The sequence below is a fragment of the Frigoribacterium sp. CFBP 13707 genome (assembly GCF_014842245.1).
Taxonomy (GTDB): Bacteria; Actinomycetota; Actinomycetes; order Actinomycetales; family Microbacteriaceae; genus Frigoribacterium; species Frigoribacterium endophyticum.
Map to the genome: position 1 here is coordinate 293083 of NZ_JACYVL010000001.1, position 56429 is coordinate 349511.

The following is a 56429-nucleotide window of genomic DNA, read 5'->3' on the forward strand; positions in this document are numbered from 1 at the left end:
CCTTCGAGACGACGGTGACGGCGAGGCCCTCGGCGGCGAGGTTGCTGGCCACGGCGAGGATGCGCGAGTCGTTGTCGCCGAGCTGGAGCCCGGAGGGCAGCACCGACATGTTCGAGTGGTTCAGCTCGACCCGGAACGACCCGCCGTCGCCGACCGCGACGGGGAAGTCGAGGCGGTCGTGCTGCACGCGCAGGTCGTCGAGCAGCCGCAGCGCCTGCCGCGCGAAGTAGCCGAGCTCGGGGTCGTGCCGCTTGCCCTCGAGCTCGCTGACCACCACGACGGGCAGGACGACGTCGTGCTCAGCGAAGCGGAAGACCGCCTGCGGGTCGGAGAGGAGGACGGAGGTGTCGAGCACGTACGTGCGCTGGGCGACCGACGTGCCGCGCGCCTCCCCGGCGCGGCTCTCGGCAGCTCTTCCGCGCCCGCGGTCGGTGCTCTGATCGGTCCGGGTCTCGGTGCGGGGCTCGTTCAGCGAGGTCACGACGACTCCATCTCCGGGTGCCTGGGCACCCGTTCCCTTGCGGCGGAGACGGCCGGAGTGCGACGCGAGGACGAACTTTCGTGGCCGCCTCGACCGGGCGACTTGCCCGGTGATGCGAACCTACGTCGAGCCCGGCGGCCGTGTCGACGGCGACGCGCCGCGTCGTGTGACGATCAGGTGAACGACCCTCACGCTGTGGTCGAGACCTGGACGACGGCTGCGAGGGCGGGCCCCGAGGAGTCGCGGTGCCGGTCGCCCGCGCCGGTCGCCGCTAGTAGGTGACGGCGCTCCCGAACGACGTCAGCGCCGCCCGCAGCATGTCGAACGACTCGTCGTCGTTCGACACGTGGGTGCTGAGCCGCACCGTCGTGTCCCGCACCGTCGCGGTGACGCCGTGGTTGATGAACGCGGCGGTGAGGGTCGTCAGCTGCGCCGGCTCGGGCTGGAGCACGACGATGCCGGCCCGCTCGGCCTCGTCGCGCGACGACATGACGGGCACCGCGGCCTCGTCGGCGAGGTCGATCAGCCGGGAGGCGCGCTCGGCGACCGCCGCCGCGATGGCCGGCACCCCGACCGCCGTGACGGCCTCGGCGGCTGTGGCGAGCCGGGCCTGCGCGATGGGGTCGGGGTTCGCGACCTGGAACGCGGCCGCGCCGGCCCGGACGGGCACCGGCTGGTCGTACCGGCCGCCGAGCACGAGCTCGGAGCCCGCCACGCCCGTGAAGACCGGGGTGAGCTCCGTCGCGGCGCGCTCGCTGAGCGCGAGGAACCCCGTGCCCCAGCCGGCGCGGAGCCACTTCTGGCCGCCGGCCATGACGACGTCGGCGAGCGACCACGGCAGGTCGGCGACGCCGAGGCCCTGGATGGCGTCGACGATCAGCAGGCGGTCGCCGATGACCTGGCGGATGCCCTCGAGGTCGGCGAGGTACCCCGTGCGGTAGTCGACGGCGCTCACGGCGACGGCCGTGGTCGACGACGTGAGGTGCTCCTGCACGAGGGCGGGCGTCACGGCGCCGTAGGTCGGGTCCATCCAGACCGGGTCGAGCACCCGCAGGGCCGAGGAGGCGCGGGTCACCGCGAGAGGCAGGCTCGGGTACTCGCGGGCCGAGAGGACGATCTGCCCGGTGAGGCCGAACATCGTGTGCAGCAGGCCCTCGCTGGTGTTGGGCTGGAAGACGACCTGGTCGGCGGGGAACCCGACGAGCGCCGAGACCGCCCGGCGCACGCGGCCGGCCTGCTCGTCGAGGGCGATCTCGGAGCCGTGCCGCGAGCGGGCCTGCAGGTCGACGAGGCCGCGCTGCTCCTCCGCGACCGGGGTCGAGATGGGGCCGTACTTGGCGAAGTCGAAGTAGCCGGGCTCGTCGGCGAAGCCGGCGGCGAACTCGTCGATGGTGGTCACGGTCGGCTCCTCGGGTGGGGGTCAGCCTCCTACGGTAGTGCGCGACGCGCTGGCGCGTCGCCCTCGGGCCCCCGTGCTGTCCGGGAGGAGGCGCGGGTCAGCGCCGGGAGGACAGCCCGGTCATCAGCTCCCGTACCGCCGGTGCCGGAGCGCGAAGTCGCGCACCGCCCGGAGGAAGTCGACCTCGCGGAGGTCGGGGTAGAAGGCCTCGACGAAGTAGAACTCGCTGTGGGCGCTCTGCCAGAGCATGAAGTCGCTGAGCCGCTGCTCGCCAGACGTGCGGATGACGAGGTCTGGGTCGGGCTGCCCGCCGGTGTAGAGGTGCTGCGCGATGAGCTCGGGCGTGAGCACCTCGGCGAGCGCGTCGAGGGTGCCGCCCGCGGCGTCGTGCTCGCGGACGATGCTGCGCATGGCGTCGGCGATCTCGCGACGCCCGCCGTACCCGACGGCGAGGTTGACGTGCAGCCCGCCGCGGTCGGCGGTGCTCGTCTGGGCCCGCGAGAGCGACTCGCGGAGCGACGGCGGCAGGTCGTCGGTCGACCCCACGTGCTGCACCCGCCAGTCGCGCTGCCGCGACAGCTCGTCGGCGACGTCGCCGATGATGCCGAACAGCTCGGTGAGCTCGTCGGAGGCGCGGTTGCCGAGGTTGTCCGCCGACAGGAGGTAGAGGGTCACCACCCGGATGCCCAGGTCGTCGCACCAGGTGAGGAACTCGCTGATCTTGGCGGCGCCCGCCCGGTGGCCGTGAGCCGCCGTCTCGAGCATGCGGAGCTTGGCCCACCGCCGGTTGCCGTCGACGATCATGGCGACGTGGTGCGGCAGCTCCGCGCCCTCGAGCTCGCGGCGGAGCCGACGCTGGTAGAGGCCGTAGAGCACGCCGCCGGCCAGGGGGGTGCGCCGACGGTTCTTCACGTGCCTACGTTAACGCACGCTCGGCGGGAGATTCCCAGCGCCTCGTCCCCCGCCTCCCCGGCCCCTCGCCTACGCTCGGGGGCATGAGCACGACCCCCGCGCGCGACGGCGTGGCCGAGGACGGCGGCGCCGACCTCCCGAACCTGCCCCTCCTCGACGACGCCCTCGACTACGCGTCCATCGAACGCAAGCCGACCTGGCGCGGCTGGATCCACGCCGCGACCTTCCCGGTGGCGATCGCCACGGGCGTGGTGCTCGTCGTGCTCGCCGACGGCACCGCCGCGACGTGGGCCTCGGCCGTCTTCATGACGACCTCGCTGCTGCTCTTCGGCATCTCGGCGACGTACCACCGGTTCCCGTGGAGCCCCGGCGCCAAGATGTTCCTCAAGCGGCTCGACCACTCGAACATCTTCCTGCTCATCGCCGGCACCTACACGCCCATCGCGGCCATCGCGCTGCCGCCCGGCAAGTCGCAGCTGCTGCTCGTGCTCGTGTGGACGGCGGCGGCCTTCGGCATCGCCTTCCGGGTCTTCTTCATCCACGCGCCGCGCTGGCTGTACGTGCCGCTCTACGTGCTGATGGGCGTCGGCGCGCTGGGGTTCCTGCCCGACCTCGTCGCGGCCAGCGTGCCGATGACGGTGCTCGTGCTGGTCGGCGGGCTGCTCTACATCGTCGGCGCGACCTTCTACGGACTGAAGCGCCCGAACCCGGCTCCGGGCCACTTCGGCTTCCACGAGCTGTTCCACGCCTGCACGGTGGCGGCGTACCTCTGCCACTGGAGCGGGATCCTCGTGCTGGCGCTGAACGCGCCGTCGTTCGGCTAGGCCCTGGGCCCGCCCTCGCGGTACGGCTCGTCGTCGCCCTGGCCGGGCCGCGCCTCCTCGTCCAGGCCCGCCGCGGCCTGGCTCGCCTCGGCCCGCTCGGCCTCGATGCGCTCGCGGACCTCGCCGCGGTAGCGCGTGCGGCGCACCCGACGCGTCATGTCGACGATGATCAGCACGGTGGCGATCGCCACGAACGCGATCGCGACGAAGCCCCAGACGCCGGGCGTGACGGCCTCGTCGGGCACGGTCGAGGCCGGCAGCGTCGGCGACGGGGTGGAGGGCTGCGCGAGGAGGCGCACGGTCGCCCCGAGGGCGAGGTCGCCGAGGGCGGTCACGAGCGCTCCGTCCCGACGAGGCCGGTGTCGGGGTCGACGACGCCGGCGAAGAGGTCGGTCTCGGGGAGGGTCGACTCGACGGTCGACTCGACCAGCTGGAAGTCCTCCGTCGGCCAGGCCCGCACCTGGAGGTCGTTCGGCCAGAAGAAGAACGCGCTGTCGAGCGGCACCTGGCTCGCGTGGGCACGGAGGGCGGCGTCGCGCACGGGGAAGAAGTCGGAGACCGGTACCTTCGTGGTCGCGAGGTCGGGGCGGTCGCTGAAGCGCTCGAGCATCTCGCCGAGGCGCTCGATCAGCGGCGACTCCGGATCGCTCTCGCGGAGGTGGCTGATCATCGCCTCGATGCGGCCCGTGCTGAACATCCGGTCGTAGTAGACCTTCTCGATCGACCACGGCTCGCCCGTCGCCGGGTAGCGCGCGGGGTCGGCGGCGGCGCGGAAGGCCTCCATCGAGATCTCGTGGGTGCGGATGTGGTCGGGGTGCGGGTAGCCGCCGTTCTCGTCGTAGGTGATGAGCACCTGCGGGCGGAAGCGACGGATGACGGCGACGAGGGGCTCGGCGCTCGTCTCGATCGGGATCGTCGCGAACGAGTTCACGGCGACCGGCTCGCCCTCGGCCGGCAGCCCGGAGTCGGCGTAGCCGAGCCAGACGTGGTCGACGCCCATCGCCTCCTGGGCGGCGCGCATCTCGTGGACGCGCAGGCCGGCGATGTCGCGCTCGGCGTGGTGCCGGGCCTCCAGCTGCTCGTTGAGGATGGAGCCCTGCTCACCACCGGTGCAGCTGACGACGAGGACCTCGACGCCGAGGCTGCGGTAGTGGGCGTACGTCGCCGAGCCCTTGCTGGACTCGTCGTCGGGATGGGCGTGGACGGCCAAGAGGCGCAGGGTCACGGGTTCCTCGCAATTCGTGCAGGGCAGACGTTGCTACCCTGTGACCAGGATAATCGGACGGAGTCCCGAGTGGCGTCCACGCCCCCCGCAGCATCTCCGGCGCCCTCGACGCCGGCCCCCGACACGGCTCGCTCGTCGCACCTCGACGACCGCTACGGCCGGTCTCCGGGCACGCGCCGCCGGCGCACGGTGGTCGCCGTCTCGGTCGCGGTCGCCTTCGTCGTGGTCTTCGCCGCCTGGGTCGTCTTCGCCGCCTTCGACGGCGACGGGTCGAAGCTCGAGAGCACCGACGTCGGCTACACGGTGCTCGACGACCGCTCGGTCGACGTGCAGTACACCGTCAGCGTGCAGCCGGGCACCGAGGTGAGCTGCGCCGTCCAGGCGCAGAACCAGAAGTTCGCGATCGTCGGCTGGAAGGTCGTCCACCTGCCCGCCGCGGCGCAGCACTCGACCACGTACACCACCTCGCTGGCCACCAGCGAGCGGGCGGTGACGGGGTTGATCTACGAGTGCTGGCTTCCGTAGACTGCATCGGATCACCGGAGACCGGCCACTCGGCCGGTCTCCTTCTTTCGAGGGGCGTGCCTCGTCCGCCCCGCGGCTCCCCGCACGCGCGACGTGAGCACCCGTGACCGGACCACCCGCGCGGGCGACCGCGCGGCCGGCCGCCACACGAACGGAGACACCATGAACGACGCCAACGACGCCACGACCTGGCTGACGCCCGACGCGCGCGACCGCCTCCAGGCCGAGCTCGCCACCCTGAGCGGCGAGGGCCGCAAGGAGATCACCGCCCGCATCGAGGCGGCGCGTGAAGAGGGCGACCTGAAGGAGAACGGCGGCTACCACGCCGCGAAGGACGAGCAGGGCAAGATGGAGGCGCGCATCCGGGTGCTCACCAACCTGCTGAAGAACGCCACGGTCGGCGAGTCCACCGCCGCCGCCGGCATCGTCGGCCCCGGCACCGTCGTCACCGCGACGATCGCCGGCGACCCCAGCACGTTCCTGCTCGGCAACCGCGAGATCATCGCCGCCGACAGCGACCTCTCGGTCTACAGCGAGACCAGCCCGCTGGGCCAGGCCATCAACGGCCTGAAGGTGGGCGACTCGACGAGCTACACGGCCCCCAACGGCAAGGAGATCGCGGTCTCCGTCACCGCGGTCGAGACCTACACGCCGTAGCCCCCGGCGCTGACGACGACGGCCCCCGCTCCTCGGANTGGACGTGCTCGGGGCCGCGTGTCTCGACGCTGAGCTCGAGCTCCACCTCGCTGATCTGCAGCCCGCGGCCGTGCCGGGTGTGCAGCACCTCGACGACGTTCGCGTTCGCGTCCGAGAGGATCTCCGACACCCGGGTCAGCTGCCCGGGCCGGTCGGGCAGGCCGACCCGCAGCTTGAGGTAGCGCTCGGCGGCCGCGAGGCCTCGCCCGATCACGCGCTCCATCATCAGGGGGTCGATGTTGCCCCCGCTGAGGACGATGACGGTCGTGCCGAGGTCGCGCACCTGCTCGGTGAGCACCGCGGCCACGCCGACGGCGCCCGCCGCCTCGACGACGAGCTTCGCGCGCTCGAGCATGACGAGCATCGCCCGGGCGGTGTCGTCGTCGCTGACCGTGACGACCTCGTCGACGGTCTCGCGGACGATCTCGAAGTTCAGCACGCCCGGCTTCGCGACCGCGATGCCGTCGGCGATCGTCGGCAGGGCCTCGATGTCGGTGCGGACGCCGCGCTTCATCGACACCGCGTAGGGGGCCGCGTTGACCGCCTGCACGCCGATGATGCGGACGTCGCGGCCCGTGCGGGCGGCGTTCTGCTTGAGGGCGCTCGCGACGCCCGAGATGAGCCCGCCGCCGCCGATCGGCACGATGACCGTGTCGACGTCGGGCACCTGGTCGAGGATCTCGAGGCCGACGGTGCCCTGCCCGGCGACGACGTCGGGGTGGTCGAAGGGCGGGATGAAGACGGCGCCGGTGGTGGCCGCGAACTCCTTGGCGGCCATCAGCGACTGCTCGACGGCGTGGCCGCTGAGCACCACGTCGGCGCCGTAGTCGCGGGTGGCCTGCAGCTTGGGCAGGGCGACCCCGACCGGCATGAAGATGGTCGCGGCGATGCCGAGCTCCCGCGCCGCGAAGGCCACGCCCTGGGCGTGGTTGCCGGCCGAGGCGGCCACGACCCCCCGCGCCTTCTCGTCGTCGGAGAGCTGCGTGAGGCGGTTGTAGGCGCCCCGGATCTTGTACGAGCCCGTGCGCTGCAGGTTCTCGCACTTGAGGTACACCGGCGAGCCCAGCACGTCGGCCAGGAACCGCGAGCTCTCCATCGGCGTGACGCGGGCGACCGTCGAGACGCGGACCCGCGCCTCCTCGATCTCGGCCAGGGTGGGCCCGGCGATGGTGAGGTCAGGCATCAGCGGCCTTTCGGGACGGAACGGAGCGAGCGGAGGCGGCGGCCGGGTCGGCCGCGGAGGGGGAGGTGGCCGAGGGGGACGTGGCCGAGGGGCCGACCACGGGGCCGCCCTTGGTGTTCGGGGCGGAGGCGCCGGCCGACGGGCCCGGGGGCACGCGACCCGGCGGAGCGGGCACCGACCGGGGCCCGTCGCGCCAGCTGCCGCCCGCGACGTACGACACCATGACGTTCAGCACCGCGACGACGGGCACCGCGAAGAGCGCGCCGGGGATGCCCGCGAGGAGGGCGCCCGCCGCGACCGCGAAGACCACGGCCAGCGGGTGCACCTTGACGGCGCCGCCCATGACGAACGGCTGCAGCACGTGGCCCTCGATCTGCTGCACGATGATCACGACCGCGAGCATCGCCAGCGCCACCACCCAGCCGTTGTAGACCAGCGCGATGACGACGGCGACGGTGCCGGTGGCGACCGCGCCGACCACGGGGACGAACGAGCCGAGGAAGACCGCGATGGCGATCGGCGCGACGAGCGGCAGGCCCAGGAAGAACGCGCCCAGGCCGATGCCCACGGCGTCGACCGCGGCGACGAGGATCTGCACCTTGACGAAGTTGGTCAGCGTCGTCCAGCCGGCGCGGCCGGCGCCGTCGACGGCCGTGCGGGCGCGTCGCGGGAAGAGACGGACGAACCAGCGCCAGATGTCGCCGCCGCCGGCCAGCACGAAGATCGTCGAGAAGAGCACGAGCACGAGCCCGGCGCCGACGTGGCCGGCCGTCGTGCCGACGGAGAGGGCGCCGCGCAGGAGCGGCTGGCTGTCCTGCTGCAGGGCGGTCACGGCGTCGGTCACGTAGCCGTTCAGCTGCGCCTCGGTGAGGTGCAGGGGCGAGTCGAGCAGCACGCCCTTCAGCTCGACGTACGAAGCCACCGACCGGTCGCGCAGCTGGGGCCAGCCGTCGATGATCTGCAGCACGACGAGGTAGAGCAGCCCGGCCACGACGACGACGAAGCCGACGAGGCTGACGACGACGGCGAGCCACTTCGGCCAGCCGTGCCGCTGCAGCCACGACGAGAGGGGCACGAGCAGCGCCGCGATGAGCAGGGCCACCATGAACGGCACGACGATGATGCGCAGCTGGATGACCAGCCAGACGAAGACGGCGATGACGCCGACGATCGCGAGGACGCGCCACGACCACGCGCCGGCGACGACGACGCCGCGGGGCAGCGCACCGTCGAGGTCGCCCTCCGTGCGGCGCTCGGGAGCGACCTCCGGGCCCGTGACGGGGGCCGACGGGAGCGCCGCGGCGCCGGGCACGGGCTCGGCGGGCACGGGCGTCGCGACGCCGCTGCCCGGGGGGCGTCGGAGGAGCCGTCGGAGGCGGTTCATGCGCTCAGTGTAGGTGTCGCGGCCGACCGTGACGCCCGCGCCACATGCCCCTTCCGGCATGCTGACCCCGTCTCGGGCCCGGCTGCGTCGGCACCGCGACACGAGGAGGTGCGGGCCGGGTCGGCCGTGTCGGCGGCCGTCGGTAGGGTCGCCCCGTGACCCGCGACGCCCTCTCCCCCGCCCAGGCCCGCCGCACGGCCCTCGCCGCGCAGGGCCTCGGCCGGCCCGTCGCCGAGGCGGCAGGCCCCCGGGCCGTCGGTGCCCGCCAGCTCCACGGCGTCGTCGACCGCCTCGGACTGCTGCAGATCGACTCGGTGAACGTCTTCGAGCGCAGCCACCACCTCCCCGTCTTCGCCCGCCTCGGCCACTACGACCGCGACCGGCTCGACGAGCTGCTGTTCGCCCCGCGCGGGCGGTACGTCGAGTACTGGGCGCACGAGGCCGCGCTGCTGCCCGTCGAGACCTGGCCGCTGATGCGCTGGCGCATGGACGACCACCGCGCCCGGGCAGAGGCCGATCCGGGGTCGTGGCTGTCGGCCAACGCCCGGACGGCCGCCTGGCTGCTCGACGAGCTGCGCGGCGAGGGCCCGCTGCCCGCGAGCCTCGTCGAGCACGACGCGAACCGGCGCACGGGGCCGTGGTGGGGCTGGAGCGACGTCAAGCGCGGGCTCGAGGCGCTCTTCCGCGTGGGGGCGCTCGTCAGCGCCGGGCGACGACGGTTCGAGCGGGTGTACGCGCTGCCCGAGCAGGTGCTGCCCGCCGAGCTCCTCGCCGTCGAGGTGGGGCGGGAGGAGGCCCACCGTCGGCTGCTCGCCCACGCGGCCCGCGCCTCCGGCGTGGCGACCACCGCCGACCTCGCCGACCACTGGCGCATGAAGACGGCCGACGTCGTGCCCGCCCTGCACGACCTGGCCGACCAGGGCGTCGTGACGCCGGTGACGGTCCCGGGCTGGCCGCGAGGCGGCTGGCTGCACCGCGACGCGGCCTTCCCCCGGCGGATCGCCGCCGACGCCCTGCTCTCACCGTTCGACCCCGTGGTCTGGACGCGGCCCCGGGCGGAGCGCCTGTTCGGGTTCCGCTACCGCATCGAGATCTACACCCCGCAGGAGAAGAGGGTGCACGGCTACTACGTGCTGCCGGTGCTGCAGGGCGACCAGCTCGTCGCCCGCGTCGACCTGAAGAGCGACCGGCAGGCCCGGGTGCTGAGGGTCCAGGCCTCGTGGCGGGAGCGCGACCTGCCCGTCGACGTCGACCGGCTCGCGGCGCTGCTGGGCCGGGCGGCCCGCTGGCAGGGGCTCGAGCGGGTGGAGGTCGTCGACCGGGGCGACCTCGCGGCGGCGCTGCGGGGCGCCGTCGGGCCGGGCGACGTCAGCTAGGGGTCAGAACTGGACGCGCGGCGGCTCGGCGATGGTCGAGGGCTGCTCGACCTCGAAGAAGTCGCGCTGCGAGACGCCCAGGCGCGGGGCGAAGAGCCGCGCCGGGAAGCCGGCGGCCTTTGCGTTCAGCTCGCGGACGCCGCCGTTGTAGGAGCGACGGGCGGCCTGGAGGCCGTCCTCGGTCTCGACGAGCTCGGACTGCAGCTGCAGGAACGACTGGCTCGCCTGCAGCTGCGGGAACGACTCGGAGACCGTGAAGGCCCCGCGGAGCGCGGTCTGCAGGTGCCCCTCGGCGGTCGACGCGGCCGCCGGGGTGCTCGCCTCGAGGGTCTCGACCCGAGCCCGCTCGACGGTCTCGAGCGCCTTGGTCTCGTGCGATGCGTAGCCCCTGACCTGCTCGACGATCGTCGGCACCAGCTCGGCCCGGCGGCGCATCTGGACGACGATGCCGTCCCACGCCTCGTCGACCCGGGTGCGGAGCGCCACGAGCGAGTGGTACGACGCCCAGGCCCAGATGCCCGCGAGGAGCAGGAGGAGGACGACGACGCCGACGGCGACGAGGATGCCGGTAAGGCCGGGTTGCATGACGGGTGACTCCTCCAGGTGCGTGGCGACCCGCGGCCGAGCGGGGGGCTCGGAGACGTCGTCGGGTCGGGGCTCGGTCCGGAGAACACTATAAATGCGCCCGACGGGGCCTCCACGTCGACTGGGCGTTCTCGGAGCGAACTCACGACATGCGTCGTCGACCGGCGAGGAGGAGCACACGGTCCTCCTCCGCGCAGCGGATTGACTTGTCCCCCGCGGCCGTGCTGAATGGGTCTCAGTGATCGACCTCCTGCCCTCCGCCGCCCCGCGACGCCCGGCCCCGACCGGCCGCCCCGCGGGCCTCCGGCACGCCCCGGCGCAGGGCAGGGCCCGGGCGTCCGTCACCGTGGTCCTCGCGACCGTCCTGGGCCTCGCGCTGCTGCTCGCCGGGCCGTCCGCACCCGGCTGGGCGGCGGCGAGCCCGACCCCGTCGCCGGCGCCGCCCTCCCTCGGCGCCCCGCCCACGACTCCCCCGCCCACCGCCGAGCCCGTCGCGCCGACCATCGGCCCGGTGAGCGACAGCGCGACGGGCACGGTCCTCGTCAGCGGCACCGCGACCCCCGGCGCGCGCGTCAAGGTCTCGGTCAGCGGCTCGGGCACGTTCCGCACCCTCTGCGACGCGGTGACGGCCGACGCCGAGGGGGCCTGGTCGTGCTCCGGGCCGGTGCCCACCGGCGCGGGCTGGACGGCGACGGCCCGTGACCTCGACCAGCCGAGCACGCCCGACGTCGACTCGGGCCCGTTCTCGGTGCTGACCCCGCCGACCGTCCGCGGCGGCCTCCTCGTGGGCGGCAAGCTCTCCGGCACGGCCGCGCCCGGCGCCACGGTGACCGTCACGGCCGGCGGCGGCGCCCGCGCCACGGCGACCGCCGGCGGCGACGGGTCGTGGACGACGACGCTGCCCGCCTCCTCCTTCCCCTCCGGCTCGTACACGGTGACCGCGACGCAGTCGTCGCCCTCCGTGCCCGACGTGCCCAGCTCCGGCGCCTCGAGCGCCGTCTCGGTGCGGGTCGACCGCGACGCGCCCGCCGCTCCGCGCCTCACCTCGCCGACGGCCGGGCAGCGGATCGCCGCGCAGCCCGTGACGGTCACCGGGAGCGGCGAGGCCGGAGCCCTCGCGACCGTCTACGTCGACAGCTCGCCCGTCTGCCAGGTCGTCGTCGGCGACGGCCCGTGGTCGTGCAGCACCGCCGGCTCCGACCTCCCCCTCGGCTCGCACGTCGTCCAGGCCGCCCTCGTCGACCCGGCGGGCAACTACGGGCCCCCCTCGGCCGGCGTCACGGTGACCGTGGTCGACCCCGCCTCCGCCGTCGCGCCTCCCGTCGTGGGCCCGACGCCGCGACCCGGTGCCACGCCCGCCCCCACCGCCTCCCCGTCGCCGGCAGGCCCGTCGACGTCGGCCGCGCCGGTCGCCCCCGGGTCGCCCGGCGGCGACGGCGGATCTCCGACCGACGACGCCGCAGGAGGCGCGGGGGGCGCCCCCGGCACCGGTGACGGCCCCCGGGGCACCTGGGCCACCGCCACCTCGTTCGGGGAGCACCTGCCGACGCTCGGCCAGACCCTCGCCGGCCCGGCCTGGGCGCTCGCCGGCGGGCTGGCGCTGCTGTTCCTCCTGCTCGTGGCCGCGCCGGCCCGCCTCGCGGCCGCGTCGCTGCGCGGGCGGCAGCGACGGCGCCGCGCCTCGCTGACCGGCCGCAACCGCGGCGTCGAGCTGCCCACGTCGTTCAGCGCGGCCACGGTCAGCCCGTGGCTGCCGGTCGCCCTGGCCCTCGTGGCGGGCGCCGCCGTCACGGCCGTCGCCGCCGGGGTCGACGACGAGCTGCAGTACGCCCGCCTGGCGCTGGGGATCGTGATCGGGCTCGTCGTGATCAACGGGCTGGGCGTGGCGCTGCCCGCCCTGCTCGTCGCGCGGGCCCGGGGGCTGGCCCTCCGCGTGCGGATGTCACCGCGCCTCCTGCTGGCGGCCGTCGTGGCGTGCGCGGCCACGCGGGCCCTCTCGCTCGACCCGCCGCTCGTGCTGGGGGTGCTGCTCACGGGCGCCCTCGTCGCCGTGCCGTCGTCGTCCGGGCGACACCGCGGCGCGGAGGCCGCGCGCGAGCCCGACTCCCGTGACGTCGGCGTCGCGGCGGCCGCGCAGCTCGGGGCCCTCGTCGTGCTCGGCGGGGCGGCGTGGGTGCTCCACGGCGTCGTGCCCGGGGCCGCGGCCGGGGCCGGGGCCGGCGCTGAGCTCGCCCGCGAGACGCTGGCGACCGTGTGCCTGGCCGGGCTCGGCTCGCTCGTCGTCTCGCTCGTGCCGCTCGGCGGCCTGCCGGGGCGACGAGTCTGGGCCTGGTCGCGCGGCGCCTACGTCGGGCTCGTCGTGGTCGGCGTGAGCGTCGCCGCGGTGGTCTTCGTCGGGGCGCCGACGGCGGCGTTCCCGGTCGTGCCGCTCGTGGCGGCCAGCGCGGTCGCGGCGCTCGGGGCGGTCGCGGCCTGGCTCTGGCTGCGCGTGGTCGAGCCCGCGGGCCGCGAGGCCTGAGCCGCGCCCGTCGCCCGCGTCGGCCGCGTCGCCCTGACGGCGTGACCGTGCCCCCGCAGGGATTCGAACCCTGACTTGGACGATTTTAAGTCGCCTGCCTCTGACCAGTTGGGCTACGAGGGCCTCCCCCGAGCCTACGAGACGGCGGCGGCGGCCGTCGCACGGACACGACGACGCCCGCCGTGCTGACGAGCAGCAGGGCGGGCGTCGTGGTCGGCCGCTCGAGGCGGCCGGTGCCGTGACTACTCGGCGGCGGGCACCTTGTCGGTGCCGCCGACGTCGGTCGACGCTCCGGTGCCGCGGGCCGAGCCGCCGGCCGTGGCCCCGACCTTCTCGCCCTCGGCGGGCGCGCTGCCGTCGGCGTCGACCGGGTTCGCGTAGGCGGGGCCGGGCTCGCCGGCGGCCTTGCCGATCTCGGGCGCGGGCGCCGCGGCGGGCTCGTCGGCGGCCGGCTTCGGGCGCGACGCGAACGCCTCGAACGCGGCACGGGGGCGCTCACGGTCGTCGAGCGAGACGATGTCGCGGCCGAGCCAGAAGTTGTTCCACCAGCCGGTGACGACGCGGAACTTGCGCTCGAAGGAGGGCATCGCCATGCCGTGGTAGCCGCGGTGCGCGGCCCAGGCCGGGAAGCCCTTCAGCACGAACTTGCCGCTCTGGAAGACGCCGGTGCCGAGGCCCAGGCCCGCGACGGCGCCGAGGTTCTCGTGCACGTAGTCGACGGGCTCCTCGCCGCGGAGCACGGCGGTGATGTTCTTGGCGAGCTGCTTGCCCATGCGGACGGCGTGCTGGGCGTTCGGCACGCAGAAGCCGCCGACGCCCTTGCCCGTGAGGTCGGGCGTCGCCGCGACGTCGCCGCAGGCCCAGGCGCCGGGCACGACGGTCTCGCCGTCGACGACGCGGAGGTCGGCCTGCACGGTGATGCGGCCGCGCTGCTCGAGGGGGAAGTCGGTGGAGCGCACCATCGGGTTGGCCATGACCCCGGCCGTCCAGACGATGAGGTCCGACTCGAACGACTCGCCGGTCGACAGCTCGATCTTGCCGCCGACGGCCGACTGCAGCTGCGTGTCGAGGTGCACCGTGGCGGCGCGCTCGGCGAGGTTCTTCAGCACCCAGTGGCTCGTCTCGAGCGACACCTCGGGCATGATGCGGCCCATCGCCTCGACGAGGTGGAAGTGCGTGTCGTCGATGGTGAGGGTCGGGTACTTCTTCAGCAGGTCGCTGGCGAAGCTGCGCAGCTCGGCGAAGATCTCGATGCCGGCGAAGCCGCCGCCCACGACCGTGACCGTCAGCAGGCGGTCGCGCAGCGGGCCGGCGGGCAGGTCGGCCGCCTTCGCGAAGTTGGTGAGGAGCTTGTCGCGGATCGCCGCGGCCTCCTCGATGGTCTTGAGGCCGATGGCCTCGTCGGCCACGCCCGGGATGGGGAAGGTGCGCGACACGGCGCCGGCCGTCATGACGATCTGGTCGTACTGCATCGTCCACGCGTCGCCGACGGACGGGGTGATCGTCGCGGTCTTCGTGGCGTGGTCGACCGCGGTCACCTTGGCGGTGACGACCCTCGTCTTCTTGAGGTGGCGGCGGAGCGAGACCACGGCGTGACGGGGCTCGATCGAGCCGGCCGCGACCTCGGGGAGGAAGGGCTGGTACGTCATGTAGGGCAGCGGGTCGACGACCGTCACCGACGCCTCCCCCTGACGGAGGTGCTTCTCGAGCTTCCAGGCGGTGTAGAAGCCGGCGTAGCCGCCGCCGACGATCAGGATTTCAGGCACGGTGAAGGCTCTCCTCGTTGTGGGGTGTCGGAGGAGACTTTACTCCTGCCGACGGCCCCGCCCGTACTGCCGGGCGGCGCCGACCCCGACGAGCACCAGGGCCCCGCCGAAGACCGCGAAGACGATGAGCGGGACGCCCGTCGACCGCATCGTCTCGACCGTGGGCAGCAGGGCCGACAGCCGCTCGCCGTCGGGGGTCTCCGGGGTGGGCACCGGCGCCGGCTCGACGGGCACGGCCGACGAGCTGCCGTCGGGCACGACCTCGTCGGCGCGGCGGTGCACGCGGATCCACTCCGAGAGGTCGCCCATCGGGTTCGCCTCGACGTGCGGCACGTCGCGGGTGACGGCCGCCGCCGCGTCGACGAGCCCGTAGCCGTAGAGGGGGTCGGGCTGGGTCGCGCCGCGCGGCTCGGCCGTCGCGACCACGCGGTTGATGACGTCGTCGGCGTCGAGCTCGGGGTGGGCGGCCCGCACGAGGGCGACGATCCCCGCGACGAGGGGCGTGGCCCCGCTCGAGCCGTTCCAGCTGTAGTGGACGTCGTCGGGGCCGACCCCGACGAGCTTCTCGCTCGGCGCCGCGACCCCGATGGTGATGCCCTGGCTCGACGCGTCGAAGCTCGCCGTGCCCGAGCGGTCGACGCCCGCCACGGTCAGCACGCCGGGCATGGTCGCGGGCGCGCCCACCTCGGTCGTGCCGCTGCCGCGGTTGCCGGCGGCGGCCACCACGACCACGTCGTGCTCCATCGCGTAGAGGAACGCGTCGTCCCAGCTGGTCGGCCAGTCGAGCGTGTTGCGGGTGAGCGACATGTTGATGACGTCGGCCCCGTGGTCGACCGACCAGCGGACCGCGTCGGCGATCTGGGTGTCGGAGTCGACGGCGCCGGTGCCGAAGCCGACCGAGACCGACAGCAGGCTCGCCTCGGGCGCGACGCCGACGACGCCGTCGCCGCTGCCGGTGCCTCGGCCCGCGAGCATGGAGCCGACGAGGGTGCCGTGCGCCGGGTCGTCCGTCCCGACCGGGGTCTGACCGTCGGGGCTGCCCTGGCCGCTGACGTCCGTGCCGCCGACGACGGCGCCCTGGAGCTCGCGCACCGACCCGTCGACGCCGGTGTCGATGACCGCCACCGTGACTCCTGCGCCCCGGGTGGTCTGCCAGGCCTGCTCGATGCCGTAGTCGGCGAGCCAGTACTGCTGGTCGCGGATCGCGTCGGCACGCGCCGAGGCCGCGGGCAGCACGACGAGGGCGGCCGCGGCGACGACGGCCGCGACGCTGACACCCCCTCGCCGCCGCACGGCGGTCAGGCTGCGCCGTCGGAGGCGGTGGTCGCCGGGGCTGACTCGTCGAGCCAGTCGGGGCAGCGGCAGACGTCGGGGCTCCACGACGCACGCTCGAGCGCGAGGTCGCCGATCGGGTTGACCCCGGGGCCCGCCGCGAGGGCGTGGCCGACGAGGGCGTGCAGGCACTTGACGCGCTCGGGCATGCCCCCCGCCGTGACGTGCGCGATCTCGGCGACGTGCTCGATGCCCTCGCGGTCGGCGAGGTAGGCGTCGTGGGCGGCGTGGTACTGCTCGCGCACCTGCTCGTCGCCAGCCAGCAGCTCGGTCATCTCGGTCATCACGCCGGTGGCCTCGAGGGTCGAGACCGCCGCCGTCGCCCCCGGGTGGCACAGGTAGTAGAGCGTCGGGAAGGGCGTGCCGTCGCCGAGGCGCGGCTTCGTCGCGACGACGGTGGGCGCCCCGCAGACGCAGCGCGCGGGGATGCCCACGACGTCGCGGGCGGGGCGGCCCAGCTGCGCCGTGACGATGCGCACGTCGTCGTCGGTGACCGGGTCGAAGGGAGGGGTCGTCACGGGGTGCCGCCTGTCGAGGTGGAGGACGGCACGGTCGCGCCGCCGAGGTCGGGCGCGACCAGCTCGGTCGCGGGGGCGTCGCTGAGGCCGGCGTCGAGCACGGACGACGTCATGGCCGCCACCCAGTCGACCTGGGGGGTCTGCAGCGAGTCGCTGATCGGGGCGGGCTGCGAGGGCTCGGCGCCGGCCGACTCGCCCATGACGAGGTAGCTGTACTCGCCCGGGTAGACGTAGAGCAGGCGGTCGCGGGCCTGGGCCTCGATGTAGGCCGGGTCGCTCCAGCGCGCGACGTCGCCCTGCAGGTCGTCGACGTCGGCCTGCTGGTCGCGGACCTCCTGCTCGAGGGCGGCGATCTGCTGCTGCTGCTGGATGAGCGTGCGGAGCGACGGCGCGAGGATGACGACGAAGAGCACGAGGATGACGAGCATCACCAGGCTGAAGCCCGACGAGCGGATGTTGCGGAGCCAGGCGCCCGCGGCCGAGTCGGCGGCCGGGAGGCTCACCGGCACGCGGCGGTTCGGGGTCTCACGAGGCATGTGTCGAGGGTAGACGACGCACCCGGGCGCCGGGTCACGGAACGCCGAGAGGCCCGCCCCCGGGCGGGGACGGGCCTCTCGGCGGGGCGCTGGCTAGGCCTGGAAGCGCGGGAACGCCGAGTAGCCGGCGTAGACCGCGGCGTCGCCGAGCTCCTCCTCGATGCGGAGCAGCTGGTTGTACTTCGCCACGCGCTCGCTGCGGGCCGGGGCGCCGGTCTTGATCTGGCCGGCGTCGGTCGCGACGGCGAGGTCGGCGATCGTGGTGTCTTCCGTCTCGCCGGAGCGGTGCGACAGCACGGTGGTGTAGCCGCTGCGCTGGGCGAGCGAGACCGCGTCGAGCGACTCGGTCAGGGTGCCGATCTGGTTCACCTTGACGAGGATCGAGTTCGCGGCGCCGGTCTGGATGCCCTTGGCGAGGCGGGTCGGGTTGGTGACGAAGAGGTCGTCGCCGACGATCTGCGTCTTGCGGCCGATCTCGCTCGTGAGGTGCGCCCAGCCCTCCCAGTCGTCCTCGTCGAGGGGGTCCTCGATGGAGACGAGCGGGTACGAGGCGACGAGGTCGGCGTAGTACGAGGCGAGGAAGGCCGAGTCGCGCGACTGCCCCTCGAACGTGTACGAGCCGTCGGAGAAGAACTCGCTCGAGGCGACGTCGAGGCCCAGCGCGATGTCTTTCCCGGGGGTGAAGCCGGCCGTGGTGATGGCCTCGACCAGCAGGTCGAGCGCGGCGCGGTTGCTCTCGAGGTTCGGCGCGAAGCCGCCCTCGTCGCCGAGGCCGGTCGAGAGGCCGGCGGCCTTCAGCTGGCTCTTCAGCGCGTGGTAGGTCTCGGCGCCCCAGCGGACGGCCTCGCCGAAGGTCGACGCGCCGATCGGCAGGATCATGAACTCCTGGATGTCGACGTTGCTGTCGGCGTGCGAGCCGCCGTTGATGACGTTCATCATCGGCACGGGCAGCGTGTGGGCGTTCGGGCCGCCGAGGTAGCGGAAGAGCGGCAGGTCGGCCGAGTCGGCGGCGGCGCGGGCCACGGCCAGCGAGACGCCGAGGATGGCGTTGGCGCCGAGGCGCGACTTGTTCTCGGTGCCGTCGAGCTCGATCATCGCCGCGTCGATCAGGCGCTGGTCGGTGGCGTCGAGGCCCTCGACCTCCGGGCCGATCTCGTCGATGACGGCCGCGACGGCCTTGAGCACGCCCTTGCCGAGGTAGCGGCTGTCGTCGCCGTCGCGGAGCTCGTAGGCCTCGAAGGCCCCGGTGGATGCGCCCGAGGGGACGGCCGCGCGCGACACGGTCCCGTCGTCGAGCAGGACCTCGACCTCGACGGTCGGGTTGCCCCGCGAGTCGAGGATTTCGCGGGCGCCTACGGCGTCGATTGCTGCCACGGAGAACTCCTTAGTGTGTCGTCAGGTCGTCGGGGCCTGGGCCCCGCCGCCTAGCCTAGCCGCGCCTCCGACCGGCGACGCGGGTGTTCAGCGGACGTTCGCCCGCCGTCGGTCAGCCGATCGGGCGGATCTGCAGCTCGTCGACGGACTCGCCCCCGCGCACGGAGGCGAACCGCCCGAAGCCGGCGGCCGCGAGCGCGGCGAGCTGGCCCCTGGCGTTCTTCGCGCGGCGCTCGAGCCGCACCCGGCCCTCGCCGCCGGCGAGCAGCGCCCGCTGCAGGGCGACCAGCTCGGCCGGCGGCACCGTCTTGTCGTGCAGCACGGCCAGGCCGTCGTCGTCGGCCCCGTCGAGCTCGACGAGGTCGACGATGCGCTCGAAGCCGAGCGAGAAGCCCGCGGCCGGCACGTCGGTGCCGAGGAACCGGCCGATCATCCCGTCGTAGCGACCGCCGCCGCCCAGCGAGTAGCTGAAGTCGGGGTGCGCCACCTCGAAGATGGTGCCGGTGTAGTAGCCCATGCCCCGCACCAGCGTCGGGTCGAGCACGAGGGTCGCGCCCGGCAGCGCGTCGCGGAGGGCCACGAGGTCGGCTGCGGCCTCGGCGTCGAGCCAGGCGGGAGGCGCGGAGCCGGTGATCGAGTCGAAGGTCGCCTCGCCGAGCTGGTGCAGCTGCGCCGCGAGGTCGTCGCCGCCGACGCCGAGCTCGCGCAGCTGCGTCGCCACGCCCTCGACGCCGATCTTGTCGAGCTTGTCGATCTCGATCAGCGCCCGGTCGGTCAGCTCGGGGGCGACGCCCCAGTGGGCGAGCACGCCGAGCAGCACGCGGCGGTCGTTGACGCGGATGGTCGTGCCCCGGAGCCCGAGGGCGTCGAGCACGTCGGTCGTGGCCGAGATCAGCTCGACCTCGGCTTGCTGCCCGGGCTCGCCGAGGATGTCGATGTCGCACTGGACGAACTGGCGGTAGCGGCCCTTCTGCGGCCGCTCGGCCCGCCAGACGGGAGCGATCTGCACCGAGCGGAAGACGGTCGGCAGCTCGGCCCGGTGCGACGCGTAGAACCGGGCCAGGGGCACGGTGAGGTCGAAGCGCAGCCCGAGGTCGGCGAGCTCGAGCGGCGACCCCACGCCGCGGACGGCGTCGAGGTCGAGCCCGCGGCGCAGCACCGCGAAGACCTGCTTCTCGTTGTCGCCGCCGAGGCCGGACCAGAGGAACTCGGCGCCCTCGACGACCGGGGTCTCGATCTCGTCGAAGCCCCGCGAGCGGTAGACGTCGCGCACGGTGGCCAGCACGCGTTCGCGGCGGCGCTTCTCGGCGGGCAGGAAGTCTCGCATCCCGCGCGGCGGGGTCACGTGTGAGGGCATCGCACCATCATCCCAGAGGGCAGCCCCGGGAGGCGCGCGGTCGAGCCCCGCAGGATTGCGCGTCATGTGACATGTCGGCTATGGTCGACGCAGGTCGTCGGCGCGAATCGGGTTGCGCACCGGCGACCGACCCCGGCGCCCTCCCTTCCCTGCGGTGAGGGCTCCACGACGGGCCAGGCGCCTCGCGCCTGGCCCGTTCATCAGCATCAGGCGGGGCGGGGCTCTGCCCGGGGCCGGCCGCGGCGTGTCCGACCGTCACGCGACCGCTCCGGGCTCGACCCCGGCGCGCGGTCACGGCGTGGAGGCGAGCTGCGGCGCGCGGGCCACGAGGTCGTCGACGACGCGGGTGGCCGCGGTCGTGAGCGGGCGCACCTCCGCCGTGACGAGGGCGTCGTGCTGCAGGCCTCGGAGGGCGTCGACGGCGACCCGCGCCTCCGGCCCGGCCACCGCCTCCGGCACGCCCTGCGCCACCAGCCAGCGCGCGACGAAGTCGTGCCAGCGGGCGACCTCGCCCCGAGCCGGGCCCTGCTCGCCGGCGACGACCTCGAGCAGGGCCGCCTCGGTCTCGAGGCGCAGCAGGTCGCGGCCGCGCTCGCTGGTCGAGTCGGCCCAGGCGTCGAGCAGGTGCGACCGGAGCGACCGACCGTCCAGGGCGGTCGGGTCGACCGCCAGCGCGGCGTCGTGCCGCGCGACGACTCCGCGCACGATCTCGGCGACGAGCTCGGCGCGGTTGCCGAAGTGGTAGACGAAGACGTACGTGCTCACGCCGAGCGCCTCCGCGAGGGTGCGGAACGACACCGTGGCGATCGACCGGCTGCGGAGGTGCTCGATGATCTGCGCGAGCAGCTCGGGCTTGCGGGTCGGGTCGGGTCTGCGAGGCACGGGAGCCCCTCCTCTGCGAGGGCGAGCAGCCCGGCCCTGCGCCGGGCCGTCGGCCCGGTCGCACGATAACAGACGGCCACCGCGACCCCCGGGCGCCCCCGACGACACCGGCGGGCGGACACGCCGGGGTCGACGAGCAGCGTCGACGACCACCGGCGACCGCCGACCACATGACACATCAGGGTTCCGTCTTTGACATGTCAGCACTCCACCCGGTACATTCGACGCAGTGCCGCACGACGCGTCGCGGGTGATCCCCCTCGACGCAGTGCGACGCCGACGTGCCCCTCGCCCGCGCAGCTGGTCCTCGACCGCCGTGCGGCCGGGCACGTGGGGGCGCCCGCCGTTCGGGTCGGTCGGGTGCCCTGTGCCGGGGTGTCCGCCGTTCGGGTCGGTCGGACCCCCGGCCCTCTCCCCCGGGCGTCTGCCCCGCGCCCTGTCCGTCCACGACGGCGACATCGTGGCGGGGGGCCCGTCCGCGCCCGGCCGGGGACGCGCTACGGCCGCGGAGCCTCGCCCGACCGCAGCTGCTGCTCCCGCTCGCGGACGGCTCGCCGGAGCGCCCGCTCGGCGTCGAGCCCCTCCGCGGTCGCCGCGTCGACGCGGGCGAGGAGCTCGCGCCCCCAGGAGAGCTCGACGTCGGGCTCGTCGTCGACGAGGGCGGCGGGCGGCGTGACCTGACCGGCCGACCGGCGCCGCGACTCCACCTTCTGTGCCCTCGCGAGGGCGGGCAGGCCGAGGGGCACGCCGTCGTAGGCGCTGCGGCGGTCGGCTTTCTCCCGGGCCTTGGCGGCGGACCAGAGACGGACGATGTCGTCGACGTCGGCGGCCTCGTCGCCGGCGAAGACGTGGGGGTGCCGACGCACGGTCTTCGCGGCGACGTCACGGACGACGTCGGCCAGGTCGAAGCCCTCCCCCGGCGCCCTCGCCGCGATCGCAGCGTGGAGCACCACCTGGTACAGCACGTCGCCGAGCTCTTCGCGGCGATCGGCCGGGGTGCCCGACTCGATGGCCTCGACGAGCTCCGACGACTCCTCGACCAGGTAGGTGACGAGGCTGTCGGGGGTCTGGGCGCGGTTCCACTCGCAGCCGCCCTCGTCGGCCAGCAGCGCCTCGACCACGCGGACGAGCGCCGCGAGCTCGGCGCCCGCGCGGCCGTCGACGCCGTCCGTCACGGTCGGCTCAGCTCGCCGCGGCGGAGCTGTCGGCGGACGGGCGCGGCGCCTCGGCGCCGTAGATCGACGACATGAGCTGCTCGACCCAGGTGATCAGCTCGCCGTCGGGCAGGGCCTCGCCGTGCTTCCGCGGCAGCGGGACGCTCACGGAGCGCGTCTGGCCGAACCAGCGCGACCCCGGGTACATGCGCTGCAGGCGCACCTGCATGCTGTCGGGCAGGTCGAGGCCGGCGACCCGGAGGTTGCTGCCCATGACGACGACCTCGCTGAGCCCCGCCTTCTGGGCGGCACGGCGGAGGCGCGACACCTCGATGAGCGCGAGCACGGACGCCGGCGGGGCGCCGTAGCGGTCGGTGAGCTCCTCGAGGACGGCGTCGATCTGCTCGTCGGTCGAGGTGGGCGAGCTGGCGGTCGAGAGCTTCTGGTACGCCTCGAGCCGGAGGCGCTCGCTCTCGACGTACTCCTCGGGGATGTGGGCGTCGACGGGCAGCTCGAGCCGCAGCTCGGTCTGGCCCTCGGCGACCTCGCCGCGGAAGGCGCCGACGGCCTCGCCGATCATGCGGAGGTAGAGGTCGAAGCCGACGCCGGCGATGTGCCCGGACTGCTCGCCGCCCAGCAGGTTGCCCGCCCCGCGGATCTCCAGGTCTTTCAGGGCCACCTGCATGCCCGCGCCGAGCTCGTTGTTGGCCGCGATGGTCTCGAGGCGGTCCTGGGCGGTCTCGCTGAGCGGCTTCTCGGCGTCGTAGAGGAAGTACGCGTAGCCGCGCTCGCGGCCCCGGCCGACGCGGCCGCGCAGCTGGTGCAGCTGGCTGAGGCCGTACTTGTCGGCCCGGTCGATGATGAGGGTGTTCGCGTTGGCGATGTCGAGCCCGGTCTCGATGATGGTGGTCGAGACGAGCACGTCGAACTTGCGCTCCCAGAAGTCGACCATGACCTGCTCGAGGGTCGACTCGGCCATCTGCCCGTGCGCGACGGCGACCCGGGCCTCCGGCACGAGCTCCGCGATCTGCGCGGCGACGCGGTTGATGCTCGAGACGCGGTTGTGGACGTAGAAGACCTGGCCCTCGCGGAGCAGCTCGCGGCGGATGGCGGCGGCCTTCTGCCGCTCGCTCTCGGGGCCGACGAAGGTGAGGATGGGGTGGCGGTCCTCCGGCGGGGTCGCCAGGGTCGACATCTCACGGATGCCGGTGACGGCCATCTCGAGCGACCGCGGGATCGGCGTCGCCGACATCGCGAGGATGTCGACGTTCGTCTTGAGCTTCTTCAGCGCGTCCTTGTGCTCGACGCCGAACCGCTGCTCCTCGTCGATGATGACGAGCCCCACGTCTTTGTAGACGATGCTCTCGCTGAGGAGGCGGTGGGTGCCGATGACCATGTCGACGGTGCCGTCGCCGAGGCCCGCGATCGTCTCGCGGCTCTCCTTCGCGGACTGGAAGCGGCTGAGGCTGCGCAGGTGCACGGGGAAGCCTGCGAACCGGTCGGCGAAGGTGTCGAAGTGCTGCTTGACGAGCAGCGTCGTCGGCACGAGCATGACGACCTGCTTGCCGTCCTGGATCGCCTTGAAGGCGGCGCGCACGGCGACCTCGGTCTTGCCGTAGCCGACGTCGCCGGAGAGCAGGCGGTCCATCGGGATGGGCCGCTCCATGTCGGCCTTGATCTCGTCGATGGTCGTCAGCTGGTCGGGCGTCTCGGCGAAGGGGAAGGCCTCCTCCAGCTCGCGCTGCCACGGGGTGTCGGGCGGGAACGCGTGGCCCTTGGACGCCATGCGCGCGGAGTACAGCTTCACGAGCTCGACCGCGATGTCGCGGACGGCGCGACGGGCCTTGCTCTTGGCGCTGGCCCAGTCGCTGCCGCCCATCTTGCTGAGCGTGGGGGCCTCGCCGCCGACGTAGCGGCTGAGCAGGTCGAGCTGGTCGGTGGGCACGTAGAGCTTGTCGCCCGGGTAGCCGCGCTTCGACGGCGCGTACTCGAGCACGAGGTACTCGCGGCTGTTCTTCACGGCGTTCTTGCCGCCGGTGCTGACCTCGCGGCTGGTGAGCTCGAGGAACTTGCCGATGCCGTGCGTCTGGTGCACGACGACGTCGCCGGGCTTGAGCTGCAGCGGGTCGACGACGGCCTTGCGGCGGCTGGCGAGCTTCTTCACCTGCCGGGAGTCGTAGTTCGCCGAGCGGCCGTAGAAGTCGCTCTCGCCGAGCACGGCGACCTTGGCCTCGGCCAGCTCGAAGCCGGCCTCGACCCCGCCGGCGACGAGCAGGGCGACGCCCGGCTCGAGCTCGTCGGGCAGGTCGTCGAGCAGGCGAGCGGCCACGGCGCGCTCGCCGAGCACGTCGCGGGCCCGCTCGACGAGGCCGACGCCCCGCGAGGTCACCACGACGCTCCACCCGTCGCGGAGGCGCTGCACCACATGGTCGACGGCGCCCTCGGCGTGGCCGCTGAAGCTCGGCACGCTCTCGGCCTCGACGCGCACGTAGTCGCCGGCCGACGCGGCGGCGTCCTCGTCGCTGAGCACCTCGCCGGTGTCGAAGGAGCTCATCGTGAACCAGGTGCGGTCGCCCGCCGACTCGCGGAGCTGGCGGAGGGTGATGAAGTCGCCCGCGTCGAGGTCGATGGGCGCCTCGGCGCCGGCGGTCGCGGCGTTCCACGCCGCGGAGAGGAACTCGCGGTTCGTCTCGGCGAGGCTCTGGGCACGGGAGTTCACGCGCTCGGGCGACAGCACGGCGACGGAGGCGCCCGCCGGCAGGTAGTGCGTGAGCGGCACGAGGCCGTGGACGAGGGCGGGGGCGAGGGACTCCATGCCCTCGACGGGGATGCCCTCGGAGATCTTGGCGAGCATCTGCGCGAGGCTCGGGAACTCGTGCTGCATCTCGCGCGCCCGCTGCCGCACGTCGTCGGTGAGCAGCATCTCGCGGCTCGGCGGCAGCTCGACGCCGGCCACGTCGCCGTCGAGGCTCCGCTGGTCGGCGACCGAGAAGCGCCGGATCTGGTCGACCTCGTCGCCGAAGAAGTCGACGCGGACGGGGTGCTCGGCGGTGGGCGGGAAGACGTCGAGGATGCCGCCGCGGACGGCGAACTCGCCCCGACGGGTGACCATGTCGACCCGGGCGTAGGCGAGGCCGACGAGCGACTGCGAGATGGCGGTCAGGTCGTGCCCACGGGAGCCCACGGTCAGCTCGACCTGGTCGATGTCGGCGAGGTTGTCGGCCAGGGGCTGCAGGGCGGCACGGACGCCGGCCACGACGACGATCGGCCGCACGGCGTCGGGCGCCGCGTCGGCCTCGGCCGACCAGGCGGCGAGGCGCCGGAGCGCGTGGATGCGCTTGCCGACGGTCTCGGCACCGGGGCTGAGGCGCTCGTGCGGCAGGGTCTCCCACGCGGGGAACTCGATGACCTCGGCGTCTGGCAGGTAGCTCGCGAGGGAGCCGCGCACGGCCTCCGACTCGCGGCCGGTCGCCGTGACGACCAGCATCGCCTGAGGACCCTCGCGGCGGGCCAGGAGGCCGGCGACGAGGGGGACGCGCAGACCGTCGACCAGGCTGTAGTCGGTGCTGCGACCGGCCCGGTCGAGGGCAGCGGAGAACGTGGAGGCGCGCGACAGCGCCGAGATCAAGCCCGCGAGTATCACCCGGCAAGGCTACTCGGCACGACCGACAGACAGCCCGCGGGTTCGCTGAGGGCTCAGCCCCGGACCGACCACCCGGGCTGGGGAGGGAGCTAGCTCTTCGCCGTGTGGAACTTGAGCTGCGCGGCCGTGAGCCCGTCGGCGGCGATCATCTCGACTGCGTCGGCCGCGTCGGCCACGAGGATCGGGAGGGTCTGCCGCTCGGTGGGCGTGAAGTCGCGCAGCACGAAGTCGGCGGCCGGCTGGCGGCCCGGGGGGCGGCCGATGCCGACCCTGACCCGGAGGAACTCGTTCGACCCCGTCGCCGCGATGATGTCGCGCAGGCCGTTGTGGCCGCCGTGGCCGCCGCCCTGCTTGATCTTGAGGGTGTCGAAGTCGATGTCGAGCTCGTCGTGCACGACGATCAGCCGCGACACGTCGAGGTCGTAGTACTTGAGGAGGGCCGCGACGGGGCCGCCCGAGAGGTTCATGAAGCTGCCGGGCGCCGCGAGCACGAAGCGGGGGCCGCCCGGTGCCGGGCGACCCTCCGCGACGAGCGAGTTCGTCTTGTGCTTCTTGAACCCCGCCGACAGGCGGTGGGCCAGCTCGGCCAGCACCATCTGCCCGACGTTGTGCCTGTTGCCGGCGTAGCCGGGCCCGGGGTTGCCGAGCCCGACCACGAGCCACTGGTCGCTCAGGGGGTCCTCCTCAGTGATGCAGCGGCGGGCGTCAGACGGTGGTGCGGGTGTTACTCGGAGCGCTCTTCGTCCTCGATCGAGGGCACGTCGCCCTCGGCCTCGGCGGCCTCGCCCGACTCGTCGTCGACGGCGTCGGTGGTGAGGTCGAGCTGCGGCACGGAGACGGCCAGCACGAGCACCTCGGGGTCGGTGACCAGCGTCGCGCCCTTGGGGAGCGCGAGGTCGGAGGCGTGCACCTGCGAGCCCTCCTCGAGGCCCTCGATCGAGACGACGACCGACTGCGGGATGTCGGTGGCCGACACCTCGAGCGAGACGACGTTGAGCTCGACGACGTGGATCGTGCCGGGAGCCGACTCGCCCTCGACGTGCACGGGCACGTCGACGCTGACCTTCTCGCCCTGGCGGACGACGATGAGGTCGATGTGCTCGATGATCTGCTTCACCGGGTCGCGCTGGATGTCCTTGACGAGGGCGAGCTGCTTCGTGCCCTCGATGTCGAGCGTGATGAGCGCGTTCGAGCGACGCGTGATGAGCATCGTCTCGTGGCCGGGGAGGGTGACGTGCTGGGGGTCGGTGCCGTGGCCGTAGATGACCGCGGGGATCGCGTCGGCGGCGCGGATCTTGCGGGCCGCTCCCTTGCCGAAGCTGGTGCGCAGGGTGGCGGACAGGGTGTTGTCGTCGGACATGGTGGTCTCCGTTTCTGCAGGCCCTCGGGCCTGGGGGTGTGTGGTCGGTGTCAACTCGAACGCGCGTCGCGTGAGGAGGGACCCACAGCCGTGGAGCGACCACCCAGAGGGCGGTCTCGGGACTGAGTGCCTGCCTACCTCGTCGATCACGGATGCCGGGGCATCCCTCGCCGAAGTTCAGCTGCCCAGGTTACACGCGGCCCGGGCGTGTCGCCAACCGGTCGAGGACCTCGGCCACGATCTCGTCGGGGCCGGCCTGCACGTCGACGCTGGTGCCGGGCTCGTCGTCGGCGAGCGGCTCGAGCGCGGCGAACTGCGACTCCATCAGCCCGGGCGGCATGAAGTGGCCCTTCCGGGCCTTCTGGCGCTCGGCCACGAGCTCGCGGACCCCGGTGAGGTGGACGAAGCGGAGGCGGTCGTCGCCCGAGCGGAGGACGTCGCGGTACGAGCGCTTCAGCGCCGAGCACGCGACCACCACGCCGTCGTCGCCGGCCTCGCGGATGCGCCGGGCGACGATCTCGAGCCAGGGCCGACGGTCGTCGTCGTCGAGTGGGTGGCCGGCCGACATCTTGTCGCGGTTGGCCTTCGGGTGCAGGTCGTCGGCGTCGACGAACGGCACGCCGGCGCGCTCGGCCAGCAGCTCGCCGACGGTCGACTTGCCCGACCCGCTCACGCCCATCACGACGACGGGGGGCAGGGTGGTGGTGGTCATGCGGTGTCCTTCCGAGACGGGCGGGTCCCGACCAGCGTAGGCGCGCCTCCCCCCGTCCGCCGGGGGTGCCTGACGGTCCCTGTCAACCGGTCGGCGGCGAGGCATAGTCTGCGGTCCACCGACCTTGAGGAGGCACCGTGACCGAACACGGAGACACGAGCGAGCAGACCGCGCAGGCGAACATCGGAGTGGTCGGCCTGGCCGTCATGGGCTCCAACCTGGCGCGCAACCTGGCCAGCCGCGAGGGCAACACCGTCGCGGTCTACAACCGCTCCCCCGAGCGCACCGACACCCTGATGAGCGAGCACGGCGACGCCGGCTTCGTCGCGTCCAAGTCGATCGAGGACTTCGCGGCGTCGCTGCAGAAGCCGCGCACCGCGATCATCATGGTGCAGGCCGGGAAGGGCACCGACGCCGTCATCGACCAGCTCGCCGACCTCTTCGAGGAGGGCGACATCATCGTCGACGGCGGCAACGCGAACTTCCAGGACACGCGGAGGCGCGAGGCCGCCCTCAAGGAGCGCGGCCTGAACTTCGTGGGCGCCGGCATCTCGGGCGGCGAGGAGGGCGCGCTGAAGGGCCCGTCGATCATGCCCGGCGGCTCGAAGGAGGCGTACGAGACCCTCGGCCCCATCCTCGCCTCGATCGCCGCGGTCGCCGAGGGCGAGCCCTGCGTCACCCACGTCGGCAGCGACGGCGCCGGCCACTTCGTCAAGATGATCCACAACGGCATCGAGTACGCCGACATGCAGCTCATCGCCGAGTCGTACGACCTGCTGCGCCGCGTCGGGGGCCACGAGCCGGCCGCCATCGCCGACGTCTTCGAGGAGTGGAACCGCGGCGAGCTCGAGTCGTACCTCATCGAGATCACCGCCGAGGTGCTGCGCCAGACCGACGCGAAGACCGACGCCCCGCTGGTCGACTCCATCGTCGACCAGGCGGGCTCGAAGGGCACCGGCGTCTGGACGGTGCAGAACTCGGTCGGGCTGGGCGTGCCCGTCGGCGGCATCGCCGAGGCCGTCTTCGCCCGCGCCGTGTCGTCGAAGCCCGACCAGCGCGCCGCCGTGCAGGCGACGCTGCAGGGCCGACCCGAGGTGCAGGAGGCGGGCGACGGCTTCGAGGACGACGTGCAGAAGGCGCTCTACGCGTCGAAGATCGTCGCCTACGCGCAGGGCTTCGACGCGATCATCGCGGGCGCCCTGGAGTACGGCTGGGACATCGACAAGGGCGCGATCGCGAAGATCTGGCGCGGCGGCTGCATCATCCGCGCGCAGTTCCTGAACCGCATCGTCGACGCCTACGAGAAGGACGCGACCATCGCGACCCTGCTCGAGGACGACTACTTCGCCGCTGCCGTGCGCGACGGCGAGGACGCCTGGCGCCGCATCGTCGCCAAGGCGGCGCTGTCGGGGATCCCCGTGCCCGGGTTCGCGTCGGCGCTGTCGTACTACGACTCGCTCGCGTCGGAGCGCCTCCCCGCCGCCCTCATCCAGGGGCAGCGCGACTTCTTCGGCGCGCACACCTACGAGCGGGTCGGCGAGGAGGGCGTGTTCCACACCCTGTGGTCGGGCGACCGCTCGGAGATCGAGACGGAGCCGTCGACGCACTGACGCGCGGCAGGCCGGAGACGCCGAACGGCCGTGGCTGGGTCCAACCCGGTCACGGCCGTTCTGTGGCGCAGGTCCCGGGGTGCCCGGGGGCGCCGTCGGCTGCGCCTCCTGGTTCGACGGAGCCGCTACGCGGCTCCGTCGAACATCGACGTGACCGACCCGTTGTCGAAGACCTCGTGGATGGCCCGCGCGATGAGCGGGGCGATCGGCAGGATCTCGAGCTTGTCGAACTTCTGGTGCTCGGTCAGGGGCAGGGTGTCGGTGACGACGACCGAGTCGATGAACTCGCTGGCGAGGATCTCGGGGGCCGGGTCGCTGAACACGGCGTGGGTCGCGGCGACCACGACGCCGATCGCGCCGGCGGCCTTGAGGGCCTCGGCGGCCTTGACGATGGTGCGGCCCGTGTCGATCAGGTCGTCGACGAGCAGGCAGACGCGGCCCTCGACCTCGCCGACGATCTCGTGAACCGTGACCTGGTTCGGCACCAGCGGGTCGCGGCGCTTGTGGATGATGGCGAGGGGGGCGTCGAGCTTCTCGCTCCAGATGTCGGCGACGCGCACGCGGCCCATGTCGGGCGACACGACCGTGAGCGTCGAGTTGTCGAGCTTCGCGCGGAAGTGCTCGAGCAGCACCGGCATGGCGAAGAGGTGGTCGACGGGGCCGTCGAAGAAGCCCTGGATCTGCGGGGCGTGCAGGTCGACGCTCATGATGCGGTGGGCGCCGGCGGCCTTGAACAGGTCGGCGACGAGGCGGGCCGAGATCGGCTCGCGGCCGCGGCCCTTCTTGTCTTGCCGGGCGTACGGGTAGAAGGGGGCGACGACCGTGATGCGCTTGGCCGAGGCGCGCTTGAGGGCGTCGACCATGATGAGCTGCTCCATGAGCCACTCGTTGATCGGGGCCGAGTGCGACTGGATGACGAACGCGTCGGCGCCGCGGACGCTCTCGTCGAAGCGGGCGTAGAGCTCGCCGTTGGCGAAGGTGCGGGCGTCGGTCGGGATGAGCTCCGAGCCGAGCTCCGCCGCGATCTGGTTCGCCAGCTCGGGGTGCGCACGACCCGAGACCAGGACGAGTCGGTTCTCCCCGGTGATCTTGATTCCGGACACGTCACTCGCTCTCCGGCCCCGAGGGGCCAACCCGACCGGCTCGCTAGTCGGTCGTTCGTTCGGCGCGAGCGGCGGCCTCGGCAGCCGCGGTGCCGGGGCGGTTCGCCTCGACCCATCCGCTCGCATTGCGCTGAGGAGCGATGCTCAGGGCCAGGGCACCTGCCGGCACGTCCTTCCGGACGACCGTTCCCGCACCTGAGTACGCTCCGTCGCCAATCCTAACGGGGGCGACGAACACGTTGTGCGACCCCGTCCTCACGTTCGAGCCGACCTCGGTGCGGTGCTTCGAGACGCCGTCGTAGTTGGCCGTGATCGTGCCGGCGCCGATGTTCGAGTCGGTGCCGACCTCGGTGTCGCCGATGTAGCTGAGGTGCGGCACCTTCGAGCCCGCGCCGATCTCGGCGTTCTTGGTCTCGACGAAGGTGCCGATCTTGCCGCCCTCGCCGAGCGTCGTGCCGGGCCGCAGGTACGAGAAGGGGCCGACGGAGGCGCGGGCCCCGATCACGGCGAGGGTCGCGTCGGTGCGCTTCACGACCGCGCCCTCGCCCACCTCCGTGTCGACGAGGGTCGTGTCGGGCCCGACGACGGCGCCGGCGGCCACGTAGGTCGCGCCCTTCAGCTGGGTGCCGGGCAGCAGCTCGACGTCGGGGCTGAGGGCGACGTCGCGGTCGATCCAGGTGGTCTGCGGGTCGACGATGCTGACGCCCTCGCGCTGCCAGTGCTCGACGATGCGGTCGTTGAGGCGGCGGGCGGCCACGGCGAGCTGCACGCGGTCGTTGATGCCCTCGAGGCGCCAGGTCTCGTCGACCGCGCGGGCGGCGACCTTCTCGCCGGCGCCGGTGAGCAGGCCGACGACGTCGGTGACGTACTTCTCGTTCTGGGCGTTGGCCGAGCCGACGCGGGGCAGCTGCGCGCGGAGGGCCGCGACCGTGAAGGCGTAGGTGCCGGAGTTGATCTCGCGGAGGGCCCGCTCGGCCTCGGTGGCGTCCTTGTGCTCGACGATCCGCTCGACGTCGCCCGAGGCGAGGCGCACGACGCGGCCGTAGCCGGTGGCGTCGGGGAGGACGGCCGACAGCAGCGTCGCGGCCGCCGCCTCCTCACGGTGCTGCTCGAGGAGGCCTCGCAGGGTGCCGTGGTCGAGGAAGGGGACGTCGGCGCTCACGACGACGACGTCGCCGTCGAAGTCGGCGGGCAGCGCCTCGACGGCCTGCTCGACGGCGCGGCCGGTGCCGGGCACGTCGTCCTGGTCGACGATCAGGGCGGTCGGCGTCGTCTCGACGATGCTCGTGACGACGAGGTCGCGCTCGTGCCGTACGACGGCGACGAGGTGCTCGGGCTCGAGCGCGGCCGCCGACTCGAGGACGTGCTGGATCAGCGGGAGGCCGGCCAGGCGGTGCAGCACCTTCGGGGTCGCGGACTTCATGCGCGTGCCCTGCCCAGCGGCGAGGACGACGACGGCGAGGGTGCGTGCGGGCATGGTGCTCCTTGGTGAGGTGGGCGCGGCGTTCACCGCCGATCCTCCCACGCGGGGGCGGCGATCAGCGGGAGCGGACGACGGCGACCGAGCCGGAGACCGCGACGGCGTCCTCGACGAGCGCGACGACGAGGTCGGGCAGGCCGGTCTTCTCGACGACGGCCCTCCGGGCGAGGTAGAAGAGCCAGCTGCCCGCGAGGGCGCCGAGCGCCCCGGCCACGGCTCCGGCGACGCGGTGGCCGTCGCCCGCGGTGGTGCTGATCGCGGCGCCGACGACGGCGCCGGAGGTGGCCCGGCCGAACAGCGGGCCCGCGCCCACGCGGCTGGGCGTGGCGGGCAGCTTGTCGCCGACGAGCTCGCCCGCTCCGGCGGCGACGGCCACGCCGCGGCCGACGGGGCTGCGGAACAGGGCCCAACGCTGCCAGCTGCCCCGCGACTCCGCGCTGTCGTGGTGGAGGGCGAGCACGGCGAGTGGCGTGGCGGAGCGGGAGCCGCTGAGGGCGCCGAGCAGGGCGGCCTTCACGAGCGGGCGGAGGGTGGCGGACGTCGACATGGGCGGCTCCTCGTCGTCGGGGCGCGGCGCTGACGCGGCCGGCCGGTGGACCTGGAGGCTACCGACGGAGCCGCACGGCGTCCGCCCCGCCCGGCCGACTCACGGCTCCGCCACCAGGATTCGAACCTGGACCTAACAGCTCCAAAGGCTGTCGTGCTGCCGTTACACCATGGCGGACCGCGCTCGCGCGCGAGGTCAAGTGTGACAGCGCGGTGCAGGCAGGGCAAAGCGGACCGGGTGCCATGATGAGGGGATGTCCGAGCCCGAGCGCACCGAGGGGCGCGACCAGCCCGTGGGGCCCGAGCCCCGCGACGAGGTCGACCGCATCGTCGACGCCTGGGGCCACGAGCGCCCCGACCTCGACTTCGCCCCGCTGCACGTGCTCTCGCGCGTCGACCGGCTCGCCAAGCACCTCGAGCGGGCCCGACGCGACGCCTTCGTCGCCAGCGACCTGGAGCAGTGGGAGTTCGACGTGCTCTCCGCCCTGCGCCGCGCGGGCGCCCCGCACCAGCTCAGCCCGAAGACCCTCCTGCAGCAGACGCTCGTCTCGAGCGGCGCCATGACCAACCGCATCGACCGGCTCGTCGCCCGCGACCTCGTCGAGCGGCGCACCGACCCGCACGACGGGCGCGGGATCCTCGTCACGCTCACCCCGTCGGGCGGCCGCGCGGTCGACGACGCCATCGAGCGGCTCGTCGAGGCCGAACGGGCCCTGCTCAGCGACCTCGACGACCACGACCGCCGCCGCCTCGCCGGGCTGCTGCGCACCCTGAGCCTCACGCTCGGCGGCTAGGCCGCCCGCGCGCGGCCCGAGTGGCTCGCTAGGCGAGCAGCTCGCTGAGCTCGAGCCAGCGGGCCTCGAGCTCGGCGGTCTTCGCGTCGAGCGCCGTGAGCTTCGCCTGCAGCGCCGCGAGGCCGTCGAAGTCGGACTGGTCGAAGGTCGCGAACTGCTCGAGCAGGCCGGCGCGGTCGCCGCCCGCCTTCGCCAGCTTGCGATCGATGGAGCCGAGCTCCTTCTCCGCGTTGCGCTTCTCGGCGCCCGAGAGGCCCGACGCCGCGGCGGCCGCCGCGACCGAGCCGTGGGCTCCCTGGACCGCCGTCGGGCGGTCGGTGGCGCCTCCCTGGGCGTCGGTCACCTGCTTGCGGAGCGCCAGGTACTGGTCGACGCCGCCGGGCAGGTGCCGGAAGGCCCCGTCGAGCACGGCGTACTGCTGGTCGGTGACGCGCTCGAGCAGGTACCGGTCGTGCGAGACGACGAGCAGGGTGCCGGGCCAGCCGTCGAGGAGGTCCTCCATCGCCGCGAGCATGTCGGTGTCGAGGTCGTTGGTGGGCTCGTCGAGGATGAGCACGTTCGGCTCGTCCAGCAGGATGAGCAAGAACTGGAGGCGGCGCTTCTGCCCGCCCGAGAGGTCCTTGATGGGCGTCTGCAGCTGCGCGCTCGTGAAGCCGAGGCGCTCGAGCAGCTGGCCCGGCGTCATCTCCTTGCCGGCCGTCACGTAGGAGGTGCGCTGCCGGCCGATCAGGTCGTTCACCTTCTCGTTCGCGACGGCGTGCAGGTCGGCGAGCTGCTGGTCGAGGATGGCGAACTTGACCGTCTTGCCCTGCTTGACCCGCCCCTCCGTCGGGGCCACGACCCCGGTGACGACCTTCAGCAGGGTGGACTTGCCGGCGCCGTTGACGCCGAGGATGCCCGTGCGCTCGCCGGGAGCGATGCGCCACTCGACGTCGTGCAGCACGCGCTTGTCGCCGAACGAGACGCCGACCTCGACGAGGTCGACGACGTCCTTGCCGAGCCGCGCGGTCGCCATCTGCGACAGCTCGACCGAGTTGCGGGCGGGCGGCTCGTCGGCGATGAGCTCGTTGGCGGCGTCGATGCGGAACTTCGGCTTCGTCGAGCGGGCGGGGGCGCCGCGGCGCAGCCACGCCAGCTCCTTCCGCATGAGGTTCTGGCGCTTCGACTCGCTCGCCGCGGCCGAGCGGTCGCGCTCGACGCGCTGCAGCACGTAGGCCGCGTAGCCGCCCTCGAAGGGCTCGACGACGCCGTCGTGCACCTCCCAGGTGTCGGTCGAGACCTCGTCGAGGAACCACCGGTCGTGGGTCACGACGACGAGCGCGCCCGACGAGGGCGACCAGCGACGACGGAGGTGCTCGGCCAGCCAGGCCACGCCCTCGACGTCGAGGTGGTTGGTGGGCTCGTCGAGGAAGAGGACGTCCCAGTCGCCGACGAGCAGGGTGGCGAGCGCGACACGGCGACGCTGGCCGCCGGAGAGGTCGCCGAGGGTGGCCTCCCACGGGATGTCGCTGGCGAGGCCGGAGATGACGTCGCGGATGCGGGCGTCGCCCGCCCACTCGTGCTCTTCCCGGTCGCCGACGATCATCGCGCCGACGGTCTCGTGCTCGGGCAGCACGTCGCGCTGGTCGAGCATGCCGATGGTGAGGCCGCGGCGGGTCGTCACGCGGCCGTCGTCGGGCTCGAGCCGGCCGGCGAGCACCGACATGAGCGTCGACTTGCCGTCGCCGTTGCGCCCGACGACGCCGATCCGGGAGCCCTCGTCGATGCCGAGGGTGACGCCGTCGAGGACGACCTTGGTCGGGAACTCGAGCCGGAGGTTCTCTGCTCCAAGTAGATGTGCCACCTGAGAAGAGTAGTGCGGCTCACCTGGACCCTCGGTCGCAGGCTCCCTCGGCGCTGGCGTCGCGCGCTGCTCCGCGACGCCTCAGCTCCAGCGCGCCAGTAGATGTGCCACCTCAGAAGCGTAGACGGCGCGGACTGCAGGTCGGACCGCGCACGGGTCAGCCGAGCGAGGCGACCCACTCGTCGGTGCCGTCGGTGAACTCCTGGCGCTTCCAGATCGGCACGCGCTCCTTGACGAGGTCGACGAGGTCGGAGCACGCGACGAAGGCGGCGGCCCGGTGCGCCGACGCGACCGCGCAGGCCAGCGCGAGGTCGCCGACGTCGAGGTCGCCCACCCGGTGCTGCACGGCGATCGTCACCTCGGGGTGCCGCGCGGCGATCTGCTCGGCGACATCGGCCATGACGTCGCCCGCCGACGGGTGCGCCTCGTAGTGCAGGGCCGTCACGCCCCGGCCGTCGTCGTGGTCGCGCACCACCCCGGCGAAGGCCACCACCGCCCCGGAGGCGCGGCTCGAGACCATCACGGAGCACTCGGTGGCCGACAGCTCGGTCGAGACCACCTCGGCGAGCACGACCCGCCCGCTCGGGCCGCCCGGCACGGGGACGTCGTCGTCGGGGCCGGCCGTCTCGGAGAGCGGGCCGTCGTCGTCAGTCATGTGCGCCTCCGGAGATCTGGTCGAGGGCGTGGTCGACGATCTCGTCGAGCACGGCGAGGCCGTCGCGCACTCCCCCGCGCGAGCCGGGGAGGTTGACGACGAAGGTGCGGCCCGCCACGCCCGCGAGACCGCGGGAGAGGACGGCCGTGGGGGTGGCGGCGAGGCCGCGGCGGCGCAGCTCCTCCGCGACGCCCGGCACCTCGAGGTCGAGCAGGGGGCGGGTCTGCTCGGGCGTGCGGTCGGTCGGCGTCAGCCCGGTGCCGCCGGTCGTGACGACGAGGTCGGGGCCGTCGGCGAGCGCCGCGGCGAGCGCCGCGCCCACGGGCGGGCCGTCGGCCACGACGACGGGCTCGGCGACGTCCCAGCCGCGGGCCTCGGCCCAGGCCCGGATCACGGGCCCGGTGAGGTCGTCGGCCCGGCCGGCGGCGGCCCGGGTGGAGGCCACGACGACCGCGACGCGGCGCACCGGCAGGGTGGTCACCGCGACCAGCGCCCCGAGGTGCCGCCCGACTTCTCGAGCACCTTCACGTCGCCGATCACGGCGAGGTGGTCGACGGCCTTGATCATGTCGAAGAGGGTCAGGGCCGCGACGGTGGCCGCGGTCAGCGCCTCCATCTCGACCCCCGTCACGCCGCGGGTCGCCACGCGGGCGACGACCGTGACGCGGTCGCGGCCGACCTCGAAGTCGACCGAGATCGCGCCGAGCGGCAGCGGGTGGCAGAGCGGGATGAGCGCGGGCGTCTGCTTCGCGGCCATGATGCCGGCGATGCGGGCGGTGCCGAGGGCCTCGCCCTTCGGCAGGGTGCCGTCGCTGAGCTGGGCGACGACGTCGGGCCGCGTCGTGATCACGGCCTGGGCGGAGGCCTCGCGCGTCGTCTCGGGCTTCTCGGTCACGTCGACCATGTGCGCGGTGCCGTCGGCCCGCACGTGGGTGAGGCCGCCGGGCGCCACGGGCGAGGAGGAGGCCGGGCGGAGGCGGTAGTGGTCGTCGGTCATCGCGGGCCCCTCAGTCGTCGAGGGCCCAGACTACGACCTCGTCGCCCGGCTGCACCCGGTCGACCCCGACCGGGAGGTGCACCAGCAGCGAGGCCGCCGCGTGGGCGGAGAGCAGGTGCGAGCCCGGGCCGCCGACGAACCGGACCCGGCCGTCGTCGTCGAGCCGGCCCCGGCGCAGCTGGTGCTTGCCGACGGGCGACTCGGCCGCCTCGGCCATCGGGGCCGACCACGCCCGACGCGGGGTGCCCGCCGACGTCTCGGCCTGAAGCACGGGGCGGAGGAACGCCTCGAACGACACCAGCGCACTGACCGGGTTGCCGGGGAAGCAGACGACCGGCAGGGCGGCCGCCCGGCCCTCGAGCCGGAGACGCCCGAGGCCCTGCGGCCCGCCCGGCTGCATCGCGACCGACGAGAACACGACCCCGGCGGCCTCGAAGGCGTCGCGCACGACCTCGTAGGCCCCGGCGCTGACCCCGCCGGTGGTGACGACGAGGTCGACGTCGTCGGCCGCGGCGGCGACCACGGCGAGCAGCGCGCGGGCGTCGTCGGAGACGCGGCGCACCCGCACGTCGACGCCGACGTCACTGAGGGCCACGGCGAGGCTCGCGCCGTTCGCGTCGTGGATCGTGCCCGGCGCGAGCGCCGAGCCGGGCTCGGCGAGCTCCTCCCCCGTCGAGACGAGCAGCACCCGCGGGCGACGCAGCACCTCCACCGTGGCGAGGCCCGCGGCGGCGACGACCCCCCAGCGGGCGGGCGTCAGCACCGTGCCCGCCTCGTGCAGGACGGCGCCGGCGGCCACGTCGCTGCCGGCCGCCCGCACGAACGTGCCGGGGGCGACGTCGCCGGGCAGCACGACGCGGGCCGCCGTGCCGGGCTCGGGGAAGGCCGCGGGCAGGGCCCGCTCGACGGGCACCACCGCGACGGCGCCCTCGGGCACGGGCGCCCCCGTCATGATCGGCGCGGCCGTGCCGGGCAGGAGTCGCGGGCCCGTCCGCCCCGCGGGGATCGGCTCGACGACGACGAGGTCGACCGGCCCCGCGCCCCCCAGGTCGGCAGCGCCCACGGCGAAGCCGTCCATCTGCGAGTTCGCGAAGGGCGGCAGGTCGATCGGCGCGGCGAGGGGCGCGGCGAGCACGCGGCGGCGGTACCGCTCGGGCTCCGCCGCGAGGAGGGCGGGATCGACGCGGAGGACCTCGGGGGAACGGTCGGCGAGGGCGTCCCTCACCAGGGCCTCGACGTCGTGGCGGTGCTGCTCGACGGTGCGCACTCGGCTCCTCTCGCGGTGGTCGCCAGTAGCGTAGCGAGCGTGACCGACACGACCGACGCGCACCGCGACTCCTCGACCTCCTCCTCCCCCGCCGGCTCCGCCGCGCCCGGCGCCGCGGGCCTGCCCCGCGTCGACGTCGCCGTGATCGGCGGCTCGGGCCTCTACTCGCTGTTCGCCCCCGGCACAGCCACGAGCCACGTCGTCGAGACGCCGTACGGGCCCACCTCGAGCGAGGTCACGGTCGGGCAGCTCGGCGGCAAGACGGTCGCCTTCCTCACGCGGCACGGCAAGGGCCACTCGGTGCCGCCGCACCGCATCGACTTCCGCGCGAACGTCTGGGCGCTCGCGTCGCTCGGCGCGAAGGCCGTCGTCTCGTCGTCGGCCGTGGGCGGGGTCAGCCCGGAGTACCCGCCGGGCACGATGGTCGTCACCGACCAGTTCATCGACCGCACCTGGGGCCGCCCCGACACGTTCTTCGACGTCGCGGGCTCGGTGCAGCACCTCGTCGCGGCCGACCCGTTCGACCCGGTGCTGCGCGCCGCGGCCGTCGCCGCCCTCGAGCAGCAGGGCGAGCCGTTCGCCGCGACCGGCACCTGCGTCGTCATCCAGGGCCCGCGCTTCTCGACGCGGGCGGAGTCCCTGTGGTTCCGCGCCGCGGGCGCGCACACGATCAACATGACGATGTACCCGGAGGTGCCGCTCACGATGGAGCTCGGCATGGGCGCCGTCAACCTGTCGTTCGTCACCGACAGCGACGCCGGCATCTCGCCCGAGGAGGGCACCGACGACGACGCCGTCAGCCACGGCCTCGTGATGGAGCGCCTCGCCGCGGCCCAGCCCCGCATCGTGGCCGCCATCGAGTCCATCGTCGCGGCGCTGCCGGCCGACTACGAGCCGCGCGAGCTGATCCCGGCGGCGGCCGTGGCCGAGGTCCTCGCACGGCCCGTCGCGGCGGCACGGTCGTGAGCGACGCGACCCGCGACCCGTCGGCCCCCGGCCGGCTGCTCGTCACGGGCGGGGCCGGGTTCATCGGCTCGGCGATCGTGGCGCAGGCGCTCGACCGGGGCTGGACGGTGCGCGTGCTCGACTCGCTGCGCCCCGACGTGCACGGCGGGCCCCCGTCGCTCGACCCGCGCGTCGAGTTCGTGCAGGCCGACGTGCGCGACGCCGCCGCCGTCGACGCCGCGCTCGTCGGGGTCGACGCCGTCTGCCACCAGGCCGCGAAGGTGGGGCTCGGCGTCGACTTCCAGGACGCCCCCGACTACGTCGACAGCAACGAGCACGGCACGGCCGTGCTGCTCGCGGCGATGGACAGGGCCGGCGTCGGCCGTCTCGTCGTCGCCTCGTCGATGGTCGTCTACGGCGAGGGCAGCTACCGCACGTCGACCGGCGAGACGGAGCGCCCGGCGCCCCGCCGCGTCGCCGACCTCGACGCGGGCGTCTTCGACCCGCGCGACGAGCACGGCGAGCTGCTGCAGCCGCAGCTCATCTCGGAGGAGGCGCCGCTCGACCCGCGCAACGTCTACGCGATCACGAAGCTGACGCAGGAGCACCTCGCCACCTCGTGGGCGCGCAGCACCGGCGGGCGTGCGGCGGCCCTGCGCTACCACAACGTCTACGGGCCCGGCATGCCGCAGAACACGCCGTACGCCGGCGTCGCCTCGCTCTTCCGCTCGTCGCTCGAGCGGGGCGAGGCGCCGCGCGTCTACGAGGACGGCGCCCAGCGCCGCGACTTCGTGCACGTGCGCGACGTCGCGTCGGCGAACCTCGCGGCGCTCGACTGGACGGCCGGGCAGGAGCCCGAGACCTCCCGCGCCTTCAACGTCGGCAGCGGCACCGTGCACACCATCGGCGAGATGGCCGAGGCGCTGGCCCGCGAGGCCGGCGGCCCCGCCCCGGTCGTCACCGGGCAGTACCGCGCGGGCGACGTGCGGCACGTCACGGCGTCGTCGGAGCGGCTGCGCGACGAGCTCGGCTGGAGCCCGAGCGTGTCGTTCGAGGAGGGCATGCGCGAGTTCGCGACCGCGCCCCTGCGGGCGGCCGTCGCGCGCTGACCACCGGGCGCCGTCGCGCGACGCGACGGGCGGCGGTGGGCGGCGCGGTCGGCGGCGCCCCGCCGCCGCCGACAGCGCTGGGCGGACAGGCGCGCACCCCGTTCGGGGCGGCACCGGCCGTTCCCAAGGCGGGCTCTCTACAGTCGGGAGGATGAGCTCTCCCCTGGTCGACGTCGTGCTGCCCTGCCTCGACGAGGAGGGAGCGCTGCCCTGGGTGCTCACGCGCATCCCCGAGGGCTGGCGCGCGATCGTCGTCGACAACGGCTCGACCGACCGCTCCGCCGCCGTCGCACGCGAGCACGGCGCCCTCGTCGTCGAGGAGTCGCGGCGCGGCTTCGGCGCGGCCGCCCACGCCGGCCTCGAGGCCGCCACCGCCCCGTGGGTCGCCTTCTGCGACGCGGACGCCTCGATGGACCCGGGCGACCTGGTCGCCCTCGCCGCCCCGGTCCTCGCCGGCGACGCCGAGCTGGTGCTCGGCCGCCGACGCCCGACCACGCGCGGCGCCTGGCCGCTGCACGCCCGCCTCGCGAACCTGGTGCTCGCCCGCCTGATGCGCCGCGCCTCCGGCGTCGCCCTGCACGACCTGGGGCCCATGCGCGTCGCCTCCCGCGAGGGCCTGCTCGGCCTCGGCCTCGTCGACCGTCGCAGCGGCTACCCGCTCGAGATGGTGCTGCGTGGCTCGCAGGCCGGCTGGCGCATCGTCGAGCTCGACGCCCCCTACGCCCCGCGGGTCGGCCGCAGCAAGGTCACGGGCACGATCCGCGGCACCTGGGTCGCCGTGAAGGACATGTCGCGACTGCTGCGCGAGGTGGGCCGGTGACCACCCTGGTGCTGATCTGCAAGGAGACCCTCCCCGGCCGGGTCAAGACGCGGCTGCACCCGCCCCTGAGCCTCGAGCAGGCGGCCGAGCTGGCCGCCGCGGCGATCCAGGACACCCTCGACGTGCTCCGCGCGCTGCCCGCCACGCGACGCGTCCTGCTCTTCGACGGCAACCGGACGCCGCCCGGCTCCGAAGACCTCGATGTGATCCCCCAGACCAGCGGTGACCTCGACGAACGGCTCGGGGCGCTCTTCGACGCCGTCGACGGCCCGACCGTGCTCGTCGGCATGGACACTCCGCAGATGACCGCCGTCGACCTCGCGCCCGTGCTCGACTCGTGGCGCGACGGTCCCGGCGACGAGGTCGACGCCTGGTTCGGCCCCGCCAACGACGGCGGCTTCTGGGCCCTCGGCCTCGCCCGACCGACCGGCGACCTGCTCCGCGGCGTCCCGATGTCGCGCGCCGACACCGGTGAGCACCAGCTCCGCCGCCTCGCCGAGGCCGGCCTGCGCGTGCGCACCCTGCCCGAGCTCGCCGACGTCGACACCATCGACGACGCGCGCCTGGCGGCCGCCGCCGGCCCCGAGACCCGCTTCGCCCGCCTGCTGCACCGCTTCGAGGAGCCCCGCTCGTGACCATCGCCTCCGACCCCCGCCCCACCTTCGGATCAGGAGGCGCGGAGCCCTACGCCCGCGCCCTCCGCCGTGAGGGCCTGCTGCAGCTCGTCCGCTCCCCCGGCAGCACCCGCGAACGGGGCGGTCGCCCCGGGGACGCCGCCCGGGGCACCGCCCAGGCCGCCTTCGACGTCGCCCGCTGGAGCGCCGACGCCGACGCGGCCGACCTCACCACGATCGACGACGCGCGCTCGGTGCTCGACATCGGCTGCGGCCCCGCCCGGATGGTGCGCGCCGCCGTCGACCGCGGCCTCGACGCCCTCGGGGTCGACGTCTCCGTCACCGCGGTCGCGATGGCCGTGGACGCGGGCCTGCCCGTCGTCGCCGGTTCCGTCTTCGACGCGGGCCTGCCCGGCGAGGGGTCGTGGCACGTCGCCCTGCTGCTCGACGGCAACATCGGCATCGGGGGCGACCCGACCGCGCTCGTGCGCCGCGCCTCCTCGGTGCTGTCGACCGACGGCTCGGTCGTCGTCGAGACCGCTCCCGACGCGCGCGCCGACGTCGTGTACGACGCCCAGGTCGTCGACGAGCAGGGCCGCGCGAGCGCGACCTTCCCGTGGGCCGAGGTCGGCCGTGAGGCCCTCGGGCGCCACGCCGCCGCCGCGGGCCTGCGGGTGGCTCAGACCTGGTCGGCCTCGGGCCGGACCTTCTGTCGCCTGGTCACCGCGAGGTAGACGGCGATCGTCGCGGCGGCGAGCAGGGCGAGCACGAGCCAGAGCAGCCCCAGCCGAGCGCCGTAGTCGAACGGCAGCACCGTGTCGTTCTTGGTGCCCTTCGCCTTCGCGATGATCTCGGGCACGACGACGATCGACAGCACGGCTCCGACGATGACGGTCGTCTGGACGATCGCCAGCACGGCCGGGCGCACCCGGCGACCGGCCCGCCGCACGACGAGCGAGACGGCGACGACGAGCGGCGCGAGCACGGCGTCGTGGACGATCACCGAGCCGATCAGCCAGACCAGCAGCCCGCCGTACCGGGTCGGGTTCACCGTGTCGGTGAGCACGTACCCGCCGAGGCCGATCAGCGCGACGCCGACGACGAGCAGCACGGCCCGGGCGACGCGGACGCCGCGACCGGTCGAGGCCGGCACGCTCGGGGCGGCGCTCGACGCGGTCATCGGACGACCTCGATCCGGCTGAGCCACTTGGTCTGCAGCACGCCGGGGCGGCCGGGGGCGATGACGCGGGCCGGGTAGCCGTGCTCGATGTCGAGGCGGCTCCCGTTCAGCTCGAGGGCGACCAGCGTGGTCGGGTCGGTGGCGTACTCGGGGCCCATCAGCATGATGCGGTACCCGCCCTTCTCCTCGAGGCTCGTGAACTTCAGGCGGGCGTCGGCCGGGGCGCCGACGGCGCCCATCAGGTCGACGAGGCGCACGCCGCGCCAGGCCGCCGTCTGGCTCCAGCCCTCGACGCAGGCGATCGGCAGGCGCTCGTCGCCCTGCCGCATCGCCTCGAGGTCGGCGGCGCTGAACGACAGCTCGCGGTCGCCGTTCGCGACGGTGAGGCGCCAGGCCGGGTCCATCGCGGTCTCGAGGACGCGCGCCGCCGCGGCCGTGCGGTTGATCGGCAGGTCGTTCGGGCCGAGGCCCGCCTGCCGCGGCCCGAAGGCGTTGAGCGGCGCGAGCGCGGCGAACGACTGCCCGGCGGTCAGCACCACGGCCCCGCCGGTGGCGACGCCGACGCCGGTGAAGAAGGCCCGGCGGGAGACGACGGAGGCGCGGGGCGCGTCGTGCTCGTCACGCGCGCCGTCGATCCACCGGGTCACGCGACCGACGAGGCCCGTGGGCTGCGGGGCGGCCGCGGCCTGCCCGCGCCGCGGCTCGGGGGCCGCCTGCCGGGCGCGCAGCTCGCGGGCCGCCGTGAACTCGGCGCGGGCCGGGTCGAGCTCGCGCGACGGCTCGACGAACCGGCCCTCGGCGTCGTAGCTGTCGCGGGCCCGCCAGTAGCGCGTGATGAGCGGCAGCTTCACCGCGATGTGCACCGCGAGCGACCCGATGATCACGAACGACAGGGCGAAGTGCACCTGCTTGAACGGGAACGGCCACGGGTACCACTGGTACGTGTTGAGCAGCCCCGTGACGAGCTGGAGGATCGAGCTCGCGACGAAGAGGGCGATGGAGGCGCGCTCGAGCAGCTGCACCGGGTGCCGCACCAGCGGCGTCTGGAACAGCTGCGGGAAGACCGCGTAGAGCTTGCCGAGCAGCAGCGGGACGCACGCGATGCCGGCCGTGATGTGCACGCCCTGGCTCACCTGGTACAGCCACACGGGCGAGGTCGGGAAGCGCATCCAGGCGGCGGGCTCCTGGAGGAAGTGGCTGTAGAGGCCGGTCAGCAGGCAGACGACGAAGGCCAGCCCGAGCAGCCGCCCGAGCACCGTCGCCGTGCGGGCCGTGCGCGTCGGCGACGAGGCCGCCGTGCGGAGCGTGTCGAGCAGTCGTCTCATGGGGGCCGTCTCTGCGAGGTGCGGGAACGACCTCCCAGGGCGGAGTCGTCCAGACTGGTCGCGTGCGTACTCTATTCGCGGCCGTGGCCGTCACCGGATTGGCGGCGACCGTGGCGTGGGGCGTGCTGGAGCTGGGCTTCCTCGAGAAGGACCTCCGCGACTCCTACGTGCTCTGGACGGCCGCGTGCTGGGCCCTCTTCGCGCTCGCCGTCGTGCTGCTGCGACGGGTGCCCCTGCGGGCCGTCACCGCCCTCGTGCTCGCCGGCACGGCGCTGCTCGGCGGCGCCGCCCTCGTGGGCCCGCCGAACACCAGCACCGACCCGGCCCGCTACGCCTGGGACGGCATCGTGCAGGGCGCCGGCACCTCGCCGTACACGTACACGCCCGACTCGGGCGAGCTGCGCGACCTGCGGCCGGAGTGGATCTTCCCGCCCGCCGCCGACTTCACCCGCGACGACGGCACGATCGGCCAGCGCTGCAGCCAGCCCGACCGGCAGATCCACCGCGCCTACGACACCGAGACCGGCGACGTGGTCTGCACCGCGATCAACCGGCCCGAGGTGCCGACGATCTACCCGCCGACCGCCGAGCTGTGGTTCTGGGCGGTGCGCTCGGTGGTGCCCGCCGACGTGGAGTTCCTGCCCTTCCAGCTCGCCGGGGCGCTGCTCGTGCTCGGCACGACGGCCGCCCTGCTCGTCGCCCTGCGGCGCCGCGGGCTCGACCCGCGGTGGGCGGCGCTCTGGGGCTGGTGCCCGCTCGTGCTCGGCGAGGGCGTGACGAACTCGCACGTCGACCTGCTCGGCGCCGTGCTCGTCGTCGTCGCCTCGCTGTTCGTCGCCCGCGGCGCGGGCTGGCGCGGCGGCGTCGCGCTGGGCGCCGCGATCGCGACGAAGCTCATCCCGGTCATCGCCGCGCCCGCCCTGCTGCGCCGCCAGCCGGTGCGGGTGATCGTCGCCTCGATCGTCACCTTCGCGGTGCTCTACGTGCCGTACGTCGTGTCGACGGGCATCGGCGTGCTCGGCTACCTGCCCGGCTACCTCACCGAGGAGGGCTACGAGGACGGCTCGCGCTTCGTCTTCGCCTCGGCGTACCTCCCCGACTCCGTCGCGACTCCCGTGGTCGCCCTCGTGCTGCTCGTCACGGGCGTCGTCGTCTGGGTGAGGACACCGCCCGGCGACCCGTGGCTCGGCCAGCTGGTGATGATCGGCGTGACCCTCGTCGCCGTCAGCCCCCGCTACCCCTGGTACGCCCTGCTGCTCGTGCCGTTCGTCGCGATGACCGGGCGGTGGGAGTGGCTCACGATCCCGCTCGCGCTGCTCGTGCGGCAGCTCGAGCCGGGCCAGGCGCTCCAGAGGTCGTCGCTCGCGGCGGCCGTGCTGGTCATCCTGCTCGGGACGATCCTCCGCGCCGGGGCCGGCTGGCTCGACCGGCTGGCGGACCTGGCGGAGGCGGGGGCCCGGCGCCTGCGCCACCCGCGCTGGCCGTGGGGCCGTGGCGGGCGTGCCGCCCTCGGGGGCGTCGCGGGCGCCCGGGGCGTCGGAAGCGTCGGGGGCGTCGGGGGCGTCGGGGACAGCTCCGCCGGGGCGGCGAGGTCGACCCGGGCCGCTGGGCCGCCGGGGGCGTCGGCCTAGGATCGTCGCATGCCGACCCGGTCACGCCCACCGCGCCTCCTCGCCGCCGCCCTCGTCGGGCTGGGCGTGCTGGCCGCCTCCGCGGGGTGCTCCGCCAGCGACCTCGGTCAGGGCGACGACACGACCGCGGGCACGACCGCCCCGGGCCGGGCGACGCCCGCGCTGTCGGGCGAGGTGACCGTGCTCGCCGCGGCCTCGCTGACGGAGACCGTCGACCGCCTCGCCGCCGAGTTCGAGGCGGCGAACCCCGGCACGACCGTGACGGTCAGCTACGGCGGCAGCTCGGCGCTCGCGCAGCAGATCGTCTCCGGCTCGCCCGTCGACGCCTTCCTCAGCGCGAGCAGCGCGACGATGCAGACCGTCGTCGACGCGGGGCTCGTCGAGGGCGAGCCGACCACGTTCGCGCGGAACGCCCTCGAGATCGCCGTGCCGGCCGGCGACCCGGGCGACGTCGACTCCCTCGCCGACCTCGCCGACCCCGACGTCTCGGTCGCGCTCTGCGCCGTCGAGGTGCCCTGCGGCGCGCTCGCCCGCCAGCTGCTCGACGCCGAGGGCGTCGACGTCGTGCCCGCCACCCTCGAGCCCGACGTGAAGAGCGCGCTGACCAAGGTCGAACTGGGCGAGGTCGACGCCGCGCTCGTCTACGAGACCGACGTCGCGGCCGCCGGCGACCGCGTGCAGGGCGTCGAGGTCGGCGGCGCCGACGCCCCGACGACGGCGTACCTCGGGGCACGCCTGCGCGACGCTCCCGACCCGACCGTGGCCGACGCCTTCCTCGCGTACGTGCTCTCCGACCCCGGGCAGGACGCCCTCGCCGATGCCGGCTTCCGGGTCGGCTGAGGCCGGGGCGGCCTCCGGGGCCGGCTCCGGGGCAGGGCCGGCCTCCGAGGCGGGGCGCGGCGCGGTCGCGACGCGGCCCGGGGCCCGTGACCGCCGCCTCCCGGTGCTCGTGCTCGTGCCCGCGCTCGTCGGCCTCGCGCTGCTCGTGCTGCCCGCCGTCGCCCTGCTGGTGCGGGCGCCGTGGGCGACGCTGGCGCCGCGACTCCTCAGCGAGGGCGTGCTCGACGCCCTGCGGGTCTCGCTGACCAGCGCCCTGCTGGCCACCGCCCTCAGCCTCGTGCTCGGCGTGCCGCTGGCCTGGCTGCTGACGACGAGCGACGGCTGGGCGGCGCCGTGGCGTCGCCTGCTGCGCGCCGTCGTGACCGTGCCGCTCGTGCTGCCGCCCGTGGTCGGCGGCGTCGCGCTGCTCTACCTGCTCGGGCGCCAGGGGCTGATCGGGCGGCCCCTCGACGCCGCCTTCGGCGTCACCGTGCCGTTCACCCTGGGCGCCGTCGTGATCGCGCAGACCTTCGTCGCGATGCCCTTCCTCGTGCTGAGCGTCGAGGGGGCCCTGCGCGGGGTCGACCGGGGGCTCGAGGCCGCCGCCGCGTCGCTCGGCGCGTCGCGCTGGTACGCCTTCCGGCGCGTGACGGTGCCGCTCGTGGCACCGGGAGTCGCGGCGGGCGCCGTGCTCTGCTTCGCCCGCGCCCTCGGCGAGTTCGGCGCGACGATCACCTTCGCCGGCACCTTCCCCGGGCGCACCCAGACCCTGCCGACGAGCGTCTACCTCGCCCAGCAGAGCGACCCCGAGAGCGCCGTCGCGATCTCGCTGCTGCTGCTCGCGGTCGGCGTCGGGGTGCTGCTGCTGCTGCGCGACCGGTGGCTGACGACGGGGGCGCGGTGAGCGGGGGCGCCGGGGCCGCCGAGCTCGGGGCCGGGGCCGGGCTCTCGGCGCGGCTGCACGTCGCGCGCGGGGCGTTCCGGCTCGCCCTCGACCTCGACGTCGCGCCCGGCGAGGTGGTCGCCCTGCTCGGGCCCAACGGCGCCGGCAAGTCGACCGTGCTCGGGGCTCTGGCCGGGCTGCTGCCGGCCGACGGGTCGGCGGTCGTGCTCGACGGGCGGCCGCTGGAGGGCGGCTCGACGGCCGGTGGCGCGAAGGCGGACGGCCGGGCGGCGCAAGGCCCGGCGGCGCGGCGGCCGGCGGCGCAGGGCCCGGCGCGCAGCGTCCCCGCGCGCGACCGCGACGTCGGCACCGTCTTCCAGGACTACCGCCTCTTCCCGCACCTCACCGCCCTCGAGAACGTCGCCTTCGGCCTCCGCGCGCGGGGCGTGCCGGCGACCCGGGCCCGGGCGCGCGCCCGCGACGAGCTCGCCCGCGTGGGGCTCGCCGACCAGGCCGGGCGTCGCCCCGGCGAGCTGTCGGGCGGCCAGTCCCAGCGCGTGGCGGTGGCGCGGGCGCTGGCGGCCGACCCGCGACTCCTGCTGCTCGACGAGCCGCTCGCCGCACTCGACGCCGGGGCGCGGGCCGAGCTCCGGGCGGCCCTCGCCGAGCTGCTGCGCGGGGTCGCCGTGCCGACGGTGCTCGTGACCCACGACCCGGTCGACGCGGTGGCCCTCGCGCACCGGGTCGTCGTGCTCGAGCGGGGAGCCGCCGTGCAGCACGGCAGCCCGACCGCCGTGCTGCTCGACCCGCACACCCCCTACGTCGCGTCGCTGACCGGCGCCACGGTGTGGTCGCCCGCGGCGGTCCACGAGGGGCCGGGCACGCTGACCGCCGAGCTGCCGGGCGGGGTCGTGCTGACGTCGACGCGCCCGCGGGCCGCGACGGGGCCGCCCCGGGTCGCCTTCCCGGCCGAGGCGCTGGTGCTCTCCGCCCCCGGCCGCGGCGGGGCCGGCCGGGTGGCCGCCCCGGGGGACCTCCCTGCAGGAGGCGCGGCGCCCGCCGCCCTCGCCGCCCGCGTCGTCCGCACCGAGCAGCGTCTCTCGCGGCTGGCCGTGCTGGTGGCCACCGACCGGGGCGGTCACCTCGCCACCGCGGAGGTGCCCCTCGGCGACGCCGACCCCGCCGTGCTGCACGCGGGCGCCCCGGTGACGGTGACGGTCGACCCGGGCCTCGTCACGATCCGCTGACCGACGGGCGTTCCCCGCTGCACCGGGGGCCAGCACCGGCGAGGACACGGACCCGCCGACTCGCCGGGACGACCCCCGACGGCCCCGGGCCGAGCCGGCGGGAGCGCGACCGGGCCGGTCCGCGCCGCGGTCACCGCGCCTCCGGCCTGCGGCGTCCGCGTGGTTCGCCTACAGTCGTCGCATGACGGTCTCGCTCGGGTTGCCAGCCCTCCCCCGGCGCTCCGGCGAGGTCGGAGCCGGCAGCGCCGACGCCGGCCTCCCCGCGCGCCCCTCCGCCGACCGGGCCCCCGGCCTGCTCGACCGCTTCGGGCGCGTCGCCAGCGACCTCCGGGTGTCGCTGACCGACAAGTGCAACCTGCGCTGCACCTACTGCATGCCGGCCGAGGGGCTGCCCTGGCTGCCGAAGGACCAGGCCCTCAGCGCCGACGAGATCGTGCGCCTCGTCGCGATCGGCGTGCGCGACCTCGGCGTGCGGCAGGTGCGCTTCACCGGCGGCGAGCCGCTGCTGCGGGCCGACCTCGTCGACATCGTCCGTCGCGTCGCGGCGCTCGAGCCCCGGCCCGACGTGTCGCTCACGACCAACGCGATCGGCCTGGCGCAGCGGGCCCAGGCGCTCCGCGACGCGGGCCTCGACCGCGTGAACGTCTCCCTCGACTCGCTGCACGCCCAGACCTTCACGCAGCTCACCCGACGCCCCTTCCTCGACAAGGTGCTCGCGGGCGTCGACGCCGCGGCCGCCGCGGGCCTCACCCCGGTCAAGATCAACGCGGTGCTGCTGCCGGGCGTCAACGACCACGAGGCCGCCGACCTGCTGGCCTGGGCGCTCGCCGGCGGCCACGAGCTGCGGTTCATCGAGCAGATGCCCCTCGACGCCGACCACACCTGGGAGCGCGACTCCTTCGTCACCTCCCTCGACATCCGCACGCGCCTCGCCGAGCGCTTCGTGCTCAGCCCCCACGCCGCACCGCGCGACGGCGCGCCCGCCGAGCGCTTCGACGTGGTGGGCCACGGCGCCGACGCCGGGCTGGCCGGCACCGTGGGCATCATCGCCTCGGTCAGCGACCCCTTCTGCGGCGACTGCCGCCGCACCCGGCTCACCGCCGAGGGCGGCGTGCGGAGCTGCCTGTTCGGCGACGCCGAGACCGGGCTCCGCGACCCGATGCGGGCCGGGGCCGACGACCGCGAGCTCGCCGACCTCTGGCGCGGGGCGATGTGGACGAAGCCCGCCTCGCACGGCATCGACCGACCCGACTTCGTGCAGCCCGCGCGGTCGATGAGCGCCATCGGAGGCTGACGTGACCCGAGCGACCCTGAGGTTCTTCGCGGCGGCCCGCGCGGCCGTCGGCCTCGACGAGCAGGTCGTCGAGCTGCCCGACGACGAGCGCGCGACCGTCGGGCGGCTGCTCGCCGAGGTGCGGCCGGTCGAGGGCACGTCGGCCGCCGACTGGCGCGACGTGCTGCTGCGCTGCTCGTTCCTCGTCGACGGGCTCACGACCCGCGACCGCGAGCAGCTCGTGGCGGACGGCGACGTCGTCGACGTCATGCCGCCGTTCGCCGGCGGCTGAGCCGGGCGTACGGCGGCGCGGGCTGAGCCGACCGGGCGGGCGGCGCGGGGCGCGGAGTCGGGCGGCGGCTCAGTCGAGCGCGCGGCGGCGCAGAACGAGAGCATCTCGGTCGCCAGCACCGCAGGGCCGGGGCTCCGACCCTCGTTCTCACCGGATCACTCTCAAATTTGAGAAAATGCGCCGCCACCGGTCAGCGGGCGGGGACGTGGCGCGTCAGCTGCGGCCGGGGACGGGCCGCCTCAGCGACGGGCCGCGGCGTCGGCGCGCAGCTGCCAGCCGAACATGCCGCCGTCGAGCACGGCCACGTCGAAGCCCTCCCCGGCGAGCAGGTCGGCGGCCGCCCGTGCCCGGGGCCCCCGTGCGCAGTAGACGATCACGGGCACCGCGGGGTCGAGCTCGGGCCGCTGCCGCGTCCGCACGCCGAGGCCGGGCGCCGTGACGTCGCCCGGCAGGTGCGCGAAGTCGTGCTCGTCGGGCTCCCGCACGTCGAGCAGGGTGAACTCCGCCACGCCCTCCTCCCGCGCCGTGAGCAGCTCGGCGAGGTCGTCGGCGCTCACGTCGGGCCCGACGGCCCGGGCCTCCGGGGCGGCGACAGGAGCAGCCGGGGAGGCGGTGGTCACGACCGGGCCCGCCGACGCGCTCGGCTCGACCCGCGACTCCTCGGGGTCGGCCCACTGCCGGGACGCGGCCGCGCGCTCCCGCTCGGCCGCCCGGTGCGGAGCCCGCCGCAGCCGGCTCTCGCGCCACGAGCCGCCGAGGGCGTCGAGGGTGACCACGCGGCCGAGGAGGGGCTCGCCGACGCCCGTCAGCAGCTTGACCGCCTCGGAGGCCATGACGCCGCCCACGGTGCCGCAGAGCGGGCCGAGGACGCCGACGTCGGCGCAGGACTCGTCCCAGCCGGAGGCCGGCGGCGCCGGGTGCAGGTCGCGGTAGTCGACGGCGCGGCCGTCGGGGGCGGCGTCCCAGAAGACGGAGACCTGGCCGTCGAAGCGGGAGACGGACCCCCAGACGACGGGCAGCCCCCGGGCCGCGGCCTCGTCGGCGACGAGGTAGCAGGTGTCGAACGAGTCGCTGCCGTCGACGACGAGGTCGTACCCGTCGAGGAGCGACGCGGTCACCGCCGTGAGCCGCACGGGGTGCACGACGACCTCGACCTCCGGGGCCGCGGCACGGACGCGCTCGGCCGCGACGTGGGCCTTCGGCCGGCCGACGTCGCTCGGCGAGAAGAGCACCTGACGTTGTAGGTTCGAGCGGTCGACGACGTCGTCGTCGACCATTCCCAGCGTCCCCACACCGGAGGCTGCGAGATATTGGACGACCGGTGCGCCCAGCCCACCGGCACCCACGACCAGCACCCGCGCTGCCCGCAGCCGGCCCTGGGCGTCGAGACCGAAGCCCGGCAGGCGGACGCTGCGCGACCAGCGCACGTCGTCCTCCGGGGCGGTGGCCGACCCCTCCGGGCCGGCGACGGCCCGCGCGGCGGACACCCTGACAGACGACACGAGAGGGGGCAGTGACGACATGGCGGACCTCCTGAGACCAGCCGCGGGCGACGCGGCCGCGCCCACTGTATCCCCGACCACCGGCACCGCCGACGGCACGGCCCCCGGCACCGCCGACGGCCGTGCCGACCGCCCGGCCGGGCGCCCTCGCGGGGCCGTCGCGCGCCTCCTGCACGCCCGTCACGCCGACGCCGTCCTCATCGGCCTGCTCGCGACCGTGGTGTCGGGGGCCTTCCTCGGGGTGCCCTCGGTCTGGTACGACGAGGCCGCGACCGTCGTCTCGGCCACCCGCACCTGGGGCCAGCTCTGGACGATGATCCACACCGTCGACCTCGTGCACGCCACGTACTACGCCTTCATGCACCTCTGGTTCGACGTCTTCCCGTACTCGCCGACGTCGCTGCGCGTGCCGAGCGCCCTCGCGACGGGCGCCGCGGCCGGGTTCACGGTGGCCCTCACGCGCATCCTCGTGGACCGCCGCACCGCCGTCGTGGCCGGCCTGCTGTTCTGCCTGCTGCCCCGCGTCACCTGGATGGGCGGCGAGGGCCGCTCGTACGCCCTGTCGGCGATGTTCGCCGTCGCCCTGACCCTCGTGCTCGTCGTGGCCGCCCGCCGCACCTCGGAGGACGGCGTGGCCCGCACCCGCCGCTCGGTGGCGCTCTGGTGGGTCGCCTACGGGGTGCTCGCGGTCGTCGCCGCCGCGTTCTTCCTCTACCTCGCGCTGCTCGTCGTCGGCCACGCCGTGACGATGATCGTCCGGGTCGTGCGCGACCACCGTGACCAGCGCGACCAGGTGGGGCGCGTCGACGAGTGGGCCCGCACGGGCTCGGTCGTCGTCGTGCCGGCCGGCGCCGCCGCGGAGTCGGCCACGGGGCCGCTCCGCACCGCGACCCAGCTCGGCGGCGTCGTGCGCGACTCGGTCCGCTCGTCGCGCCGCGCCTTCGTCGGCTGGTTCGGCGGCGCCGTCGTGGCCGGCCTCGCCTGCCTCCCGCTCGCCTGGTTCATCTCGGGGCAGAACGGGCAGGTCAGCTGGATCGAGCGGCCGAACTTCGACACCCTGCGCGGCGTGCTGGTGACCCAGTGGTTCATCGGCAACGAGAACTTCGCCGTCTTCGCGATCCTCGCGATGGCGTCGACCCTCGTCGTGCTGGCGCTGCGCCTCGCCCCGGCCGCGCGCGGCTTCGCCGAGGTCGTGCTGCCCTGGCTCATCGTGCCGACGGTCGGGCTCGTCGGCGTCTCTCTGGTCGTCGACCCGCTGTACTCGCCGCGGTACCTGACCTTCGGCACCCCGGCCGTCGCCATGACGATGGCCGTCGCCGTGGCCGCGATCCCCTGGCGGCGCGTGATCGCCCTCGTGCTGCTCGTGGCCGTCGTGCTCACGACCCCCAGCTGGCTCGAGCAGCGCGAGCCCGAGGCCAAGGACTCCGCGGCCTGGGACCAGGTCGCGGCCCTCGTCGCCCGCGAGCGCGCGGAGGAGCCCGCCGGCACCGCGGAGGGACTCGTCTTCGGCCCCGTGCGGCGTCACCCCCACGCCACGTCGCGGATCATCCAGGACACCTACCCGGCCGCGTTCGAGGGCATGTCCGACTTCACCCTCGAGACGCCCGGCGCCGAGACCGAGGGCCTGTGGGAGACCCAGCACGACCTCGGCGACGTGCTCGACCGCACGGCCGACCTCGACGTCGTCTGGCTGATCACGAGCGACAAGCAGGACTGGCGCCCCCGCGTCACCGACGAGCTCGGCAGCGTCGGGTTCCACCTCGACGAGGAGTGGTCGCTGACCCGCACGAACGTGCTGCGCTACACGCGCTGAGCGGAGGCGGGCGCCGCCCGAGGCGGCCCTGGTGGCGGGCGCCGCTGCGGGCCGACGCCGCCCCTGCTCCTGCTCCTGCTCCTGCTCCTGCTCCTGCTCCTGCTCCCAGCCTCTCTCCCTCCCAATGTGAGAGTGATCGGCCCGCGCGCGGCCTGAACGGCCCGGTCTCAGGTCTGGGGAGCACGGATCTCTCTCGCATCGCGGGTCGAGGGGTCGCGGGTCGGGGAGTCGCGAGTCGAGGAGTCGCGGAGCGCGGGTCGTCCGGTTCCGATCTCGGCGGCGGAGAAACGGCCAGCGCCAGCCGACGCGGCTCTCAAATTCGAGAGTGATCAGCCCGCAGGCGACCGGGGCAGCCCTGGTCTCGGGGCTCGGCAGAACGGATCTCTCTCGGATTGCGGTCTCGGAGGTGCGCGTCGAGGAGTCGCGGGTCGAGCCGACAGGTCCCGGTCCAGGTCCCGCTCCGGTCGGGCGAGAACGGTCGGCTCCGGCCGGCGCGGCTCTCAGGCCCGCCTCAGTCGGCGACGACGCGGGCGCCGTGCACCGGCCCCGTCGCCCTCAGCACCGTGAGCCGTGCCGCGCTGAGCGCGATCTGCAGCTCGAGGGCGCTGTCGAGGTCGGCGGTGAGGAACGCCACGGTCGGCCCCGAGCCGGAGACGATGCCCGCCAGCGCCCCGTTGCTCTCGCCGAGCTCGAGCACCGCGGAGAGACCCGGCTCGAGGTGCAGCGCGGGCGCCTGGAGGTCGTTGTGCATGCTGTCGGCGAGCATGCCGGCGTCGCCGGCGCGCAGCGCCTGCAGCACCCCGGCGTCGACGACGGGCTGCCGCACCGGCGCGATGTCGCTCTGGTGGCGGCGGCGGTGCTCGTCGAGCTCGCGGTAGACGGTGGGGGTCGAGAGGCCGAAGTCGGCGAGGGCGAGCACCCACTGGAACTGCCCCTTGGCGAGGGCGGGGCTCAGCTCGTCGCCGCGACCGGTGCCGACGGCGGTGCCCCCGGCGAAGGCGAAGGGCACGTCGGCCCCGAGCTCGGCCGCGAGCCGCAGCAGCTCGTCGCGCCCCACGCCGGTCTGCCACAGGGTGTCGCACGCGAGCAGGGTCGCCGCCGCGTCGGCCGAGCCGCCGCCCATGCCGCCGGCGACCGGCACGGCCTTGTCGATGGTGAGGTCGACGCCGCCGGCCCAGCCCGTCGTGGCGGCGAGGAGGCGGGCGGCCTTGATGGCCAGGTTGCTCTCGTCGGTGGGCACGCCGGAGACGTCGACGCCCGGGCCCGCCGAGACGCGCACGGTGAAGTCGTCGGAGTGCCGCGCCCGCACGTCCTCGTAGAGCGAGACGGCCTGGTAGGCGGTCGCCAGCTCGTGGTAGCCGTCGCCCTGCAGGTCGCCGACGGCCAGGAAGACGTTGATCTTGCCGGGGGCACGCGTGTGGACCACGGTCGGGGCGGCCACGGTCGTCATGACTCCCAACCTAGTCAGTTCTGCCGGTCGCTCACGACGCGGAAGGCCTTCGTGAGCTCCTGCTTGACGGGTTCGACCCGCTCGGGCAGGCGGAGCCTGCTGAGGGTCAGGCTGACGGAGCACTTGCCGCCCACCGGCGGAGCCACGGTGAGCAGGAGCGACTCGTCGCTCGGCAGCCGCCAGCGCGCCGTGGGGTGCTTCGCCGAGCGGCTCGTCGAGTCGGGCGGGCCGCCCGCGAAGGCGGCGAAGCGCTCGACCGCGAGGTCGAGCAGCTCGAGCTGGCCGCCGCGCAGGCTGCGGCTGACCGACACCGAGAACGTGCCGTCGGCCTGCTGACCGGGGAGGCGCATCCCCCTGGCCTGCTCGTACCGCACGGTGATGCTCTGAGCCCACCAGCCCGGCACCTCGTGCTCGTCGACCAGCCAGCGCGCGATCTGCGTGTGCGACCGCGTCGTGGAGTCCGCCGCGTCGAGGAGGGCGAACCACTGCTCGGCGCTGCGGCCGGTGCCGGCGCCGAGCCGGGCGTCGCTCATGGTCTGCTCGTGGCCGCTGACGCCGCGCGGGGGCACGCCTCCCGCGGCGGCTGAGGCTGCGGCGGCAGCGGTCGCGCCGTCGGCAGACCGGCGACCCGACGACGCGCGACGACGCGGCGTCGAGGGGTCGTCGTGGGTGCTCACGGGGTCAGTCTGCCTCGGGAGCGCCCTCGGCGACCGGGGCGGCGCCTCCCCCACGTCCGCTCGCGCGCACGATGCGGAGGAAGTCGTCGACGGTCAGCTGCTCGCCGCGCTCGGTCGGCTCGAGCCCGGCGGCGACCAGCGCCTCGGAGGCGGCCGCCGACGACCCGAAGACGCCCGAGAGCGACTGGCGGAGCATCTTGCGTCGCTGTTGGAAGGCGCCGTCGACCAGCTCGAAGACGGCGAGGCGCTCCTGCTCGGTGCCGCGGGGCTCGCGCCGGTCGAACGCGACGAGGATGCTGTCGACGTTCGGCACGGGCCAGAACACCTGGCGGCTGACCTGGCCGGCCGTCGAGAACTCGCCGTACCAGGCCGCCTTGATGCTCGGGGCGCCGTAGATCTTCGAGCCGGGCTCGGCGGCGAGGCGAAGGCCGACCTCGGCCTGGACCATGACGAGCCCGCGCTCGAGCGACGGGAAGTGCTCGAGGAAGTGCAGCAGCACGGGCACGCTGATGTTGTAGGGCAGGTTCGCGACGAGGTGCGACGGCTCGGAGGGCAGCGCGACGACGCGCATCGCGTCGTCGACGATCACCCGCAGGTCGGCGGCCGGCTGCAGCAGCTGGACGGTCTTCGGCAGCTGCTCGGCGAGGCGCTTGTCGATCTCGACGGCGACGACGTCGGCCCCCGCCTCGAGCAGGCCGAGGGTGAGCGAGCCGAGGCCCGGGCCGATCTCGACGACCGACATGCCGGCCGAGACGCCGGAGGCCGCGACGATGCGCCGCACCGTGTTGGCGTCGTGGACGAAGTTCTGGCCGA

At 74.6% G+C, this 56429-nt stretch carries 52 protein-coding genes, 2 tRNA genes and 1 pseudogene (2 of these 55 only partly in view); 19 read left to right on the top strand and 36 right to left on the bottom strand.

Features of this window, described 5'->3' with window-relative positions; translation table 11 throughout:
- The 3 genes from IFT45_RS01320 to IFT45_RS01330 all read right to left on the bottom strand — a co-directional run.
- Nucleotides 1-481 carry the beginning of a PhoH family protein gene (locus IFT45_RS01320; protein ID WP_371810823.1) on the bottom strand. It extends 920 nt beyond the left edge of the window, so only the first 481 of its 1401 coding nucleotides appear in the window; it begins with the start codon at nucleotides 479-481; its stop codon lies beyond the left edge, outside the window.
- Nucleotides 482-752: 271 nt separating this feature from the next.
- Nucleotides 753-1880: an aminotransferase class V-fold PLP-dependent enzyme gene (locus IFT45_RS01325; protein WP_192046136.1), complete on the bottom strand. Its 1128-nt coding sequence runs from the start codon at nucleotides 1878-1880 to the stop codon at nucleotides 753-755.
- Between the two features lie 123 nt (nucleotides 1881-2003).
- Entirely contained in the window at nucleotides 2004-2792 is a 789-nt protein-coding gene (locus IFT45_RS01330; protein WP_235491255.1) for an isoprenyl transferase, read from the bottom strand.
- An 83-nt stretch (nucleotides 2793-2875) separates the two neighbouring features.
- Between IFT45_RS01330 and IFT45_RS01335 the strand changes: the two genes are divergently transcribed.
- The gene (locus tag IFT45_RS01335) at nucleotides 2876-3616 is read left to right on the top strand and encodes a hemolysin III family protein (protein WP_056056670.1); all 741 of its coding nucleotides are present in this window, start codon (nucleotides 2876-2878) and stop codon (nucleotides 3614-3616) included.
- Here IFT45_RS01335 and IFT45_RS01340 read toward each other — a convergent pair.
- Complete coding sequence (locus tag IFT45_RS01340; protein ID WP_192046137.1) at nucleotides 3613-3951, bottom strand: hypothetical protein; 339 nt, start codon at nucleotides 3949-3951, stop codon at nucleotides 3613-3615. The genes IFT45_RS01335 and IFT45_RS01340 overlap by 4 nt on opposite strands.
- Nucleotides 3948-4841: a mycothiol conjugate amidase Mca gene (mca, locus tag IFT45_RS01345; protein ID WP_192126293.1), complete on the bottom strand. Its 894-nt coding sequence runs from the start codon at nucleotides 4839-4841 to the stop codon at nucleotides 3948-3950. Before mca ends, IFT45_RS01340 begins: the two co-directional genes overlap by 4 nt.
- Before the next feature lie 69 nt (nucleotides 4842-4910).
- Here mca and IFT45_RS01350 point away from each other — a divergent pair, with 69 nt between their 5' ends.
- Nucleotides 4911-5366, top strand: coding sequence for a DUF4307 domain-containing protein (locus IFT45_RS01350; protein ID WP_056056672.1), 456 nt, complete (start codon nucleotides 4911-4913; stop codon nucleotides 5364-5366).
- 162 nt (nucleotides 5367-5528) lie between these two features.
- Nucleotides 5529-6023 carry a transcription elongation factor GreA gene (gene greA / locus IFT45_RS01355; protein WP_056056674.1) on the top strand — a complete coding sequence of 165 codons (495 nt, stop codon included), beginning with the start codon at nucleotides 5529-5531 and terminating at the stop codon, nucleotides 6021-6023.
- A gap of 38 nt (nucleotides 6024-6061) precedes the next feature.
- On the opposite strand, the pseudogene ilvA reads toward greA, so the two are convergent.
- Both ilvA and IFT45_RS01365 read right to left on the bottom strand, forming a co-directional pair.
- Nucleotides 6062-7245: pseudogene (ilvA, locus tag IFT45_RS01360) on the bottom strand (threonine ammonia-lyase); the annotation flags it as partial.
- Complete coding sequence (locus tag IFT45_RS01365; protein ID WP_192126295.1) at nucleotides 7238-8629, bottom strand: AI-2E family transporter; 1392 nt, start codon at nucleotides 8627-8629, stop codon at nucleotides 7238-7240. The gene IFT45_RS01365 and the pseudogene ilvA, both read right to left, overlap by 8 nt.
- 155 nt (nucleotides 8630-8784) lie before the next feature.
- Here IFT45_RS01365 and IFT45_RS01370 point away from each other — a divergent pair, with 155 nt between their 5' ends.
- Complete coding sequence (locus IFT45_RS01370) at nucleotides 8785-10005, top strand: DNA glycosylase AlkZ-like family protein (RefSeq protein WP_192126298.1); 1221 nt, start codon at nucleotides 8785-8787, stop codon at nucleotides 10003-10005.
- 3 nt (nucleotides 10006-10008) lie between these two features.
- Here IFT45_RS01370 and IFT45_RS01375 read toward each other — a convergent pair whose 3' ends face one another.
- Entirely contained in the window at nucleotides 10009-10590 is a 582-nt protein-coding gene (locus IFT45_RS01375) for a LemA family protein (RefSeq protein WP_056056679.1), read from the bottom strand.
- A 238-nt stretch (nucleotides 10591-10828) separates the two neighbouring features.
- Between IFT45_RS01375 and IFT45_RS01380 the strand changes: the two genes are divergently transcribed.
- Nucleotides 10829-13108 (top strand): hypothetical protein, encoded by a 2280-nt coding sequence (locus IFT45_RS01380; RefSeq protein ID WP_192126300.1) that lies wholly within the window; start codon nucleotides 10829-10831, stop codon nucleotides 13106-13108.
- A 48-nt stretch (nucleotides 13109-13156) separates the two neighbouring features.
- On the opposite strand, the gene IFT45_RS01385 is transcribed toward IFT45_RS01380, so the two are convergent.
- From IFT45_RS01385 to IFT45_RS01445, 13 genes are all read right to left on the bottom strand, one after another.
- Nucleotides 13157-13231, bottom strand: a tRNA-Leu gene (locus IFT45_RS01385).
- Nucleotides 13232-13350: 119 nt separating this feature from the next.
- Nucleotides 13351-14874 (bottom strand): FAD-dependent oxidoreductase, encoded by a 1524-nt coding sequence (locus IFT45_RS01390; RefSeq protein ID WP_192126302.1) that lies wholly within the window; start codon nucleotides 14872-14874, stop codon nucleotides 13351-13353.
- Between the two features lie 39 nt (nucleotides 14875-14913).
- Entirely contained in the window at nucleotides 14914-16167 is a 1254-nt protein-coding gene (locus tag IFT45_RS01395; protein WP_371810826.1) for a S8 family serine peptidase, read from the bottom strand.
- 5 nt (nucleotides 16168-16172) lie between these two features.
- Nucleotides 16173-16724 carry a DUF501 domain-containing protein gene (locus tag IFT45_RS01400; protein WP_056056684.1) on the bottom strand — a complete coding sequence of 184 codons (552 nt, stop codon included), beginning with the start codon at nucleotides 16722-16724 and terminating at the stop codon, nucleotides 16173-16175.
- The gene (locus tag IFT45_RS01405) at nucleotides 16721-17260 is read right to left on the bottom strand and encodes a septum formation initiator family protein (protein ID WP_056056685.1); all 540 of its coding nucleotides are present in this window, start codon (nucleotides 17258-17260) and stop codon (nucleotides 16721-16723) included. The genes IFT45_RS01400 and IFT45_RS01405 overlap by 4 nt, the downstream gene beginning before the upstream one ends.
- Nucleotides 17261-17353: 93 nt before the next feature.
- On the bottom strand, nucleotides 17354-18634 hold the full coding sequence (gene eno, locus IFT45_RS01410) for a phosphopyruvate hydratase (RefSeq protein WP_192126304.1): 1281 nt from the start codon (nucleotides 18632-18634) through the stop codon (nucleotides 17354-17356).
- A gap of 112 nt (nucleotides 18635-18746) precedes the next feature.
- Nucleotides 18747-19991, bottom strand: coding sequence for a HisS family protein (locus IFT45_RS01415; RefSeq protein WP_192126306.1), 1245 nt, complete (start codon nucleotides 19989-19991; stop codon nucleotides 18747-18749).
- Between the two features lie 291 nt (nucleotides 19992-20282).
- On the bottom strand, nucleotides 20283-20873 hold the full coding sequence (locus IFT45_RS17655; RefSeq protein WP_192126308.1) for a TetR family transcriptional regulator: 591 nt from the start codon (nucleotides 20871-20873) through the stop codon (nucleotides 20283-20285).
- A gap of 497 nt (nucleotides 20874-21370) precedes the next feature.
- The gene (locus tag IFT45_RS01425; protein ID WP_192126310.1) at nucleotides 21371-22048 is read right to left on the bottom strand and encodes a MazG nucleotide pyrophosphohydrolase domain-containing protein; all 678 of its coding nucleotides are present in this window, start codon (nucleotides 22046-22048) and stop codon (nucleotides 21371-21373) included.
- Between the two features lie 7 nt (nucleotides 22049-22055).
- A complete protein-coding gene (gene mfd, locus IFT45_RS01430) occupies nucleotides 22056-25670 on the bottom strand; it encodes a transcription-repair coupling factor (RefSeq protein ID WP_192126312.1) in 3615 nt (1204 codons plus the stop codon).
- Between the two features lie 89 nt (nucleotides 25671-25759).
- Nucleotides 25760-26344, bottom strand: coding sequence for an aminoacyl-tRNA hydrolase (pth, locus tag IFT45_RS01435; RefSeq protein ID WP_185234087.1), 585 nt, complete (start codon nucleotides 26342-26344; stop codon nucleotides 25760-25762).
- Nucleotides 26345-26394: 50 nt separating this feature from the next.
- Nucleotides 26395-27030 carry a 50S ribosomal protein L25/general stress protein Ctc gene (locus IFT45_RS01440; protein ID WP_185233419.1) on the bottom strand — a complete coding sequence of 212 codons (636 nt, stop codon included), beginning with the start codon at nucleotides 27028-27030 and terminating at the stop codon, nucleotides 26395-26397.
- 190 nt (nucleotides 27031-27220) lie between these two features.
- Entirely contained in the window at nucleotides 27221-27742 is a 522-nt protein-coding gene (locus tag IFT45_RS01445) for a gluconokinase (RefSeq protein WP_185233421.1), read from the bottom strand.
- Between the two features lie 206 nt (nucleotides 27743-27948).
- On the opposite strand from IFT45_RS01445, the gene gndA reads away from it, so the two are divergent.
- Entirely contained in the window at nucleotides 27949-29352 is a 1404-nt protein-coding gene (gndA, locus tag IFT45_RS01450) for an NADP-dependent phosphogluconate dehydrogenase (protein WP_056058923.1), read from the top strand.
- Between the two features lie 125 nt (nucleotides 29353-29477).
- Here the strand turns inward: gndA and IFT45_RS01455 are convergent, their stop codons facing one another.
- From IFT45_RS01455 to IFT45_RS01470, 4 genes are all read right to left on the bottom strand, one after another.
- On the bottom strand, nucleotides 29478-30455 hold the full coding sequence (locus IFT45_RS01455; RefSeq protein ID WP_056056702.1) for a ribose-phosphate diphosphokinase: 978 nt from the start codon (nucleotides 30453-30455) through the stop codon (nucleotides 29478-29480).
- Nucleotides 30456-30498: 43 nt separating this feature from the next.
- On the bottom strand, nucleotides 30499-31932 hold the full coding sequence (glmU, locus tag IFT45_RS01460) for a bifunctional UDP-N-acetylglucosamine diphosphorylase/glucosamine-1-phosphate N-acetyltransferase GlmU (RefSeq protein ID WP_056056704.1): 1434 nt from the start codon (nucleotides 31930-31932) through the stop codon (nucleotides 30499-30501).
- 61 nt (nucleotides 31933-31993) lie between these two features.
- Nucleotides 31994-32482 carry a DUF4126 family protein gene (locus IFT45_RS01465; RefSeq protein WP_056056706.1) on the bottom strand — a complete coding sequence of 163 codons (489 nt, stop codon included), beginning with the start codon at nucleotides 32480-32482 and terminating at the stop codon, nucleotides 31994-31996.
- A gap of 105 nt (nucleotides 32483-32587) precedes the next feature.
- A tRNA-Gln gene (locus tag IFT45_RS01470) sits at nucleotides 32588-32659 on the bottom strand.
- A 76-nt stretch (nucleotides 32660-32735) separates the two neighbouring features.
- Here IFT45_RS01470 and IFT45_RS01475 point away from each other — a divergent pair.
- Complete coding sequence (locus IFT45_RS01475; RefSeq protein ID WP_192046151.1) at nucleotides 32736-33275, top strand: MarR family winged helix-turn-helix transcriptional regulator; 540 nt, start codon at nucleotides 32736-32738, stop codon at nucleotides 33273-33275.
- A 28-nt stretch (nucleotides 33276-33303) separates the two neighbouring features.
- On the opposite strand, the gene IFT45_RS01480 is transcribed toward IFT45_RS01475, so the two are convergent.
- The 5 genes from IFT45_RS01480 to glp form a co-directional block, all read right to left on the bottom strand.
- Nucleotides 33304-35118: an ATP-binding cassette domain-containing protein gene (locus tag IFT45_RS01480; protein WP_192126314.1), complete on the bottom strand. Its 1815-nt coding sequence runs from the start codon at nucleotides 35116-35118 to the stop codon at nucleotides 33304-33306.
- Between the two features lie 157 nt (nucleotides 35119-35275).
- A complete protein-coding gene (locus IFT45_RS01485; RefSeq protein WP_082514550.1) occupies nucleotides 35276-35773 on the bottom strand; it encodes a molybdenum cofactor biosynthesis protein MoaE in 498 nt (165 codons plus the stop codon).
- The gene (locus tag IFT45_RS01490) at nucleotides 35766-36263 is read right to left on the bottom strand and encodes a molybdenum cofactor biosynthesis protein B (RefSeq protein WP_197982157.1); all 498 of its coding nucleotides are present in this window, start codon (nucleotides 36261-36263) and stop codon (nucleotides 35766-35768) included. Before IFT45_RS01490 ends, IFT45_RS01485 begins: the two co-directional genes overlap by 8 nt.
- On the bottom strand, nucleotides 36251-36769 hold the full coding sequence (gene moaC / locus IFT45_RS01495) for a cyclic pyranopterin monophosphate synthase MoaC (protein WP_056056712.1): 519 nt from the start codon (nucleotides 36767-36769) through the stop codon (nucleotides 36251-36253). The genes IFT45_RS01490 and moaC overlap by 13 nt, the downstream gene beginning before the upstream one ends.
- A 10-nt stretch (nucleotides 36770-36779) precedes the next feature.
- A complete protein-coding gene (gene glp, locus IFT45_RS01500) occupies nucleotides 36780-38036 on the bottom strand; it encodes a gephyrin-like molybdotransferase Glp (RefSeq protein WP_371810830.1) in 1257 nt (418 codons plus the stop codon).
- Between the two features lie 39 nt (nucleotides 38037-38075).
- Between glp and IFT45_RS01505 the strand changes: the two genes are divergently transcribed.
- The 5 genes from IFT45_RS01505 to IFT45_RS01525 all read left to right on the top strand — a co-directional run bounded on the left by IFT45_RS01505 (nucleotide 38076) and on the right by IFT45_RS01525 (nucleotide 42258).
- Nucleotides 38076-39002, top strand: coding sequence for an MTAP family purine nucleoside phosphorylase (locus IFT45_RS01505; protein WP_371810832.1), 927 nt, complete (start codon nucleotides 38076-38078; stop codon nucleotides 39000-39002).
- Nucleotides 38999-40090 carry an NAD-dependent epimerase/dehydratase family protein gene (locus IFT45_RS01510; RefSeq protein ID WP_192126318.1) on the top strand — a complete coding sequence of 364 codons (1092 nt, stop codon included), beginning with the start codon at nucleotides 38999-39001 and terminating at the stop codon, nucleotides 40088-40090. Before IFT45_RS01505 ends, IFT45_RS01510 begins: the two co-directional genes overlap by 4 nt.
- Nucleotides 40091-40241: 151 nt before the next feature.
- Entirely contained in the window at nucleotides 40242-40910 is a 669-nt protein-coding gene (locus tag IFT45_RS01515; protein WP_056056718.1) for a glycosyltransferase family 2 protein, read from the top strand.
- Nucleotides 40907-41545, top strand: coding sequence for a DUF2064 domain-containing protein (locus tag IFT45_RS01520; RefSeq protein WP_192046156.1), 639 nt, complete (start codon nucleotides 40907-40909; stop codon nucleotides 41543-41545). The genes IFT45_RS01515 and IFT45_RS01520 overlap by 4 nt, the downstream gene beginning before the upstream one ends.
- Nucleotides 41542-42258 carry a class I SAM-dependent methyltransferase gene (locus tag IFT45_RS01525; RefSeq protein ID WP_371741223.1) on the top strand — a complete coding sequence of 239 codons (717 nt, stop codon included), beginning with the start codon at nucleotides 41542-41544 and terminating at the stop codon, nucleotides 42256-42258. The genes IFT45_RS01520 and IFT45_RS01525 overlap by 4 nt, the downstream gene beginning before the upstream one ends.
- Here IFT45_RS01525 and IFT45_RS01530 read toward each other — a convergent pair.
- Together IFT45_RS01530 and IFT45_RS01535 are read right to left on the bottom strand one after the other, a co-directional pair.
- Nucleotides 42204-42704, bottom strand: coding sequence for a hypothetical protein (locus tag IFT45_RS01530; protein ID WP_192046157.1), 501 nt, complete (start codon nucleotides 42702-42704; stop codon nucleotides 42204-42206). The genes IFT45_RS01525 and IFT45_RS01530 overlap by 55 nt on opposite strands.
- Nucleotides 42701-44029 (bottom strand): molybdopterin-dependent oxidoreductase, encoded by a 1329-nt coding sequence (locus IFT45_RS01535; RefSeq protein WP_056056724.1) that lies wholly within the window; start codon nucleotides 44027-44029, stop codon nucleotides 42701-42703. The genes IFT45_RS01530 and IFT45_RS01535 overlap by 4 nt, the downstream gene beginning before the upstream one ends.
- A 62-nt stretch (nucleotides 44030-44091) precedes the next feature.
- On the opposite strand from IFT45_RS01535, the gene IFT45_RS01540 reads away from it, so the two are divergent.
- The 6 genes from IFT45_RS01540 to IFT45_RS01565 all read left to right on the top strand — a co-directional run bounded on the left by IFT45_RS01540 (nucleotide 44092) and on the right by IFT45_RS01565 (nucleotide 50174).
- Entirely contained in the window at nucleotides 44092-45660 is a 1569-nt protein-coding gene (locus IFT45_RS01540; RefSeq protein ID WP_192126320.1) for a glycosyltransferase family 87 protein, read from the top strand.
- Nucleotides 45661-45669: 9 nt separating this feature from the next.
- Nucleotides 45670-46500 (top strand): molybdate ABC transporter substrate-binding protein, encoded by an 831-nt coding sequence (gene modA / locus IFT45_RS01545; protein WP_192126322.1) that lies wholly within the window; start codon nucleotides 45670-45672, stop codon nucleotides 46498-46500.
- Nucleotides 46478-47383: an ABC transporter permease gene (locus tag IFT45_RS01550; protein ID WP_192126324.1), complete on the top strand. Its 906-nt coding sequence runs from the start codon at nucleotides 46478-46480 to the stop codon at nucleotides 47381-47383. Before modA ends, IFT45_RS01550 begins: the two co-directional genes overlap by 23 nt.
- Nucleotides 47380-48609: an ATP-binding cassette domain-containing protein gene (locus IFT45_RS01555; protein WP_192126326.1), complete on the top strand. Its 1230-nt coding sequence runs from the start codon at nucleotides 47380-47382 to the stop codon at nucleotides 48607-48609. Before IFT45_RS01550 ends, IFT45_RS01555 begins: the two co-directional genes overlap by 4 nt.
- Before the next feature lie 181 nt (nucleotides 48610-48790).
- Nucleotides 48791-49903, top strand: coding sequence for a GTP 3',8-cyclase MoaA (moaA, locus tag IFT45_RS01560; RefSeq protein ID WP_056056734.1), 1113 nt, complete (start codon nucleotides 48791-48793; stop codon nucleotides 49901-49903).
- Between the two features lies 1 nt (nucleotide 49904).
- Nucleotides 49905-50174, top strand: coding sequence for a MoaD/ThiS family protein (locus IFT45_RS01565; RefSeq protein WP_056056735.1), 270 nt, complete (start codon nucleotides 49905-49907; stop codon nucleotides 50172-50174).
- A gap of 239 nt (nucleotides 50175-50413) precedes the next feature.
- Here the strand turns inward: IFT45_RS01565 and IFT45_RS01570 are convergent, their stop codons facing one another.
- Nucleotides 50414-51697, bottom strand: coding sequence for a ThiF family adenylyltransferase (locus tag IFT45_RS01570; RefSeq protein WP_192126328.1), 1284 nt, complete (start codon nucleotides 51695-51697; stop codon nucleotides 50414-50416).
- Between IFT45_RS01570 and IFT45_RS01575 the strand changes: the two genes are divergently transcribed.
- Nucleotides 51696-53489 (top strand): hypothetical protein, encoded by a 1794-nt coding sequence (locus tag IFT45_RS01575; RefSeq protein WP_192126330.1) that lies wholly within the window; start codon nucleotides 51696-51698, stop codon nucleotides 53487-53489. The two genes, IFT45_RS01570 and IFT45_RS01575, sit on opposite strands and share 2 nt — an antisense overlap.
- 511 nt (nucleotides 53490-54000) lie before the next feature.
- Here the strand turns inward: IFT45_RS01575 and IFT45_RS01580 are convergent.
- The 3 genes in view from IFT45_RS01580 to rsmA are tightly spaced (at most 14 nt apart) and all read right to left on the bottom strand, a layout consistent with a single transcriptional unit that may run on beyond the window.
- Nucleotides 54001-54939: a 4-(cytidine 5'-diphospho)-2-C-methyl-D-erythritol kinase gene (locus IFT45_RS01580; RefSeq protein ID WP_056056739.1), complete on the bottom strand. Its 939-nt coding sequence runs from the start codon at nucleotides 54937-54939 to the stop codon at nucleotides 54001-54003.
- A 14-nt stretch (nucleotides 54940-54953) separates the two neighbouring features.
- Entirely contained in the window at nucleotides 54954-55616 is a 663-nt protein-coding gene (locus IFT45_RS01585; RefSeq protein WP_197982105.1) for a DUF4287 domain-containing protein, read from the bottom strand.
- 4 nt (nucleotides 55617-55620) lie between these two features.
- A protein-coding gene (gene rsmA / locus IFT45_RS01590; RefSeq protein WP_056056743.1) for a 16S rRNA (adenine(1518)-N(6)/adenine(1519)-N(6))-dimethyltransferase RsmA crosses the window boundary here: on the bottom strand, nucleotides 55621-56429 show its 3' portion. It continues 79 nt past the right edge of the window; the window shows 809 of its 888 coding nt (coding positions 80-888); its start codon lies off the right edge, out of view; the stop codon is at nucleotides 55621-55623.

What these genes read in the sequence shown, in the direction of transcription:
- IFT45_RS01375 (WP_056056679.1), bottom strand. Translation starts at nt 10,590, where the DNA reads ATGCAACCCGGCCTTACCGGCATCCTCGTCGCCGTCGGCGTCGTCGTC.
- IFT45_RS01530 (WP_192046157.1), bottom strand. Translation starts at nt 42,704, where the DNA reads ATGACCGCGTCGAGCGCCGCCCCGAGCGTGCCGGCCTCGACCGGTCGC.
- gndA (WP_056058923.1), top strand. Translation starts at nt 27,949, where the DNA reads ATGGGCTCCAACCTGGCGCGCAACCTGGCCAGCCGCGAGGGCAACACC.
- IFT45_RS01535 (WP_056056724.1), bottom strand. Translation starts at nt 44,029, where the DNA reads ATGAGACGACTGCTCGACACGCTCCGCACGGCGGCCTCGTCGCCGACG.
- IFT45_RS01445 (WP_185233421.1), bottom strand. Translation starts at nt 27,742, where the DNA reads ATGACCACCACCACCCTGCCCCCCGTCGTCGTGATGGGCGTGAGCGGG.
- moaA (WP_056056734.1), top strand. Translation starts at nt 48,791, where the DNA reads ATGACGGTCTCGCTCGGGTTGCCAGCCCTCCCCCGGCGCTCCGGCGAG.
- IFT45_RS01580 (WP_056056739.1), bottom strand. Translation starts at nt 54,939, where the DNA reads ATGACGACCGTGGCCGCCCCGACCGTGGTCCACACGCGTGCCCCCGGC.
- IFT45_RS01515 (WP_056056718.1), top strand. Translation starts at nt 40,242, where the DNA reads ATGAGCTCTCCCCTGGTCGACGTCGTGCTGCCCTGCCTCGACGAGGAG.
- moaC (WP_056056712.1), bottom strand. Translation starts at nt 36,769, where the DNA reads ATGACCGACGACCACTACCGCCTCCGCCCGGCCTCCTCCTCGCCCGTG.
- IFT45_RS01405 (WP_056056685.1), bottom strand. Translation starts at nt 17,260, where the DNA reads ATGCCTCGTGAGACCCCGAACCGCCGCGTGCCGGTGAGCCTCCCGGCC.
- IFT45_RS01485 (WP_082514550.1), bottom strand. Translation starts at nt 35,773, where the DNA reads ATGACTGACGACGACGGCCCGCTCTCCGAGACGGCCGGCCCCGACGAC.
- greA (WP_056056674.1), top strand. Translation starts at nt 5,529, where the DNA reads ATGAACGACGCCAACGACGCCACGACCTGGCTGACGCCCGACGCGCGC.
- IFT45_RS01335 (WP_056056670.1), top strand. Translation starts at nt 2,876, where the DNA reads ATGAGCACGACCCCCGCGCGCGACGGCGTGGCCGAGGACGGCGGCGCC.
- IFT45_RS01475 (WP_192046151.1), top strand. Translation starts at nt 32,736, where the DNA reads ATGTCCGAGCCCGAGCGCACCGAGGGGCGCGACCAGCCCGTGGGGCCC.
- glmU (WP_056056704.1), bottom strand. Translation starts at nt 31,932, where the DNA reads ATGCCCGCACGCACCCTCGCCGTCGTCGTCCTCGCCGCTGGGCAGGGC.
- IFT45_RS01440 (WP_185233419.1), bottom strand. Translation starts at nt 27,030, where the DNA reads ATGTCCGACGACAACACCCTGTCCGCCACCCTGCGCACCAGCTTCGGC.
- IFT45_RS01550 (WP_192126324.1), top strand. Translation starts at nt 46,478, where the DNA reads ATGCCGGCTTCCGGGTCGGCTGAGGCCGGGGCGGCCTCCGGGGCCGGC.
- IFT45_RS01365 (WP_192126295.1), bottom strand. Translation starts at nt 8,629, where the DNA reads ATGAACCGCCTCCGACGGCTCCTCCGACGCCCCCCGGGCAGCGGCGTC.
- IFT45_RS01575 (WP_192126330.1), top strand. Translation starts at nt 51,696, where the DNA reads ATGGCGGACCTCCTGAGACCAGCCGCGGGCGACGCGGCCGCGCCCACT.
- IFT45_RS01415 (WP_192126306.1), bottom strand. Translation starts at nt 19,991, where the DNA reads ATGCCCTCACACGTGACCCCGCCGCGCGGGATGCGAGACTTCCTGCCC.
- modA (WP_192126322.1), top strand. Translation starts at nt 45,670, where the DNA reads ATGCCGACCCGGTCACGCCCACCGCGCCTCCTCGCCGCCGCCCTCGTC.
- IFT45_RS01570 (WP_192126328.1), bottom strand. Translation starts at nt 51,697, where the DNA reads ATGTCGTCACTGCCCCCTCTCGTGTCGTCTGTCAGGGTGTCCGCCGCG.
- IFT45_RS01465 (WP_056056706.1), bottom strand. Translation starts at nt 32,482, where the DNA reads ATGTCGACGTCCGCCACCCTCCGCCCGCTCGTGAAGGCCGCCCTGCTC.